63 protein-coding genes, 1 tRNA gene and 1 pseudogene (1 of these 65 only partly in view) are annotated in these 57,252 nt (G+C 29.9%); 22 read left to right on the forward strand and 43 right to left on the reverse strand.

Annotated features, from left to right (window positions below; translation table 11 throughout):
- Both AJ889_RS02055 and AJ889_RS02060 read left to right on the forward strand, forming a co-directional pair.
- Positions 1-576: methyl-accepting chemotaxis protein (locus AJ889_RS02055; RefSeq protein ID WP_074484689.1), on the forward strand; the 576-nt coding region annotated here is incomplete at its 5' end.
- 134 nt (positions 577-710) lie between these two features.
- A complete protein-coding gene (locus tag AJ889_RS02060) occupies positions 711-2,492 on the forward strand; it encodes a PhoX family phosphatase (protein WP_070293220.1) in 1,782 nt (593 codons plus the stop codon).
- 37 nt (positions 2,493-2,529) lie between these two features.
- Here AJ889_RS02060 and trxB read toward each other — a convergent pair whose 3' ends face one another.
- The 19 genes from trxB to mqnP all read right to left on the reverse strand — a co-directional run bounded on the left by trxB (position 2,530) and on the right by mqnP (position 15,984).
- Positions 2,530-3,468 (reverse strand): thioredoxin-disulfide reductase, encoded by a 939-nt coding sequence (trxB, locus tag AJ889_RS02065; protein ID WP_002851648.1) that lies wholly within the window; start codon positions 3,466-3,468, stop codon positions 2,530-2,532.
- A gap of 133 nt (positions 3,469-3,601) precedes the next feature.
- Positions 3,602-3,916: a thioredoxin gene (gene trxA, locus AJ889_RS02070; RefSeq protein ID WP_002778629.1), complete on the reverse strand. Its 315-nt coding sequence runs from the start codon at positions 3,914-3,916 to the stop codon at positions 3,602-3,604.
- 56 nt (positions 3,917-3,972) lie between these two features.
- Positions 3,973-4,311, reverse strand: coding sequence for a YraN family protein (locus AJ889_RS02075; protein ID WP_052786773.1), 339 nt, complete (start codon positions 4,309-4,311; stop codon positions 3,973-3,975).
- Positions 4,311-5,558, reverse strand: a complete 1,248-nt coding sequence (locus tag AJ889_RS02080; protein ID WP_052786774.1) for a homoserine dehydrogenase — start codon at positions 5,556-5,558, stop codon at positions 4,311-4,313. Before AJ889_RS02080 ends, AJ889_RS02075 begins: the two co-directional genes overlap by 1 nt.
- A gap of 3 nt (positions 5,559-5,561) precedes the next feature.
- Positions 5,562-6,764 (reverse strand): LL-diaminopimelate aminotransferase, encoded by a 1,203-nt coding sequence (locus AJ889_RS02085; protein WP_002888244.1) that lies wholly within the window; start codon positions 6,762-6,764, stop codon positions 5,562-5,564.
- 11 nt (positions 6,765-6,775) lie between these two features.
- Positions 6,776-7,582 (reverse strand): hypothetical protein, encoded by an 807-nt coding sequence (locus AJ889_RS02090; protein ID WP_002934851.1) that lies wholly within the window; start codon positions 7,580-7,582, stop codon positions 6,776-6,778.
- Positions 7,576-8,514, reverse strand: coding sequence for a hypothetical protein (locus AJ889_RS02095; RefSeq protein WP_070293222.1), 939 nt, complete (start codon positions 8,512-8,514; stop codon positions 7,576-7,578). The genes AJ889_RS02090 and AJ889_RS02095 overlap by 7 nt, the downstream gene beginning before the upstream one ends.
- Positions 8,507-9,190 carry a 23S rRNA (guanosine(2251)-2'-O)-methyltransferase RlmB gene (rlmB, locus tag AJ889_RS02100; protein ID WP_002854186.1) on the reverse strand — a complete coding sequence of 228 codons (684 nt, stop codon included), beginning with the start codon at positions 9,188-9,190 and terminating at the stop codon, positions 8,507-8,509. The genes AJ889_RS02095 and rlmB overlap by 8 nt, the downstream gene beginning before the upstream one ends.
- Before the next feature lie 14 nt (positions 9,191-9,204).
- A complete protein-coding gene (gene rsmI, locus AJ889_RS02105; RefSeq protein ID WP_002934850.1) occupies positions 9,205-10,029 on the reverse strand; it encodes a 16S rRNA (cytidine(1402)-2'-O)-methyltransferase in 825 nt (274 codons plus the stop codon).
- Between the two features lie 2 nt (positions 10,030-10,031).
- Positions 10,032-10,232, reverse strand: coding sequence for a 50S ribosomal protein L31 (gene rpmE / locus AJ889_RS02110; RefSeq protein ID WP_002851603.1), 201 nt, complete (start codon positions 10,230-10,232; stop codon positions 10,032-10,034).
- Positions 10,233-10,310: 78 nt separating this feature from the next.
- Positions 10,311-10,967: a 16S rRNA (uracil(1498)-N(3))-methyltransferase gene (locus tag AJ889_RS02115; protein WP_002851903.1), complete on the reverse strand. Its 657-nt coding sequence runs from the start codon at positions 10,965-10,967 to the stop codon at positions 10,311-10,313.
- Position 10,968: 1 nt separating this feature from the next.
- Complete coding sequence (locus AJ889_RS02120; RefSeq protein ID WP_002851635.1) at positions 10,969-11,376, reverse strand: membrane protein; 408 nt, start codon at positions 11,374-11,376, stop codon at positions 10,969-10,971.
- A complete protein-coding gene (locus AJ889_RS02125) occupies positions 11,376-11,801 on the reverse strand; it encodes a cytochrome c (protein WP_002867930.1) in 426 nt (141 codons plus the stop codon). Before AJ889_RS02125 ends, AJ889_RS02120 begins: the two co-directional genes overlap by 1 nt.
- Entirely contained in the window at positions 11,801-12,382 is a 582-nt protein-coding gene (locus tag AJ889_RS02130; RefSeq protein ID WP_002858675.1) for a 6-carboxytetrahydropterin synthase, read from the reverse strand. Before AJ889_RS02130 ends, AJ889_RS02125 begins: the two co-directional genes overlap by 1 nt.
- Positions 12,379-13,122 carry a 7-carboxy-7-deazaguanine synthase QueE gene (locus tag AJ889_RS02135; RefSeq protein ID WP_002934847.1) on the reverse strand — a complete coding sequence of 248 codons (744 nt, stop codon included), beginning with the start codon at positions 13,120-13,122 and terminating at the stop codon, positions 12,379-12,381. Before AJ889_RS02135 ends, AJ889_RS02130 begins: the two co-directional genes overlap by 4 nt.
- Positions 13,123-13,124: 2 nt before the next feature.
- Complete coding sequence (gene moaA, locus AJ889_RS02140; protein ID WP_002934846.1) at positions 13,125-14,087, reverse strand: GTP 3',8-cyclase MoaA; 963 nt, start codon at positions 14,085-14,087, stop codon at positions 13,125-13,127.
- Between the two features lie 12 nt (positions 14,088-14,099).
- Positions 14,100-14,615, reverse strand: coding sequence for a DUF6115 domain-containing protein (locus AJ889_RS02145; RefSeq protein WP_002851715.1), 516 nt, complete (start codon positions 14,613-14,615; stop codon positions 14,100-14,102).
- Positions 14,612-15,109, reverse strand: a complete 498-nt coding sequence (locus tag AJ889_RS02150; protein WP_002872897.1) for a hypothetical protein — start codon at positions 15,107-15,109, stop codon at positions 14,612-14,614. The genes AJ889_RS02145 and AJ889_RS02150 overlap by 4 nt, the downstream gene beginning before the upstream one ends.
- On the reverse strand, positions 15,100-15,984 hold the full coding sequence (mqnP, locus tag AJ889_RS02155) for a menaquinone biosynthesis prenyltransferase MqnP (protein ID WP_002934845.1): 885 nt from the start codon (positions 15,982-15,984) through the stop codon (positions 15,100-15,102). The genes AJ889_RS02150 and mqnP overlap by 10 nt, the downstream gene beginning before the upstream one ends.
- 70 nt (positions 15,985-16,054) lie before the next feature.
- On the opposite strand from mqnP, the gene miaA reads away from it, so the two are divergent.
- Positions 16,055-16,924, forward strand: coding sequence for a tRNA (adenosine(37)-N6)-dimethylallyltransferase MiaA (gene miaA, locus AJ889_RS02160; protein ID WP_002851982.1), 870 nt, complete (start codon positions 16,055-16,057; stop codon positions 16,922-16,924).
- On the opposite strand, the gene AJ889_RS02165 is transcribed toward miaA, so the two are convergent.
- A complete protein-coding gene (locus AJ889_RS02165; protein WP_002851996.1) occupies positions 16,910-17,473 on the reverse strand; it encodes a manganese efflux pump MntP family protein in 564 nt (187 codons plus the stop codon). The genes miaA and AJ889_RS02165 overlap by 15 nt on opposite strands.
- 147 nt (positions 17,474-17,620) lie before the next feature.
- On the opposite strand from AJ889_RS02165, the gene AJ889_RS02170 reads away from it, so the two are divergent.
- Positions 17,621-17,695, forward strand: a tRNA-Glu gene (locus AJ889_RS02170).
- Positions 17,696-17,830: 135 nt separating this feature from the next.
- Here AJ889_RS02170 and AJ889_RS02175 read toward each other — a convergent pair.
- Positions 17,831-18,013, reverse strand: a complete 183-nt coding sequence (locus tag AJ889_RS02175) for a hypothetical protein (protein WP_032584898.1) — start codon at positions 18,011-18,013, stop codon at positions 17,831-17,833.
- Between the two features lie 267 nt (positions 18,014-18,280).
- On the opposite strand from AJ889_RS02175, the gene sodB reads away from it, so the two are divergent.
- From sodB to AJ889_RS09550, 3 genes are all read left to right on the forward strand, one after another.
- Positions 18,281-18,943, forward strand: coding sequence for a superoxide dismutase [Fe] (gene sodB / locus AJ889_RS02180; protein ID WP_002851662.1), 663 nt, complete (start codon positions 18,281-18,283; stop codon positions 18,941-18,943).
- A 68-nt stretch (positions 18,944-19,011) separates the two neighbouring features.
- Positions 19,012-19,215 (forward strand): hypothetical protein, encoded by a 204-nt coding sequence (locus AJ889_RS09545; RefSeq protein ID WP_002851823.1) that lies wholly within the window; start codon positions 19,012-19,014, stop codon positions 19,213-19,215.
- A gap of 125 nt (positions 19,216-19,340) precedes the next feature.
- Complete coding sequence (locus tag AJ889_RS09550) at positions 19,341-19,703, forward strand: hypothetical protein (protein ID WP_032584896.1); 363 nt, start codon at positions 19,341-19,343, stop codon at positions 19,701-19,703.
- A 12-nt stretch (positions 19,704-19,715) separates the two neighbouring features.
- Here the strand turns inward: AJ889_RS09550 and AJ889_RS02195 are convergent, their stop codons facing one another.
- From AJ889_RS02195 to AJ889_RS02215, 5 genes are read right to left on the reverse strand one after another with little or no spacing between them, the layout of a single operon-like run.
- The gene (locus tag AJ889_RS02195) at positions 19,716-20,921 is read right to left on the reverse strand and encodes a saccharopine dehydrogenase family protein (RefSeq protein ID WP_032584893.1); all 1,206 of its coding nucleotides are present in this window, start codon (positions 20,919-20,921) and stop codon (positions 19,716-19,718) included.
- A gap of 35 nt (positions 20,922-20,956) precedes the next feature.
- Positions 20,957-21,865: an ABC transporter ATP-binding protein gene (locus tag AJ889_RS02200; protein ID WP_072227273.1), complete on the reverse strand. Its 909-nt coding sequence runs from the start codon at positions 21,863-21,865 to the stop codon at positions 20,957-20,959.
- Positions 21,849-23,465: an iron ABC transporter permease gene (locus tag AJ889_RS02205; RefSeq protein WP_032584890.1), complete on the reverse strand. Its 1,617-nt coding sequence runs from the start codon at positions 23,463-23,465 to the stop codon at positions 21,849-21,851. Before AJ889_RS02205 ends, AJ889_RS02200 begins: the two co-directional genes overlap by 17 nt.
- Positions 23,465-24,469, reverse strand: coding sequence for a Fe(3+) ABC transporter substrate-binding protein (locus tag AJ889_RS02210; RefSeq protein WP_002854235.1), 1,005 nt, complete (start codon positions 24,467-24,469; stop codon positions 23,465-23,467). Before AJ889_RS02210 ends, AJ889_RS02205 begins: the two co-directional genes overlap by 1 nt.
- Complete coding sequence (locus AJ889_RS02215; RefSeq protein ID WP_002859376.1) at positions 24,466-24,597, reverse strand: lipoprotein; 132 nt, start codon at positions 24,595-24,597, stop codon at positions 24,466-24,468. Before AJ889_RS02215 ends, AJ889_RS02210 begins: the two co-directional genes overlap by 4 nt.
- 221 nt (positions 24,598-24,818) lie before the next feature.
- On the opposite strand from AJ889_RS02215, the gene AJ889_RS02220 reads away from it, so the two are divergent.
- The 7 genes from AJ889_RS02220 (at position 24,819) to AJ889_RS02250 (ending at position 32,560) form a co-directional block, all read left to right on the forward strand.
- Entirely contained in the window at positions 24,819-25,670 is an 852-nt protein-coding gene (locus AJ889_RS02220) for a ChaN family lipoprotein (RefSeq protein WP_032584651.1), read from the forward strand.
- Positions 25,667-27,934, forward strand: a complete 2,268-nt coding sequence (locus AJ889_RS02225) for a TonB-dependent receptor domain-containing protein (RefSeq protein ID WP_032584650.1) — start codon at positions 25,667-25,669, stop codon at positions 27,932-27,934. The genes AJ889_RS02220 and AJ889_RS02225 overlap by 4 nt, the downstream gene beginning before the upstream one ends.
- An 11-nt stretch (positions 27,935-27,945) precedes the next feature.
- Complete coding sequence (locus AJ889_RS02230) at positions 27,946-28,707, forward strand: MotA/TolQ/ExbB proton channel family protein (protein ID WP_032584649.1); 762 nt, start codon at positions 27,946-27,948, stop codon at positions 28,705-28,707.
- Entirely contained in the window at positions 28,694-29,104 is a 411-nt protein-coding gene (locus AJ889_RS02235; RefSeq protein WP_002851714.1) for a biopolymer transporter ExbD, read from the forward strand. Before AJ889_RS02230 ends, AJ889_RS02235 begins: the two co-directional genes overlap by 14 nt.
- A 1-nt stretch (position 29,105) precedes the next feature.
- Positions 29,106-29,852 (forward strand): energy transducer TonB, encoded by a 747-nt coding sequence (locus tag AJ889_RS02240; RefSeq protein ID WP_002857414.1) that lies wholly within the window; start codon positions 29,106-29,108, stop codon positions 29,850-29,852.
- Positions 29,853-29,897: 45 nt separating this feature from the next.
- Complete coding sequence (locus AJ889_RS02245; protein WP_071616380.1) at positions 29,898-31,103, forward strand: putative transporter; 1,206 nt, start codon at positions 29,898-29,900, stop codon at positions 31,101-31,103.
- Positions 31,104-31,201: 98 nt separating this feature from the next.
- Positions 31,202-32,560, forward strand: coding sequence for a hemolysin family protein (locus AJ889_RS02250; protein WP_002869507.1), 1,359 nt, complete (start codon positions 31,202-31,204; stop codon positions 32,558-32,560).
- A gap of 13 nt (positions 32,561-32,573) precedes the next feature.
- Here AJ889_RS02250 and AJ889_RS02255 read toward each other — a convergent pair whose 3' ends face one another.
- The 10 genes from AJ889_RS02255 to tig form a co-directional block, all read right to left on the reverse strand.
- Complete coding sequence (locus tag AJ889_RS02255; RefSeq protein ID WP_011049610.1) at positions 32,574-33,758, reverse strand: metallophosphoesterase; 1,185 nt, start codon at positions 33,756-33,758, stop codon at positions 32,574-32,576.
- A gap of 9 nt (positions 33,759-33,767) precedes the next feature.
- Positions 33,768-33,977, reverse strand: coding sequence for an alkylphosphonate utilization protein (locus AJ889_RS02260; protein WP_032584648.1), 210 nt, complete (start codon positions 33,975-33,977; stop codon positions 33,768-33,770).
- Positions 33,970-34,689, reverse strand: coding sequence for a TerC family protein (locus tag AJ889_RS02265; protein ID WP_002867107.1), 720 nt, complete (start codon positions 34,687-34,689; stop codon positions 33,970-33,972). Before AJ889_RS02265 ends, AJ889_RS02260 begins: the two co-directional genes overlap by 8 nt.
- 71 nt (positions 34,690-34,760) lie before the next feature.
- Positions 34,761-35,327 carry a phosphoribosylglycinamide formyltransferase gene (gene purN, locus AJ889_RS02270; RefSeq protein WP_032584647.1) on the reverse strand — a complete coding sequence of 189 codons (567 nt, stop codon included), beginning with the start codon at positions 35,325-35,327 and terminating at the stop codon, positions 34,761-34,763.
- A complete protein-coding gene (locus AJ889_RS02275; RefSeq protein WP_032584645.1) occupies positions 35,318-36,688 on the reverse strand; it encodes a bifunctional ADP-dependent NAD(P)H-hydrate dehydratase/NAD(P)H-hydrate epimerase in 1,371 nt (456 codons plus the stop codon). Before AJ889_RS02275 ends, purN begins: the two co-directional genes overlap by 10 nt.
- The gene (locus tag AJ889_RS02280; protein WP_002826913.1) at positions 36,672-37,370 is read right to left on the reverse strand and encodes an NYN domain-containing protein; all 699 of its coding nucleotides are present in this window, start codon (positions 37,368-37,370) and stop codon (positions 36,672-36,674) included. The genes AJ889_RS02275 and AJ889_RS02280 overlap by 17 nt, the downstream gene beginning before the upstream one ends.
- Before the next feature lies 1 nt (position 37,371).
- Positions 37,372-38,877 carry a YifB family Mg chelatase-like AAA ATPase gene (locus tag AJ889_RS02285; protein WP_002869505.1) on the reverse strand — a complete coding sequence of 502 codons (1,506 nt, stop codon included), beginning with the start codon at positions 38,875-38,877 and terminating at the stop codon, positions 37,372-37,374.
- Entirely contained in the window at positions 38,874-39,401 is a 528-nt protein-coding gene (gene def, locus AJ889_RS02290) for a peptide deformylase (RefSeq protein WP_002851936.1), read from the reverse strand. Before def ends, AJ889_RS02285 begins: the two co-directional genes overlap by 4 nt.
- 35 nt (positions 39,402-39,436) lie before the next feature.
- Positions 39,437-40,021: an ATP-dependent Clp endopeptidase proteolytic subunit ClpP gene (clpP, locus tag AJ889_RS02295; protein WP_002806309.1), complete on the reverse strand. Its 585-nt coding sequence runs from the start codon at positions 40,019-40,021 to the stop codon at positions 39,437-39,439.
- A complete protein-coding gene (gene tig, locus AJ889_RS02300; protein ID WP_002869504.1) occupies positions 40,021-41,355 on the reverse strand; it encodes a trigger factor in 1,335 nt (444 codons plus the stop codon). The genes clpP and tig overlap by 1 nt, the downstream gene beginning before the upstream one ends.
- A gap of 142 nt (positions 41,356-41,497) precedes the next feature.
- On the opposite strand from tig, the gene folE reads away from it, so the two are divergent.
- Both folE and fliI read left to right on the forward strand, forming a co-directional pair.
- Entirely contained in the window at positions 41,498-42,070 is a 573-nt protein-coding gene (folE, locus tag AJ889_RS02305; RefSeq protein ID WP_002869503.1) for a GTP cyclohydrolase I FolE, read from the forward strand.
- Complete coding sequence (gene fliI / locus AJ889_RS02310; RefSeq protein ID WP_002934863.1) at positions 42,070-43,455, forward strand: flagellar protein export ATPase FliI; 1,386 nt, start codon at positions 42,070-42,072, stop codon at positions 43,453-43,455. The genes folE and fliI overlap by 1 nt, the downstream gene beginning before the upstream one ends.
- Before the next feature lie 2 nt (positions 43,456-43,457).
- On the opposite strand, the gene purF is transcribed toward fliI, so the two are convergent.
- The 7 genes and pseudogenes from purF to AJ889_RS02345 form a co-directional block, all read right to left on the reverse strand.
- Entirely contained in the window at positions 43,458-44,795 is a 1,338-nt protein-coding gene (gene purF / locus AJ889_RS02315) for an amidophosphoribosyltransferase (protein ID WP_002857257.1), read from the reverse strand.
- A 1-nt stretch (position 44,796) separates the two neighbouring features.
- On the reverse strand, positions 44,797-45,525 hold the full coding sequence (gene dapB, locus AJ889_RS02320; protein ID WP_002860637.1) for a 4-hydroxy-tetrahydrodipicolinate reductase: 729 nt from the start codon (positions 45,523-45,525) through the stop codon (positions 44,797-44,799).
- A 62-nt stretch (positions 45,526-45,587) separates the two neighbouring features.
- Entirely contained in the window at positions 45,588-46,769 is a 1,182-nt protein-coding gene (locus tag AJ889_RS02325) for a replication-associated recombination protein A (RefSeq protein ID WP_002860636.1), read from the reverse strand.
- Positions 46,769-47,896 carry a hypothetical protein gene (locus tag AJ889_RS02330; protein WP_002869499.1) on the reverse strand — a complete coding sequence of 376 codons (1,128 nt, stop codon included), beginning with the start codon at positions 47,894-47,896 and terminating at the stop codon, positions 46,769-46,771. Before AJ889_RS02330 ends, AJ889_RS02325 begins: the two co-directional genes overlap by 1 nt.
- A gap of 134 nt (positions 47,897-48,030) precedes the next feature.
- The gene (locus tag AJ889_RS02335; protein ID WP_002854337.1) at positions 48,031-48,378 is read right to left on the reverse strand and encodes a hypothetical protein; all 348 of its coding nucleotides are present in this window, start codon (positions 48,376-48,378) and stop codon (positions 48,031-48,033) included.
- A gap of 98 nt (positions 48,379-48,476) precedes the next feature.
- Positions 48,477-49,050: pseudogene (locus AJ889_RS02340) on the reverse strand (YiiX/YebB-like N1pC/P60 family cysteine hydrolase).
- Position 49,051: 1 nt separating this feature from the next.
- Entirely contained in the window at positions 49,052-49,375 is a 324-nt protein-coding gene (locus AJ889_RS02345) for a DUF4878 domain-containing protein (protein ID WP_002854421.1), read from the reverse strand.
- Positions 49,376-49,620: 245 nt separating this feature from the next.
- Here AJ889_RS02345 and AJ889_RS02350 point away from each other — a divergent pair, with 245 nt between their 5' ends.
- The 6 genes from AJ889_RS02350 to AJ889_RS02375 all read left to right on the forward strand — a co-directional run.
- Positions 49,621-50,967: a CitMHS family transporter gene (locus AJ889_RS02350; RefSeq protein ID WP_002854418.1), complete on the forward strand. Its 1,347-nt coding sequence runs from the start codon at positions 49,621-49,623 to the stop codon at positions 50,965-50,967.
- A 183-nt stretch (positions 50,968-51,150) separates the two neighbouring features.
- A complete protein-coding gene (locus tag AJ889_RS02355; RefSeq protein ID WP_074484696.1) occupies positions 51,151-53,148 on the forward strand; it encodes an OPT family oligopeptide transporter in 1,998 nt (665 codons plus the stop codon).
- A gap of 74 nt (positions 53,149-53,222) precedes the next feature.
- Positions 53,223-54,026: an undecaprenyl-diphosphate phosphatase gene (locus AJ889_RS02360; RefSeq protein WP_002867121.1), complete on the forward strand. Its 804-nt coding sequence runs from the start codon at positions 53,223-53,225 to the stop codon at positions 54,024-54,026.
- 131 nt (positions 54,027-54,157) lie between these two features.
- Positions 54,158-55,966: a threonine--tRNA ligase gene (thrS, locus tag AJ889_RS02365; RefSeq protein ID WP_032584642.1), complete on the forward strand. Its 1,809-nt coding sequence runs from the start codon at positions 54,158-54,160 to the stop codon at positions 55,964-55,966.
- Positions 55,963-56,481, forward strand: coding sequence for a translation initiation factor IF-3 (gene infC / locus AJ889_RS02370; RefSeq protein WP_002851726.1), 519 nt, complete (start codon positions 55,963-55,965; stop codon positions 56,479-56,481). Before thrS ends, infC begins: the two co-directional genes overlap by 4 nt.
- A 38-nt stretch (positions 56,482-56,519) precedes the next feature.
- Positions 56,520-57,252, forward strand: partial view of a DNA adenine methylase gene (locus tag AJ889_RS02375; protein WP_002857221.1) — the 5' portion only. The gene runs 359 nt beyond the window's last position; the window shows 733 of its 1,092 coding nt (coding positions 1-733); it begins with the start codon at positions 56,520-56,522; its stop codon lies off the right edge, out of view.

The raw sequence follows: 57,252 nt of genomic DNA on the forward strand, positions 1-57,252 counted from the left end.
TCAGACTTTGCTAATGCTTTAGCTAATGAAAGTGGAAAATTACAAACTGCTGTTCAAAGCTTAACCACTTCTTCAAATTCTCAAGCTCAATCTTTAGAAGAAACTGCAGCAGCTTTAGAAGAGATCACTTCTTCTATGCAAAATGTTTCAGTTAAAACTAGTGATGTTATCACTCAATCTGAAGAGATTAAAAATGTTACAGGTATTATAGGTGATATTGCAGATCAAATCAATCTTTTAGCTTTAAATGCAGCTATTGAAGCAGCTCGTGCTGGAGAACATGGTAGAGGCTTTGCAGTGGTAGCTGATGAAGTTAGAAAGTTAGCTGAAAGAACTCAAAAGTCTTTATCAGAAATTGAAGCTAATACTAATTTACTTGTTCAATCTATCAATGATATGGCAGAAAGTATTAAAGAACAAACTGCAGGTATCACTCAAATCAATGATAGCGTAGCTCAAATTGATCAAACTACTAAAGATAATGTTGAAATTGCTAATGAATCAGCTATTATTTCTAGTACAGTAAGTGATATAGCTAATAATATCTTAGAAGATGTTAAGAAGAAGAGGTTTTAATTAGTCATTTATACCTAGTGAAAAACTAGGTATAAATTTTTCCTTCAATTTAAATTTTTCATCAAAGTTTCTAAAAAGTTTCCAAATATTTTTATACTTCCATTGTTTTAAATTTTAATATGGAGTAAAAACAAATGGAAAGAAGATTGTTTTTAAAAGGTTCAGCTTTAGGTTCTATGGTGGCTTTTTTTGCAAGTTCAAATTTAAGTGCTGCTATGCTTAAGGATAAGGATTTGCTAGGTTTTAAAGCTGTTAGTGCAAGCACGCAAGATAAAGTTATAGTACCACAAGGTTATGAAGCAAAGGTTTTAATTTCTTGGGGTGATCCACTTTTTAGTAAAGCAAAACCTTATGATGAAAATAAAATCATCGATATGAATGCGGTTAAAAATGCTCATTTGGTTTTTGGAGATAACGATGATGGTATGAGTTTTTTTCCACTTTCAAAAAACAGAGGAATTTTAGCCGTTAATAATGAATATATAAATCCTGAAATCATGTTTAATCATCATGGTAAAAATTTAAGCAAAGAAGATGTTTTATATGAACAAGCCAGTGTGGGTGTGAGTATCTTAGAAATCGAAAAAAAGGGTGATGATTGGACTGTGGTTTTAGACTCTAAATATAATCGTAGAATCGATGCAAACACTAAAATGCAAGTAAGTGGAGCAGCTAAAAAAGAAGTTTTAAAAAATGAAAAATTTGTTCATGGAACTTTTGCAAATTGTGCAAATGGACAAACACCTTGGGGAACTTATATCACCTGTGAAGAAAATTTTGATGACTTTTTTGGAAGTTCAGGTGAAAATCTAGAATTTAATGACTCTCTTAAACGCTATGGATTTAACAAAACTAGCCTTTATGGTTGGGAAAAATTTGATGAAAGATTTGATTTAGCTAAAAATATCGATGAAGCCAATCGTTTTGGTTGGATAGTGGAAATCAATCCTTTTGATGCAAAAAGCACACCTGTTAAAAGAACTTCTTTAGGGCGTTTTAAACATGAAAATGCAGAAATTATCGTAGAAAAAGATGGTTCTGTTATAGTTTATATGGGTGATGATGAGATGAATGAATTTATTTATAAATTTGTTAGCAAACACAAATACAAAAAAGGTACTGATACAAGTAAAATTTTAGATGAAGGTACTTTGTATGTAGGACAGTTTAACGGCAATGTGGGAGATTTTAAAGGACAGGGAAAATGGATAGCTTTAGAATATGGCAAAAACGGCCTAGATGAAAAAAATGGTTTTAAGTCTCAAGCTCAAGTACTCATCAATACGCGTCTTGCTGCAAGTATTGTAGGTGCAACTCCTATGGATAGATGTGAATGGATAGCAAGCCATAAACAAAGTGGTTCTAAAGAAGTATTTGCAACACTAACGAACAACAAAAATCGCCAAGAACCTAATGCAGCAAATCCAAGGACTAAAAATGTTTATGGACAAATTTTAAAATGGATGCCAAAAAATTCTCATAAAGACGATGATTTTACTTGGGAAATTTTTGCTCTTGCTGGAAATCCTGATAACCAACAAGGCTTATATAAAGGCTCAAATAATATTACAAGTGAAAATAAATTCAATTCTCCTGATGGACTTAAATTTGATAGAGATGGAAGACTTTGGATACAAACAGATGGATCTTATTCTAATAAAGATGAATACGAAGGTATGGGAAATAACTGCATGCTAGCAGCAAATCCAAAAACAGGGGAAATCAGACGCTTTTTAACAGGGCCTATTGCTTGTGAATTAACAGGAATTGCTTTTAGCGAGGATTATACTACAATGTTTGTAGGCATACAACATCCAGGAGAAGGTTTAAAAGGTAGTACTTTTCCTTATGGAAAAACACCAAGATCGAGTGTAATAATGATAAGAAAACTTGATGGTGGAGTGATAGGAAGCTAAATAAAAATAAAGTTGCTTTTAGCAACTTTATAAAATCTTAATGCAAGCTTTCTATATAAGCCATAGCACTTAATGCAGCTACAGCTCCATCACCTGCAGCACAAATAACTTGCTTAGGCGCATCTTTTCTAAGGTCCCCTGCGGCAAAAAGTCCAGCAACGCTAGTTTGCATTTTAAGATCAACACTTACTTGCCCACCTTCTTCCATATTGCATAAAAACTTACTATCGTCTTGTTTTAAAATTTCATTTCTTACGTTAAGACCAACAAAAGTAAAAATTCCTGGAACATTTAAATCTCTAATACTACCATCTTTTAATTTTACTTTTACTCCAGCAACACCCATTTTATCGCCATATACTTCATCTACACTTGCGCTAGTAATGAGTTCTATTTTTTCGTTTTTCTTAACTTTTTCTACTGTAGATGGAGCTGCTCTAAACTCATCTCTGCGGTGGATAAGATAAATCTTAGAACAAATATTTGCTAGATATAAAGCTTCTTCTAAAGCCGTATCTCCACCACCTAAAACTGCAACTTCTTTATTTTTATAAAAAAATCCATCACAAGTTGCACAAGTGCTTACACCTTTTCCAAAAAATTCATCTTCGCCCTTAAAACCTGCTTTTTTTGGAGCTGAGCCTGTACAAACTATCACAGCTTTAGCAAGTTCTGTTTTACCACCTTCTAATTTGATGGTAAAACTTCCATCACTATTTTTTAAAATTTGTTCTACTCCAACCATTTCATGTTTTAAACCAAAACGCATACATTGTTCACTCCAAGGAGCCATAAAAGAAATTCCATCCATAACTTGGGCTACACCTGGATAATTTTCTATCTCAGAACTTGAGGTAATTTGTCCACCAGGCATACCTTTTTCAAACATTACTACATTTTTAAGTCCACCTCTAGTTGCATAAAGTCCGGCACTAAGTCCAGCAGGACCTCCACCTATGATTGCTACATCTAACATTTATATTTCCTTTATATTGAATTTTATTATTAATAATGATATAAAAATTATTCTTAATAGTAGTTAATAAAAATTATTATTTAGTATAAATTTGAAATTTTTAAGAAGAAGGCTAGTTATACTAGCCTTTAGTTTATAGTAAAGAGTTTAGTTTATCACTAATTGCTTGTTTAGATTGTGCACCAACGAGTTGATCTACAACTTCACCATTTTTAAAGAAAATAAGCGTAGGAATAGAGCGAACACCAAATTCAGCTGCTAAATCACCTTGTTCATCTGTATTTACTTTGCAAATTTTAGCTTTACCATCGAAGTCATTTGCAAGTTCATCAATAACCGGAGCAAGCATTCTACAAGGTCCGCACCATGGAGCCCAAAAATCAACTAAAGCTACACCTTCTTTTGCTTGAGCAAAATTATCACTTGTTAATTCAATATATTTTCCCATAATTTTTCCTTTCTTTAATTTTTGTCTAATTGTATTTTATTTTTTTAAATATCAGCTTAAAAACTTATATTTTCGCAAAATTGTATCACATCATTTTTAATGCAAATCAGATCAATCTGAAAATCCGATGAAATTCCATTTTTAAGATGATAAAATTCTATAGTTTTTAAAATTTTTTCAAATTTTTTTCTATCCAAACGCTCGGAAACTTCATAATCATCTTGAGTAAATTTAACCTCTATAAAATGTAAAATTTCATCTTTTTTGGCTATTATATCGATTTCTCCAAATTTAGAATAGAAATTTCTTTTTAAAATTTCAAAGCCCTGTTTTTTTAAAAATTTACAAGCCTTATCTTCACCTAAAATTCCATCTAAATAAGCTTTTAAACCCATTATTCTATACGCATCATAAAAGGTTTGGTTTTTATAAAATCTTGTTTGCGTAAAATTTCAAGCAAATTTTGTATGCTTTTTTCATAAGTTAAATGCGTAGTAAAAAACAAAGTACTGTAATTTTCATCATTTTTTTTAGGTTTTTGTAAGAAACTATCGATAGAAATATTATTTTCACTCATCAATTGTGTGATTTTAGATAAAACCCCTATTTTATCTTCAACTTTCACCCTTAAATAATATTTTGTATAAATTTTATCTTTGCTTAAAAGCTCGTATTCTAAAGTGTTCACAAAACCAAGCATTGGTGCTTTTACCTGATCTCTTGCTATATCCATAAGATCTGAAATCACAGCACTTGCAGTGGCCTCTCCTCCTGCTCCTGCTCCATAATACAAACTTTCACCCAACAAATCTCCATTAATGCTTATAGCATTCATCACTCCATCAACTTTTGCAAGCATTTTTTCTTTATCTATCATAGTAGGATGCACTCTTAATTCTACTTTATTTTCACGCACCTTAGCTATACCTAAAAGTTTTATGGTAAATTCAAACTCATTAGCAAAATACATATCTTCAGGCGCAATTTCGCTAATACCCTCGATCAAAATATCTTCAGGTTTAGCTTTAAGATTATAAGCGATACTTGATAAAACAAGCAGTTTATGTGCTGCATCTTGCCCTTCTATGTCAAAAGTTGGATCAGCTTCTGCATAACCTAAATTTTGAGCTATTTGCAAAGCCTGTTCAAAACTCATATTTTTTTGACTCATAGAACTTAAAATATAATTACTCGTACCATTTAAAATCCCTTTTATAGCCAAAATATTATTTGCACTTAAACCTTCTTTTAAAACCTTTATAATAGGAATTCCTCCAGCCACACTTGCTTCATAACCAAAAGCTAAATTTTTAGCCAAATTTTCAAGTTCATAACGATGATAAGCAAGCATAGCTTTATTTGCAGTAACAACAGCTTTTTTCTTTTTTAAAATTTCACTCACTATTTTAAAAGCTTCATCCACCCCACCCATTAATTCTACAAAAACATCTACATCAGCATTTAAAATTTCTGCAACGCTATGAGTAATTGGAATTAAAGCATTTTTTTTAGGACTTCTAGCAAGAGCGATCACAGGAGTTATGCTTTGCCCACATCTTGCACGAATAAGTTTATCATTTTCTAAAAGAAATTTAACCACCGCACTTCCAACAGTGCCATAACCAAGAATCGCTACTTTCATAACTTACTCTTTTAAATATTTTTTGATATTACGTGCAGCTTGGCGTATGCGATTTTCATTTTCAATTAAAGCAATTCTTACATACTCATCACCTGCTTCGCCAAAACCTACCCCAGGACTTACTGCAACACTAGCACGCTGTAAAAGTTGCTTTGAAAATTCTAAACTTTTTAAATGTCTTTTGCTTTCAGGGAGTTTTGCCCAAACAAACATACTTGCTCTTGGTTTTTGAAGTTTCCAGCCTGCATTTTCAAAAGCTTCAAGTAAAATGTGCATTCTTTTATCATAAGTTGCACGGATTTCATCTACACAAGTTTGATCTCCATCTAAAGCTATGGTAGCTGCTACTTGAATAGGTGTGTACATACCATAATCAAACCAAGATTTTATTTTTTTAAGCGCACTGACTAAGCGTTTATTTCCTACTACAAAACCCACGCGCCAGCCTGCCATATTGTAAGATTTTGAAAGAGTGTAAGTTTCTACCGCTATATCTTTTGCGCCTTCAATTTCCAAAATAGAAGGAGTTTTATAGTCATCATAAGTTAAATCTGCATAAGCAATATCTGAAATAATATAAAATCTTTCTTTTTTTGCCGTTGCTATCAATCTTTCATAAAAACTTTTCTCACAAGTTACTGTTGTTGGATTATGCGGGAAATTAACAACGACATATTTTGGACGCGGGATGCTTTCATTTAAAGTTTTATGTAAATTTTCAAAAAATTGATTTTCATCAAGCTCAAATTTTTCATTATAAGCTAAAGGCATTTTTGCTACATTACCTCCTGCTATAATAAAAGCTTGAGTATGTATAGGATAAGCAGGAGTTGGCACAATAGCAACATCTCCAGGATTTATAATCGCTCTTGCAAGATTTACAAAACCCTCTTTTGAACCCATAGTAGCTACAACTTCATTTTCAGGATCTAGGTTGACATTATATTTTCTTTTATACCAATTACAAATTGCTAAGCGAAGTTTATAAATCCCCATGGATGTAGAATATCCCGAGGTTTTATCTTTGTTAGCACTTTCACAAAGTTTATCTATAATGTGTTGTGGAGTTTTACCATCGGGATTTCCCATTGAAAAGTCGATGATATCCTCTCCAGCACGTCTTGCTGCCATTTTTATCGCATTTACTTCTGCGAAAACATAATTTGGAAGTCTTTCTATGGTATTAAAACGGATTTCATCAAACATTTCTTAATCCTTTATTTTTTAAGTGTGATTTTTAAACCCCTGCGTATATTATCTAAACTATACATATCGCTTACAATAGCATATATAGCACCATTTGGAATAAGTTCTGAAAAATGATTATTTTTATTTTCGCTTTTTACTGCTTTAATTAGATTCAGATTTTTATCTAAAAAGAAGATTTTAGGAAACCAATTGTCTAAATCATTTGCATCAATAATCAAATTTGTAGCATTTTTTAAATCAAACACATAGTCTTTAAGGGGTTTTTCTAATGATTTTGGAGTATTTAAATTAACATTTGTATTAGTTTTTAATACAGCATTGGAAAAATTTAAATCATATTCATAGTCATATGCTCCAATGCGCTTAATATTATCTATATAGACAGAATTTTCTTTTAAGAGATTGTAAAGCGTTCCAGGATCTAAAACATATTGAGATTCTACTTGTATGGTATAGTCAATATTTCCTTCTCTTAAAATCAAATCTGTAGGGATAAAATATATATATCCGGCATCTGTTAAAACATCGGATAAAATTTTAAAAAACATAACTTCATCAGCTTTTGCTTTAAAATTTAGTTTTAGACTTTGAGGATTTGATAGTGTTAAGGCAATTAAAGAATTGGTTTTTAATATTTGAGATATTTTTGCAATATCACAATTTCCATTATTATCTATGTAAGAATTATTTGAGAATAATAATTCTAGTTGAGAATTTTTACTAGGATTGTTTACTAAATTTTTTGCTAATTCAAGACTTGAGATTGCAAAAGATATATTAACCCAAAGAGTAAGAATAATAATTTTTTTTACCATTCTTTACCTTTATTTAATTTTACAAATTCAGCAGCTGAAATACTTGTAATTTTTCCATCTTTAATCAAGAAACGTTTTGAAATTCCTACAGGAAATTTTTGTTCTTTATTTTCTTGATCAAACATTGTTAAAGCTGCAGCCCCTGTTAAAATTAACTGATCTTTATCTAAAGAAATATTAAAATCTTTTTCTTTAACAAAGCTTGTTTTTTTAAGGCTTTTTAAATCTATCAAACCTATCCAAATCTTGGTAGAGGTTTTAAAATGTGCTTCTTTTAAAGAATCAGTTTTTGGTGTATTTGTGTCTTCTTGGATTTGGGTATTTTTTTCTTCATCGAGTAGGGTTGTGTTATTTTCACTGATATTATTTTCTATGCTTATGTTTTTATCATTTTCTTGTAATGAGATGTTTTGGCTTGGTAAAACGCTCTCTGTTTGATTTGTTTCTTGTGCTTTATTGTTGTCTATAATAACAACATTGTTTCCACCTAAAGATTTTAAATTTTCTTGTGCTTGTCCTATTATGTCTATAACTGTTGCACTAGTATTATTTTGTTCATCTTTGAAAAAAGTTCTAAGTGTATCAAAATAATAAATTCCACTTCCTATAATCACTAAAACAATAAGAACAATCAAAAAAGGCCAAGTGTTAAAGGATTTTTGACTATAAGCATCTAGTTTTGGGGTTATCATTTTTGATTTTGTTTGTGGAGTAGGATTGTTTTCGTTAAGATAAGCTTCATACTCTTCGTTAAAATCACTAAAGTCGAGTTCGTATTCTCTGCTCAAAATTTTAACAAAACCTTTAACATTAAAACGACTTAAAACAGCAAAATTCTTTTCTACTAAAGCTTCAAGAAAATCAAGTTCAATTTGCGTTTTTGCTGCAACTTCTTTTAAATTTAATTCTTGTATTTTTTTCCAATTAAGCATTTAACATCCTATCACAAAGTATTGCAAAAGCAGCGCTGACATTAAGACTATCAAAATTATTTTTCATCGCAATGCCCACACATTCATCGCATTTTTTTATAATTTTAGAGCTTAAACCAAAACCCTCACTACCCAAAACTAAAACTTTTTTACCATTGCTTATTTTTACACTGTGAATTTCTTTTCCCGAGCCATCACTCGCATAAAAATAAAAACCTACTTGTTTTAGTTCGTTTATTACACTTAAAGCATCGTTACTTATTGCAATAGGTAAATCAAGAGCCGCTCCGCTGCTTGTGCGAATTACTCCTTCCATGGCTAATTTTTCACCAATAAAAATTAAAGCCCCAACCCCTAAAGCATAAGCTGTACGCGTGATAGCCCCTATATTTCCTACATCACTAATTCCATAAAGCATAACAATAAAATCATTTTTTTTGATCTCATTTAAATTTGCAAAAGAACTTTCTTTAATATCTAGCAAAAAACCTTGATGATTTCCACCTTTCGCATAAGCTTGAGCAGTTTTAAAATCAAGTTTTTTGATTTTAAAACCAGATTTTGCGATTTTGGAAAAAGTAATTTTATCACATTCTTTTGCTAAATAAAGCTCATTGATACAGTCTTTATGATATTCTAAAATATAAAAAAATATTTGCTTCCCATAAACTATCATACTTAAAATTTTACCTAATCTTGACTTAAAAGCAGTTTTTGATAAATTTCTTTTGCATTTTTTCCATTGATCTTTGATAATAATTTTGCTTTTGCTTTTAAAGGCAGCTCTAAATCCATAATATCTTTTTCACAAAGAGTATTTTGCAAAAAATTTTGTTCTTTTGATTGTAGTACTACAACCCATTCACCGTTTAAATTAGACTTTTTTAAAATTTCAAAAAGCTCTTTAGCATTGCCTTTAAATTTTTTTTCAAATTTTTTACTGATTTCTTTAATCAAAAAAATTTCTCTTTGGCTATCTAGAATCATAATTTGTTCTACTAAAGATAAAATACGCTTAGGGGATTCGTAAATAATACTTGGATAAGGAAGATTTAAAATTTTTTCTATATCTTTTTGTCTTTCTTTACCTTTATTTGCTAAAAAACCAATAAAGATAAATTCTTTTTGACAAAATGCCGAGCTTACAAGAGCAACTAAGGCTGCATTTGCACCTGGTAAAATTTCATAGGTGATATTATTTTCTTGTGCAAATTCTACCAAAGTCTTGCCAGGATCACTAATTCCTGGCATTCCTGCATCACTTAAATAAGCTACATTTTTTTCAAATATCTTTAAATCAATACTTGCTAAAACTTCTTTTTCATTATGGGAGTGTAAGGCTATAAATTTAGAAATATGTATATCAGTATGAAATTTGGTATTTAATAACGAAATCAAAGACTTACTTACTCTTGTATCTTCGCAAAACACAAGATCGCAAGTCTTTAAAAGTTCTAAGGCTCTAAAAGAAATATCGCTTAAATTTCCTATGGGAGTAGGAATAAAATAAAGCATAATTATTGCATTGCGTATTTTTTCTTAAATTTCTCTACACGACCTGCAGCATCTACAATTTTTTCACTGCCTGTAAAAAAAGGATGGCAATTTGAACAAATATCTACTCTTAATTCTGCTTTGTTTGACTTTGTTGTAAAAGTATTTCCACAAGCACAACTTACTTTGCATTCTACATATTCTGGGTGAATTTCTTTTTTCATTAGTTTTCCTTAAAAATTAAAACAATAAGCCGTGATTATAAATTATTTAACATAAAAAAGAGATTAATTTAAGAAAAGTTAAAGTAAAATTTTTGAAGCTATAGCTATAATAGCTGTTTGACTTTTTAGAATATTAGAGCTTTTAAGAGAGATTTTCCGGTTAAACAATAATCTCTCATCATTGTTAAATCCACCTTCAGGACCTATAAAATATAATTCTTTTTCATCGAAATGACTTTGTTGTTCTCCTTGAAAATCAACCATAATTGCATTTGGAAATTTTTGAACAAATTCTTGAGTGCTTTGGTGGATAATTAAATCCATTTTAGTATTTCTACCGCATTGTTCACAAGAAGAAATAATGATTTTTTCAAATCTTTCTAAATCGATTTTAAAATTTCTTTGTGAAAAATTTGTAAAAACCAAATGTAACTTTTTTACTCCAAGTTCATTTAAGAAAGGTAGAGTTTTTTCTAAAATTTTAATATCTATAATGGCTAAGGCTAAGTTTAATTCACTTTGTTTTATATTTTGTGATTTTTTGTTTAAAAATTTTAAAGTGCAAGAATTTCTTGTTAAATTTGTGATTGTATAGTTGTAAAGAAAATTATCTTGTAAATTTCTAAGATTTAGCTCCGAATTTTCCTTTACTCTTCTTACTTTTAAATGGTTAAAGTTTTCACCTTGAAGTTGTATAAACTCTTCTCCAGCTTGCTTGTTATACAAAAATTGCATTTTATAGATATCTTTCTATTAAAAAAGGCAAAAACAATAAAAAAATTTCAAAAGGTAAAATCAAACAACTAATCCATCTAAAAGTGGCATATTTTCTAAATCTTCTTGCTTTTTTAAAACAAACAAAGTGAAAAATTGCTAAGGCAAAAATTAAGATCCAAGAAAAAATCATTACCCAGATATTGACATTCATTTGAAATTGTTTCATTGCTGATAACAAACAACCTGTAAAAATAATCAAAGCTAAAAATAAATAATAAATTGGTAAAAATAATCGTATTCTGCGAATAAAAATGAATTCGGTTTTAAAATTTCCTTGTGTTAGTATAAGATAAAAAAGCATTAAAAAACCGCTCGCATAAAGACTATAAAGATGTAAAGCTAAAAAGAATTCGTAACTTTGATCCATTATTTTCCTTTGTTTATAAAATCAGCTAAATTTTGAATTTGTTCATCACTTAAAAAACTATGGTTTTTATCTTTTATCGTTTTTATTTTTTGTATAAAAATTTTATTGCTCAAGGTTTTAATGGCCGTGCTGTTTTTAGGTTTTAATTCCCCTTTTTCTCCATGACAAGTGGCGCATTTTTGTTTATATAAAGAGTTGATAATACTAGGATTGACTTCATGTTCATCATCTGAACTTTGTGCTTCATCATCTACAGGTAAAGGCAGGTTGGAGTCACTTAATTCTGTTTTTTCATCGTTTTGTTCTATTTGGACTACTTCTTGATCTGTATTTTGAGTCTTGGAAATATTTTTTTCATCATTAGAACAGGCAGATAAAACTAATAAAAAAAAACTTAAGGCAATTAAAATTTTAGCTTTTTGCATTAAATCTCCTTTGGATTTATAAAAATTTCTTCATTTTTTAATTTGTTATAAAAATCTATATCATTCCATTCTGCTTTAATGCCATTGGAAAATTCTATGTCTTGAAGTGAAATTTTTGGCATTAGCTCACTATAGGCATCTTCTCTAAAACCTTGTGCATAACCTGTTCTTGTTTCATGAACAATGATGCTTTGTAAAGTCACTCCTTGTTCTCCATTTACCATTTTTGTTTGTTTTAATAAAGCATCTATAAGTATGAAAAATACACGACAAAAATTTTCAGCACTTACATTAACAGGCAGGCAAATCCAACGACTTGAATATTTTTTCATTTCTTCTAAATATTTTGCGTCATCATATTTAAAAAGAGTGATAGCATGATCAAAACTATCAATAATTTGGCGTATATAGGTTTTTAAAAGTCCAAAATCATAGACCATTCCAGCATTATCTAAATATTTGCTTTCAAGTAAAACTTCAACTTTGTAAGAATGTCCATGAATGCTACTTTTGCAACGCTTAGAAGAACAAAATCTAACAATGTGTGCGTTTTCAAATTCAAATAATTTTCTTATAATCATACACCCTCTTTATCGTTCCAAAGACGAATATGAATTCTATCAGAATAATTATAACCATTCTTAATACAAAATTCAGCAATTTTTTGAGCATTTTTTTTAAGGTTTTGCTCATTTTCACCCATAGGCATACAAAAAATTTGATTTGGAGCTTCTTTTAGAATTTCATTGATTTCTAAAAATGAATTATCAAGAGTATTGGCATCTAAAACAAATTTATAAAAACTATCTTTTGCGTAATTTTTAAATGCTTTTAAAGCTTTAAAATTTAATCGTTTATCTTTTTTTATCCCACTATTTTGGAGTTTAACGCTTAAAGCAAAAATACATTCTTTGTAAAAAGGATATCTATCAAAATCAATTTCTATGCTTCCATTGCTTTCAAAGTGTATTTCGAATTTATTTTTTAATAACATTTGGATAAATTCTGTAAATTCAGGATTTTCATAATGGATTAATGGCTCTCCACCTGTGATAACAACTATAGGATCAAAGTCTTGTTTTAATTTTATCACTCTTTTTAAAAGTTCATTAGCATTTAAAGTTTCATAACTTTCTTTAAAATCTTTTGTGAAAACAGCTCTTATCGTGTCACATCCAATGAGAGTTTTATCGTTTTTTGATATTTTTACATTAAAACCTAAACAGTTGAAATTACAACCAGCAAAACGCATAAAAATAGCTAATTTTCCATTATATTTACCTTCTCCTTGAATGCTTAAGAAACTTTCAACAAGTTGCAAAATTAACCTCCAGTTTGATAAAAAGCACGAGATGAGGTTTCATTATCAACAACACTCCATTTATTTTTTTCTGGTTTATTTCTTAATACTTCTTGTAATATTTCTACAGCGGCTTTAATATCACCTTTTCGAACCGCTTCTTTTATGCTTAATGCTTCATCAAAATAAAGACAAGGTATTAACAAGCCTTCAGCACTTAAGCGTATGCGATTGCAAGAATCGCAAAATTCATGGCTATGAGGATCTATAATTCCAAATTCATAATCATCTGCCTTGTAAATACTCACAGGTGCTTTTTCATCTTTTTTTATAAGTTGAATTTGATATTTTTGACTCAAAATTTGTATAATTTCATCTCTTTTTAATCCTTGTAATTTACCATAAGCATGAGTATTTTCCATAAATTCTATAAAGCGAATTTGAGCTTTTTTTGATTTTGCAAATTCCAAAAGAGATATCAGTTCATCATCGTTTAAATTTTTAAGAGCTACAGTATTAAGTTTTACTTTCAAATCTAGATTTAAAGCTTCATCAATTCCAGATAAAACACTATCTAATACATCTTTTTGCGCAAGAGTTTTTGCTTTTTTGTGATCTAGGGTATCAAGTGAAATATTAAGTCGTTTAAGTCCAGCATTTTTTAGGTCTTTAGCAAAGTCTTTTAGTAAAAATCCATTTGTAGTTATAGCAAGGTCAATATCGCTTTTATAATCGCTAATCATTTTTATAAAAATACTTAAATCTTTTCTTAATAAAGGTTCTCCACCTGTTATACGGATTTTTTCAATTCCTTCGTCTATAGCTGCTTTAACAAATAAAAAAAGTTCTTCGAAGCTTAATAAATTTTCTTTTGGCTGATAATCGAAAGGAATTTTTGGCATACAATAAAGGCAGCGAAAGTTACATCTTTGTGTAACTGAAATTCTAAGATAATTTATCTTTCTACTGAATTGATCTATAAGCATTTATTTTCCATTCTATTTTATTAATTTCTTAAATTTTAAGACAAGTTCTACATTTCCAGTGCCAATGCGTAAATCTTTAGCGATTTGTTCTATGCTTTTTCCTTCTTTGAAAAGATTTTCTATTTTTTGTTCTTCTGTATCGTAATTTGGCGTAAGTTTAGCCATGCTTTGTGCTTTTTGTTCTAAATTTAAAAGACGATTTTGTTGTTCATTTTGAAAATCTTCTATGATATGTTCCATAGTTTTTAGTGTTCTTAAAACAGGAGTGATTTTTGAACTGATTTGTTTATCAAGTTCAATCATAATTTCTTCTTTTAAAAGAGAGGTTTTATAGTCTTCATCCTCTTCGCTATCATCTTTAACTCCTAATTCTTTACGAAAATAATGAAGTTCTTTGGTAATATCTTCTATCACATTTTGAAGTTTTGCTATTTTTGCATTATTTTCTCTTTCTTTGATATTCATATAGGCTAGCATTGCAATTAAAAGCACAATTATAAAAACTAAATAAAGTACATCATCACTCATTCTTGGCCTTTCTTATTTCTTATCATATTTCTTTGAATTTCAACAACAAAAGCATCAAAAGCCATTTTGTCTTCAGGCTTAATTTTGATAATTTTTGCCAATGTTTGACTTTGAGCTTTGATAAAAATAGCTATTTTTTGATTATTTAAATCAAATCTTAAATAATATTCTTTATCTTCTTCTAAAATAGTATCCAAAAAATTTAGATATTCAAAATTCAAAGATTCTACTACCCCTTTTTGCTTAAGTGGTATAAGTTCTTTATTTTTATCTAAAGAATTTTCAAGCCTTAAAATATCTTCTTTTAGACTTAAAAGAAGATCAAAAATAATTTTTTCACCCTCGTCAAAATCAATGCGTAAAGCAAGTTTTTTCCATTTTAAAATTTGAGAAATTGCTCCAAGTTTTAGGTATTCTCCAAGAAAACGGTTATTTTCTATTTCACAACATTCTAAATGAGCTTCAAATCCTGCTTTAAAAAGTGCTAATTCCATAATAAATCAATCCAAATAAAAATAAAAAAGATAATACTTAAATAACCATTTAGAGTAAAAAATGCTCTATCAATATGAGCAAAATTCTTGTGAACAATTTTATGTTCCAAGGCTAAAATAATACCGCTTATAATTACCCCAATAAGTGCTATTTTTCCAAGTGCTACACCCCAAACTTCCCACACAAAAAGAAGCCAAAATAATACCGCTAAAATATGGCAAAAAGCTGATATAAATAAAGTAGCCTTTGAACCAAATTTAGCAGGAATAGAGTGAAGTCCTATTTTTTTATCATACTCCATATCTTGTAAAGAATAAAGCAGATCAAACCCAGCTGTCCAAAAAGTTACACCTAAACATAAAATAACGCTATAAATGTGAATTTCACCCATAATTATAACACTTCCTGCAATAGGCGCAAGTCCTAAACAAAATCCTAAAACTAAATGTGCTAAAGAACTAAAGCGCTTAAAAGCTGAATAAATAGCCAATACCAAAAGCACAGGAAAAGACAAATAAAAGGCCAAGGTATTAATAAAATAAGAACATGATATAAAAATAAGTGCATTAATAATGATAAAAATCCATACGCTTTTTCTACCTATTTTTCCACTGACATTAGGGCGATTTGCACAACGAGGATTATCCTTATCTATATCTTCATCCATTAAACGATTTGTAGCCATGGCAAAATTTCTTGCACTTACCGCACAAATAATGCCTAAAATCAACGCCTTAAAACCAAACCAAGCAGTGTCATTTACAAGTTTTGATGCTACAATCATAGAGGAAAATAAAAAAGGCAAAGCAAAAATAGAATGCTTAAATACTACAAGTTCTAAAATATCTTTAAATTTTATCCAGAATGTGTTCATTTTTCTACTTTAAAATATTTTTTGCTATGATTTTACTAAAATTTTTATAAATTTTAGGATAAATATTAAAATGTTTTTTGAAATAGCATTAATAGGAACAACTGCGAGTGGAAAAACATACATAGCCAATACTTTAGCAAGAGAATTTAATGCTGTTGTTTTAAGTCTTGATAGTCTTTGTGTTTATAAAGAGATTAATATAGCAAGTGCCAAGCCTTCACAAGATGATCTTGCGAGTATAAAATACTTTGGGGTAAATTTATTGAGCGTGAATGAACATTTTAATGTTGAGTTATTCATAAGAGAATATCAAAAAGCAAAAGAATTTGCTTTAGCTAGAAATTTACCTCTAATTATAGTAGGTGGAACTGGATTTTATTTAAAAACTATGATAGATGGTTTAAGTGAAAAAACCTTAGAGTCAAAGAGTTCTTTAAATAACGATGAAATTTATGCTCTTTTATTAAATATTGATCCAAACTATAAAATAGAAAAAAATGATACTTATAGATTAAAAAAATGGCTGGGTATTTATGAACAAACAAGAGAAATTCCTAGTGAATTTTTAAAAAGAACACAAAAAACTGGGGTGCTTAAAGATATAGAAATTTATGAGCTTGCGTGGGATAAAGAAATTTTAAAAAAACGTATTAAAACTAGAACAAAAGAAATGCTTGATAATGGACTTTTAGATGAAGCAAAAATTCTTTTTTCTAAATTTGATCATAAACTTAAAGCATTAAATTCTATAGGTTTGAAAGAGTGTAAAGAATATTTAGATGGAGAAATTTCCTTTAAAGAGCTTGAAAATTTAATCACGATACATACTACACAACTTGCCAAAAGACAAAGAACTTTTAATAAAAAATTTCAAAGTAAAGCCTTGGAATTTGATAAAGCTTTAGCTACTTTAAGAATGAAATTTTCAATCGAAAAATAAATGTTCTATTAGAATTTTTACTCCTAGTATAATTAAAACCAATCCGCCTAAAAGTTCAGCTTTATTTTTAAGATAAATTCCAAATTTATTCCCTATTTTTAGAGCAATGATACATAAAATGAAGGTGATAATACCTATTAAAAATATAGCTAATAATAAATTTACATTTAAAAATGCAAAACTCACACCAACTGCTAGTGCATCGATACTCGTAGCAATTGCTAAAGCTAGCATGGTTTTAAAGCCAAATTGATTGGCATTACTATCGCAATTTTCATTTTCCAATGACTCTTTGATCATTTTTAATCCTATTAAAGAAAGTAAAATAAAAGCTATCCAATGATCAATACTCGCAATAAAAGATGCAAAAGTTATGCCTATAAAATAACCAATAGTTGGCATCAAAGCTTGAAATCCACCAAAATAAATTCCAACAATAAGATAATGTTTTAAATGTAGTTTTTTAACACTAAAACCTTTACATAGTGATACAGCAAAAGCATCCATTCCTAAAGCACAGGATAAAAAAATAAGACTATAAAAATCCATAATAAATCCTAAAATTTTATAAAAAATTGAAGATGAAATTATAATTAAACAAAGATAAAAATCACATAATTTTGATATATTTAATTAAATTTTAAGAAATAAATATATATAATTCAATTTCATTTTTATTTTTTACTCCTTAAAAGTGGCCCATTCGTCTAGCGGTTAGGACATCGCCCTTTCACGGCGGTAACACGAGTTCGAGTCTCGTATGGGTCACCACTTTTTAATTTTTCTTTTAAAATAACAATTTTTTCATTTTTTCTATTGAAATTTAATAAATATTAATAATTTATTTTGTAGAATACGAATAGCTTTTGATATAAGTCTATTATAGACTTATATCAAGGCTGGGCATTATTGAGTTGGTGTTTGCTCTTTTGTTTTTTTGTGAGTTTTAGCTTCATGTTTTTTATCAGCTTTAGCTTTTGAATGATGAGCTTTTGTATGTGTTTGATTTACATCGCTTGGAGTATCAGCTGCAAAAACATTAGCTGCGAAAGCACCTAGTAATGCTGAGATTAGTACAACTTTTTTCATATTTTCCTCCTTATGAATAATTTTTAGTTGCAAATTAATTGTAATTATTAAAAATCAACAAATAGATATTTTTTGTAAAAATATTTCAAAAAAATATAATTTTTTATATATATTTAAATTATTATTAAAATATATTATAAATGTATCTTATTTTATTTAGGTTAAATAAATAGAAATTTTACCCACTAAGCTTTTAAGATATTTTTACTCTTTTTAATATTATTATGGTAATATTTTCAATATCAAACTAAAAATAAAGGAGAAATTATGTTTGAATTAAGAAAATTACCTTATGATACCAATGCTTTTGGTGATTTTTTGAGTGCTGAAACTTTTAGCTATCATCATGGAAAACATCACAATACTTATGTTACAAATCTAAATAATCTTATTAAAGATACTGAATTTGCAGGTAAAGATCTTGTAAGTATTATCAAAACTTCAAATGGGGGTGTATTTAATAACGCAGCTCAAGTTTATAATCATGATTTTTATTTTGATTGCATTAAGCCAAGTACAGGCTGTGGCTGTGGCGGTTCATGTCAAAGTATAGATGCTAATTTACAAGCGGCACTAGAAAAAGAATTTGGATCTTTAGAAAATTTCAAAGCTGAATTCATCAAAGGTGCTACAGGAGTTTTTGGTTCAGGATGGTTTTGGTTAGTTTATAATACTAAAAATCAAAAACTAGAATTTGTAGGTACTTCAAACGCAGCTACACCAATTACTGAAGATAAAGTTCCTTTACTTGTTGTAGATGTTTGGGAACATGCTTATTATGTAGATCATCGTAATGCACGCCCTGCTTATTTAGAAAAATTCTATGCTCATATTAACTGGGAATTTGTTGCAAAAGCTTACGAATGGGCTTTAAAAGAAGGCATGGGATCAGTTAGCTTTTATGCAAATGAACTTCACCCTGTAAAATAACTTTAATCCTTTTTGTGCTAGAATGGATTTTGACATTAAGTCAACATTCTACACAAAAAGGGGCAAAAATGGATAATTCTTTATCTGCATATACTCAAAAATATGACAAAGAAGGTTATGGACTTCAATATCCTGATGGTCATGTTATAAGATTTTACGAGAGAATCTTAAAATACAAACTAAGCAAAACAAGTGGAAAATTACTTGATTTTGGTTGTGGAAATGGAGTGCATTCTAAGTATTTTAAAAATATAACCGGGGGGGGGGTATAGAGCCTTATGGCATTGATATAGTTCCTAGTTTAAAAAAAGTTTGGGAAAAAGATCCTTGCTTAGATTCTAAAAATTTTCACATCATATCTCCTAATTCTAGCTTTAAAAAACTCTTCAATACAAAAATGGATTTTATATTTGCAAATCAAAGCTTATATTATCTTACAAAACAAGCTTTTAAAGAAGCTGTGCAAGAATTTTATGAACTATGCAATGAAGGAGCTATTATATTTGCAACCATGATGAGCGATAAAGGCTATAGTATGTATGAAAGAGGAAAACTTATGGATAATAGCTTGCGTGAAGTAAAAGGATGTCCAAGTGGTAGATTGAGTGGTTCTTCATATATACGCTTTGCTAAAGACATAGAAGAATTAAAAGAAGATTTTAAACCTTTTAAACCTTTATTTTGGGGAGATTATGAATTAATTAATCTGTATAATTTTGAAGGCAGTGTGGAGCACTTTATTTATATAGGACAAAAGTAAGTGCTCTAGCACTTACTCTCCTAAGCTTGGAGTCATTTCGATAATCTTCCAAGGAAGTCCTTGAGAATTCAGCTCTTCCATAAAAGGCTTAGCGTCAAATTCTTCCATATTAAACACGCCTTTTCCTTGCCAAATTCCTTTAGCGATTAATTTCGTACCTATCATAGCAGGAACACCTGTAGTATAGCTCACAGCTTGCGCGCCAGTTTCTTTGTAACATTCTTCATGATTGCAAACATTATAAATATAAACTTGTTTGTCTTTTCCATCTTTTTTACCACGAATCACACAACCTATATTGGTATAACCTTTAGTGCGTGGTCCTAAACTTGCAGGATCAGGAAGCAAGGTTTTTAAAAATTCTATAGGAATGATTTCTTTACCTTGGTGTATCACAGGTTTAATCCCTAGCATTCCAACATTTTCAAGACATTTCATGTGAGTTAAATAACTTTGTCCAAAAGTCATAAAAAAGCGTATTCTTTTTAAACCTTTGATATTTTTTACCAAGCTTTCAAGTTCTTCATGATAAAGCAAATAGCTATCTTTCACTCCTACTTCTGGATAATCCCACTCCATTTTTATTTCCATAGGCTGCGTTTCTATCCACTTGCCATTTTCCCAATAACGCCCTTTAGCAGAAACCTCACGCAGATTGATTTCAGGGTTAAAATTCGTCGCAAAAGCATAGCCATGATCACCTGCATTGCAATCTAAAATATCTATATAAGAAATTTCATCAAATAAATTTTGCTGTGCATAAGCACAAAAAACATTAGTTACACCAGGATCAAATCCACTTCCTAAAAGTCCTAAAATTCCTGCTTGTTTAAACTTATCATTTCTCGCCCATTGCTCTTTGTATTCAAATTTAGCTAAATCAGGATGTTCATAATTTGCCGTATCTATATAATCAATCCCTGCTTTTATACAAGCATCCATTAAACTCAAATCTTGATAAGGCAAAGCAACATTGAGTAAAATTTGCGCTCTTGTTTTCTTGATAAGTTCTACAACCGCATTGCTATCATCAGCATCAATTTGCGCTGTTTCAATTTGAACCCCTAAACGCTCTTTGATAAAAGTAGCGATTTCATCACATTTGCTTTTTGTTCTACTAGCTAAAGTGATTTTGCTAAAAGTATCAGAATTCATTGCGCATTTTACAGTAGCCACACGACTTACTCCACCTGCGCCTATGATTAAAAGATTTTTCATGAAATTTGTCCTTAAAAGATTTTTAGGAATTTTAACTAAAAATTGATAATATCAAAATTTATTTTTTCTTCTAAGTTATAATTTGAGCTTAATAACATAAAAAATTCTATATTTTTATATCTTAACTTAAGTCTATAAAAAGCCCCTAAAAATTCTTTTTGTAAAATTTTAGCCTCAAAGCGATTTCCTATTTTAAGTTCTGCATAACCAAAAATATAATTTTTTGAAGCTATCCAAGCAAAAAATTCATCTTCTAAATCAAGTTTTTCTTCTATGATATTTAAATCAGGTAAAATTTGCGCACTTTTAAAATCGGGCTTAAAATAAAGCTCTTTAGGATTTGCATGAGCTAAAATTTTTCCTTTTTCTAAAAAAGCGATTTGATCAGACATACAATAAGCATCTTCAATATCATGAGTTACCATAATAGCCGTAATGCCTTGATTTTCTATCATTTTTTTCAATTCTCTTCTTAAATCCTGTTTTAAATTTTGATCCAAATTAGAAAAAGGTTCATCTAAAAGCAAAAGCTGACATCCTCTTGCTATAGCTCTAGCAAAAGCCACTCTTTGCGCTTGCCCTCCTGAAATTTCATCGATTTTTTTATATCTTAAATCTTCAATTTCAAAAGTTTTAAGCAAATGATTTAAAATTTGATTTTTATCTTTTTTATCGTAAAGTGCAAAAAGTATGTTTTTCTCAACATTTAAATGAGGAAATAAAGCATAATTTTGAAACATCAAAGCCACTTCACCTTTGCAAGAAAACAAATCATAAGAACTAGCTTGTTCAAGCTTAGCAATAATCCTTAAAAGCGTGCTTTTTCCACTTCCACTACCTCCTAAAATGCTTAAAAATTCTCCTTCTTTGACATGAAGATTGATATTTTCTAAAGCTTGTATTTTTTCAAAATTTTTAGATAAATTTTTAATTTCTAACATCATCTTTCCTTGTGATTTTATCCATCCAAACAACAACCATTAAAGAAAGAAAAACGATAAACAAGGAAGGCAAAGCTGCATCATAAATTCTTTCATCACTTGCAAACCAGAAAGCTTTAACACTTAAAGTTTCAAAGCCAAAAGGCGCTAAAATTCTACTTAAAGGAAGTTCTTTAATCGTATCAATAAAAACAATAATAAAAGCCAAAAATAAAAAATGTTTCATTAAAGGTGTGTGAATTTTAAAAAATAAAATAAAATAACTCGCTCTTAAATTTAAACTTGCCTCATCAATATTTAGATGAATTTTATTATATCCTCCTTCTAAAGAATAAATTGCACTCGCTAAAAAACGAATTATATAAGCAAAAATAAGAACAAATAAAGAATTTCCCAATAAACTCATGTGAAAAATTTTATCCAAAAATACAAAAAGCACTATAATGCTAATCCCTAAAGCAGCAGCAGGTATAGAATAACCCAAAGAACTTATTTTTAAAATAAATAAATTAAAAAAATGATTTTTAACTATCCTAGAACTAAACATCAAAAAATAAGCTAAAAAAGTGGTAATTAAAGCAGTGACTAAAGCTAAGATTATAGTTTGAAAACTGATAATATAAAATTGTGATTCAAAAAGCTTATGATCTTTTAACCCCCAATAAACTAGCCAAATAAAAGGTAAAATAAAACCTACAAAAGCAATCATAAAACAATAAATACAGGATAGAATTTGTTTAATAGGATTTAATTTTCTTTTTTTGATAAAAAGAGTTAAATTTTGATTAAAACTATAATGATGTTTATTTTTATAATAATAATCCACATACATAATCAAAAATACAAAAAGCATTAAAATACCCGATAAAACACTAGAAGAATAAGAATCATTCAAATCATACCAGAGTTTAAAAATTCCAGCCGAAAAAGTATCCACTCCCAAATAAGCACTTGCGCCATAATCACTTAAAGTTTCCATTAAAACCAATAAAGCTCCAGAAAAAATGGCAGGCCTTGCGCTCAAAAGTGCCACGCGTGTAAAAATTCTAAATTCAGAATATTTCATGATTTTAGCTACTTCATAAGCCTCTTTGGCTTCACTTTTAAAAGCTGTTTTAGCAAATAAATAAATATAAGGATATAAAGAAATAGCCAAAACAAAAATAACACCATAATGATTGAAAAAATCCATCCTAAAGCCAAAATTTTCATGAAAAAATCCTTGAAAATCCATAATTCCAACATAAACAAAGGCTAAAATATAAGCAGGTATGGCCAAGGGTAAAATGAGTAATTTTTCTAAAATTTTACAGAAATAAAAATCATAATTTGCGATCAAATAAGCAGAACTTACACCCAAAATCAAGCTTAAACACAATACTCCCACGCTAATTATAAAAGTATCTTTGATGAATTTTAAAAATAAATAATCAAAAAAATGACTCAAATTTTCTTTAATAGATGAAAATTGGGTTAAATTACTTGTATTAAAATTTTGAAATAAAATATAAAAAAGTTCAGCAAAAATACCAAAAATAGGCAAAGCAAGAAAAAGGGCAAGTAAAATTGCCCCGAGTTTATAGTATTGTAGGGTTTTATACATTATCTAAAACCGACTTCATCGTAAATTTTAACAGCTTCTTTAATATTTTCTGCTATCTTACTCACAGGGATTTGATCTTCTTTGAAAGTTCCAAAATCTTTTACAGTTTGGCTTAATTCTACATCATTTCTTATAGGAAATTCATAATTACTATCAGTAAGAATTTTTTGAATTTCAGGACTTAACATAAATTCCATAAATTTTTTAGCCGCATCTTGATTTTTACTTGATTTTGTCATAGCAATACCGCTAATGTTAATATGCGTTCCTCTATTGTCTTGATTAGGAAAAATAATACCCAAAGAATTCCCCACTTCTACATCTTTTGGATTTTTAGAATTCTTTAAAAGCCCTATATAATAAGTATTCATAACTGCAAATTTAGCTTCGCCTGCAAATACTTGTCTAGCTTGATCTCTATCCCCACCCTTTGGATTTGTCGCAAGATTTTCAAGCACACCTTTAGCCCATGCTTTAGCCTCTTTATTTCCGTCATTAGCTATAATAGATGCTAAAAGAGTTTTACTATAAGGAGCTGTAGCACTTCTCATAACAATTTCTCCTTTAAATTCAGCTTTTGCTAAATCTTCATAATTTTTCATTTTGCTAATATCGATATTTGCGTTTTTGTTGTAAGCAATAATTCTTGCTCTTTTTGTAATCGCAAACCATTCTTTATCCTTATCTCTTAAATGAGCAGGTATAAATTCTTCTAAATATTTTGATGAAACAGGGGATAAAAGTCCTAAATTTTTAGCTTCTGTAAGATTTGAAATATCAGCTGTGATGAAAATATCAGCAGGAGAATTACTTCCTTCAAGAGAAAGTCTTTTAATAAGTTCTGAAGCTTTAGCTTGAGTATGATTGACCTTAATACCTGTTTTTTCTTCGAATTTTTTTATGATTTCAAAATCAGCATTATAATGTCTTGCTGAGTAAATATTAAGCTCACTAGCACCTAAAAATGAAACAGCCGTTAAAAACATAAAGAAGATTTTTTTCATATTTTATCCTTTAATTGAGAATTATACTCGGTTTTATTAAGATCTTTAAAATCGGTATGAGAATGTTCAGAGCAAGCAAAAGCAAAGCCAACGCATAGTAAAAATAAAATTATTTTTTTCATAGACATTAATTCCTTTTAGATATTTTGATAAGAAATATTAATATTAAAAAGTAAATATAAAGTAACTTAATAATTTTATAACTGATAAATATTTTCATTTTATTATAATAAATTTTGATAATAATTATAAATAATTAAATTTTAATATAAATATTTAATAGTATTTTTATATATAAAATATTAATATTCAATATCAAAAATAAACCACTAAGAAAGTAACAATAATAATGAAATTTTATACTATTTTAAGCATTCTATTTATAAGCTTTATGTTGAGCGCTTGTGCTGTTTTGCAAAAATCATCTCCACTTCAAGAAAATAAAGATTTTTATATACTTGATACGCATACTCAAAAAAAGATTTCTTTTGAAGATATGATTTTAGAATTGCTAAAAGTAGATGTGATACTGCTTGGCGAAAAACACGATGAGGTTAAACATAAGATAAGTCAAGTTATGATTTTTAATGCCTTAGAAGGAAATTTAAGTTCTCAAAATATAAACTTTGATGTAGCTTTAGAAATGTTAGCAAGCACAGAGCAAAATCACTTAGATAAAGCTTTTAAAAATAAAAAAACCATTAAAGCCAATGAACTTACTAATGCATTAAATTGGGATAAGGTCTGGAAATGGAAAGATTATGAGCAATTTGTCAATGTGGTTTTTTATTCAAAGTCAAAAATATTAGGTGCAAATCTTTCACGCTCAGAAATTACAAGTATTTATAATGGGGCTCAGCCCTTAAAGGGTTATGTTTCAACCACAAATGAAGTAAAAAAACAACTTTTTGACATTATATCCTTAAGCCATAAGCTAAATCCTGAAGAAAATAAAGAATTACTAGATAAATTGGTGGAAATTCAACAATTCAAAGACAGGCGTATGGCTGATGTATTGGTTCATCATGTAAATAAAGTTTTATTGCTAGCTGGAAGCTATCATACAAGTAAAAAAATAGGAATTCCTTTACATATACAAGATTTTAAAAGCAGTAAAAAAATAGTTGTAGTGAATTTAAGCTATGGAGAAATAGATTTAAAAGACAGTGATTATGTTTTGATTTATAAGGGGAAGGAATGAAAAAATTAAGTTTATTTTGTGCTGTAGGTTTATGTTTTGCTAGTTTTGCTTTTTCTGAAGAATTAGAATTTGATAGTCTTGAAATTTCAGGTTCAAAAATCAAAAACGATGAAAAACCTTTTGTAACTCCTGGAGCAACAAGCACAAGAGAGGGTATAGGTTCAGATACACAAAGTATAGATTCTATAGTGCGTAGTATACCTGGAACCTACACAAACACAGATCAAGCTCAAGGTACAGTTCAAGTAAATATTCGTGGTATGAGTGGTTTTGGGCGTGTTAATACCATGATTGACGGTGTTACTCAAACTTTTTATGGTAGTGCATCAGATGATCCAGCTAGATTTCATTCACAAACGGGAACTTCAGCTTTTGGAGCTGTTATTGATACAAATTTCTTAATCGGAGTTGATGTTACAAGGGGAACTTTTGAAGGAGTAGGTGGAGCAAATGCCTTGATGGGATCAGCAAATTTTAAGACCATAGGTATAAATGATATTGTACATGATGGCAATATCTTTGGATTTTTAGGACGATTTTCTTATGGAAGCAATGGAATCGGACCAAGTTATATGAGTGCAGTGGCTGGAAAGACTGAACTTGAAAATAATGGATATGTGGGCGCGCTTTTTGGTTATAGCGCAAAGAGAATTACTCAAAATTACACTGTAGGCGGGGGTGGCAAGATAGGTAGTAGTATGGTTGATACTGATGGAGATGGTATAGCTGATACCAATATCGCTCCTTTTGATCCAGATTTTTTAACCCAAAAACCAAACTCTCAACTTTTTAAACTCGAATATGTCCCAAATTCTTTTACAAACACTATATTTTCTTATCGTAGATATCAAAACGAACTTGCCGGTAGAAAAATACACAATGACAATTATCAACTTGATTTTTGGCACAACCCTAATGAGTGGCTTAATGTAAATACGCTTATTGCCTACAATCAAGGCATACAAACCTATGGATCAAAATCTACTTTTGCGGCAAACGATGCCATAGCTAACACAAAGGCAAAAAATACTGCCACTACTTTTGATATAAGTGATACTTTAGAGGGTGAATGGCATGGATTTAATCTAAACACACGCTTTGGAGCAAATATTTTGCTTAATGATTATAAAAATACCTTAAATACATCAATTCAAGGAGTAAATTCTATACCTTTTCAGCCTCGTGGAAAACAAAATCTTTTTACTTATTATCTTGATAATAGTCTAAATTATGGTATCTTTACACTTGATACCAATGTGAATCTTTTAGATTGGAATATCAAAGGACACAGACCTGCTTGCGATGAAGTAAATTTTATGTGTTTTCCAAAAGCGGCGACAGATATAGATAAAAATGGACTTCGCCTGAATGCTTCTGTCATGCTTTCAGCTGCCATACACGAGCTTTTTACACCCTTTGTAAGTTTTGCGAGAACAAATAGAGCCCCTAATGTGCAAGAAATGTTTTTCTCAAATAACGAAGGCAATGGTATCAATTCTTTCTTAAAACCAGAACAAGCCAATACTTGGCAAATAGGTTTTAATTCTTTTAAACATGGACTTTTAAAAGATGATGATCGCTTTGGTTTTAAAGCCGTGTATTATCATACAAAAATAAAAGATTATATTTATAATGAACAATTTTATCTTGAAGATCCAAGTAAAGTTCCTCCAAGCTCGCAATTTTATATGCACTTAAATTCAGCTGATGATACCATATTTAAGGGTGTGGAGTTAGAATTAAGCTATGACTTGGGTTTTGCTTATGCTAAAGCTATGTATTCAAGACAAGATACAAGTTCAACTATTTCTCAAACTTCAGGACCTCTTCTTGGCTCTTTTTCGGCAAGTAAAATCATGGAGCTTCCAAAAGATTATGTAAATGTAGAGCTTGGCTTTAGGCTAAATGACAAAATAAGCTTTGGTGGTATAGCAAAATACACAGGCAAAGCAAAAAGGGTAAATCCAAATACAGATGATTGGAATAAGGATCCAAACAATCCTTATTATCCTAAACCAACCACACAAGACTTACCAAAAATTCCTATTATAGTAGATTTATATTGGAATATAGAATGGTTTAAAAACCTCACAATGAGAGCAGAGGTGCAAAATTTATTTGATAAAAACTACATGGATGCCTTAAATGCTTATAATTCCTTAGATAATCAGCTTCAATATAATGGAGCAGGTGATCCTATCTATCTTTTTAGCAATTCTGCTCGCGGTCGTACTTTTATAGTAAGTTTTGAATATAAATATTAAGGAATATACAAATGTTAAAAAAAATGTTTTTATTTTATTTTTTATTGTTAAATTTAAATGCAGAAGCAAATGCAACAGATACAAATTTATCTTTTGATTCTTCTAAGATAGAAACCAAAGCACCTAAAATAGAGCTTTCTCTTTCTAGTCTTTATCAAAATGCTGATGAGGTGGTAAAAGGTGTTATTTATATATTGGTTTTATTTTCCATTTTAGCATGGGCAGTTTTTATTTCTAAGCTTATGCAATTTTATTTTATGAAAAAAAATCTAGACTTGTCTATACAAAAGATAAAAGAATTAAAAAATCTCAATGAATTAGATCAGACAAAAGATTTTGCAGGTGTTTTATCTTTAGAAATTCAAGATGAGCTTGAAAAAAGTGAATATAAAAATGATCACATAAAAGAGCGTATAGAATTGCGTTTGCAAAATACCATCTCAAAGCAAATCACAGCAAGCAAAAATGGCTTGAGTTTGCTTGCGAGCATAGGTGCTAGCGCACCTTTTATAGGGCTTTTTGGAACAGTTTGGGGAATTATGAATGCATTTATAGGTATAGCAAATCTTGGCAATGCTTCTTTGGCAGTCGTTGCGCCTGGTATAGCTGAAGCCTTGTTTGCTACAGCTTTTGGCTTGATAGCTGCTATCCCTGCGGTGCTTTTTTATAATTATCTTACAAGAAAAAATTTAAAACTTATGCACCATTTAGATGAGCTTGCAAATTTTGTCTATATACTTTTTCATAGGAGTTATTTTAATGATAAAAACTGAAATGGCTCACAAAGAAGAGGAGTTAAGTGAGATCAATATAACTCCTTTTATAGATATTATGCTTGTATTATTGATTGTTTTTATGGCTGTTACTCCTCTTATCACAAGTTCTATCAAAATAGAATTACCCAAGAGTTCGCAGCAAGCAGAGGATAAGCTTAAAAATCCCATCATACTTTATTTAAATACTGATAATACTTTGGCTATTAATGATGATAAATTAAGCCTAGAAAATCTTTCAAGTGCTTTAGATATAAAAACCAAAGGCAATAAAGAAGAAATTATTTATTTTCATATCGATAAAAGTGTAAAGTATGAAGATATTATGCAAGTAATGCAAAAATTAAAAGAGAATGGCTATGGAAAAATAGCTCTTTCAAGTAAAAAGATGGATTAGTATGAAGTCTAGTGTGATTTTTGGGTTTGTGTTAAGTTTGATATTGCATACTTTAGTATTAATGTTTTTCCTTTTTTCTTTTTATACTCAAGAAAAATCAAGTGGTGTTGATTTTAAACAAGGAGCGGAATTTACTTCCATTATGATGGTATCAGAGTTTCCTATCGGGGAATTAAAAGAAGTTTCGATTGATCAAAAAAAGAGTAATTCTCAAGATAAAAACAAAAAACAAGACGAAAGAATAAGTTTTAATTCTCAAGATAAAAATGCTGTATTAAAAGTTCAAAAAAAGATTGAAAAGCAAGATGAAAACCAAGCTCAAAAAGAAATAGCTAATGCAAGTGAAAATTCAAAATTTAAAAATGAATCGCTCAGTGCTCCGCTACAAAGTAATGAAGATAAAACACAAACTATAGTAAGTGGCAATGCCAAAGAACAAGTTAAAAGCTATCAAGCTTTGCTTATGGCTCATTTGACTAAATTTAAAAAATATCCTCAAGAAGCGATAATGCAAAAACAAGAAGGCGTTGTAAGAATTCGCGTAAGCATTGATGAAAGCGGAAATGTCTTAAGCAAAGAGCTTAAAAAATCTTGCCCTTATGCAGCGCTCAATGATGAAGCTTTAAGTTTATTTAAAAGAGCTTCTCCATTGCCAAAACCGCCTAAAGAAATGTTAAAAAATGGTGATAAAATCAGTTTTGTTATGCCTATTGATTACAATATTAAAGACTATTTAGGTAAAAAATAAACTTTTCATTAAAAAAAGTTTATTAGAATTTTTATTTTAAAGGTGATGATTATGTTCTCTTCGTTTTTTAAAAGTAAAAAATGGGCTTTATGGGCTTATTTGGGACTTTTTTTACTGTTATTTTTCTTATATATACAAACAAGCTTAAATGTTGCGATCAATTCATGGTATAGTGATTTTTACAATGTTTTACAAAAGCCAAAAATAGAACTTTTGGATTCTAATTCTACGCAAAAAATAGAAGAAAATCTTGAAAATAATGCCACTTTAATCCAAGAGGCTAATCAAAGAGCTGAGCAAAATTTCCAAAAAGCTAATTTTATCAATAAAGGCGCATTGTATTATTATCAAAATTTATTAGAATATTTTTTCAACTCTAGGGCTATGATTGAAAAGCCAAATTATTCAGCAAGTGATTTTTATGCTTTGATTTTAGTTTTTTTGGCTATTGCTATTCCTTATGTTTTAATCGCTACAATTAATATCTATTTTGCTAGCGTCTATGCTTTTAAGTGGCGTGAGGCTATGACTTTTTCTTATTTAAAATTTTGGAAAAATAAAGATGATAATATAGAAGGAAGTTCGCAAAGAATTCAAGAAGATACTTATAATTTTTCTAAAATCGTAGAGAGTTTAGGACTTAGTTTTATAAAAGCTTTGATGACCCTTGTAGCATTTATTCCGATTTTATGGAGTTTAAGTGATGTTGTGAGTAAAGCTTTATTTGCAAATTTAAGCGAAAATTCTTTTTTTTATTTTTTAAAAAACATTGATGGTTTGCTTGTTTATATTGCACTTTTGATTTCTTTAGGAGGCTTGGTTGTGTCATGGTTTGTAGGTATTAAGCTTCCTGGACTTGAATATAACAATCAAAAAGCTGAAGCAGCTTTTAGAAAAGAGCTTGTTTATGCTGAGGATAATCGCAAAGAATACGCTAAAAATGAGACTATGATAGAGCTTTTTACAGGGCTTAAATTTAACTATAAAAGACTTTTTTTACATTATGGATATTTTAATATTTGGCTCATTTTATTTGAGCAAATGATAGTTATAGTGCCATTTTTAATCATGGCACCAGGGCTTTTTGCTGGAGCTATAGGACTTGGTATTGTAATGCAGATTAATAATGCATTTGATCAAGTGCGAAGCTCTTTTAGTGTTTTTATCACAAACTGGACAACTATCACTCAACTTAGAAGTATATATAAGCGTTTAAAAGAATTTGAGAAAAATATTTCTTATAAGTCTTAGTTTTTTCTTATAAAATACAAGAAAAAATTCAAATATTAAATTTACTTTTAATTGTGTATAATAAGGTTTAATAATATTTTATTTCTTAAGGAGCTTCATTGGACCCCAGTCAGGTTTTGGATTTAAACCAAACTTCTACAGCATCTTTTGATGCAGGATATTCTATGCTTATGGTTGTTGTTGCACTTGCTCTAGTGTTTTTAAATGGTTTTTTTGTTTTGTCTGAATTTAGTATTGTTAAAGTACGTCGTTCCAAGCTTGAAGAGATGGTAAAAGAAAAAAAAGCTGGTGCCAAGAAAGCTTTGGAGGTTACTTCAAGGCTTGATACATATCTTAGTGCTTGTCAATTAGGAATTACTTTAAGTTCTCTAGCTCTTGGTTGGATAGGTGAGCCTGCTATTGCAAAAATGCTAGAAATTCCGCTTATTAATCTTGGTTTTAGCACTGTTATTATCCATACTATAGCTTTCATTATTGCTTTTAGCATTATTACTCTTTTACATGTGGTTTTAGGAGAACTTGTGCCAAAAAGTATAGCTATTGCAGTTGCAGATAAAGCGGTTTTATTTATAGCTAGACCGCTTCATTGGTTTTGGATGCTCTTTTTGCCTTGTATTAAAATTTTCGATTTTTTAGCAGCTATAAGTTTGAAACTTTTTGGAATAAAACCTGCTAAAGAAAGCGAGCTAACTCATAGCGAAGAAGAAATTAAAATCATAGCAAGTGAGAGTCAAAAAGGTGGAGTTTTAGATGAATTTGAAACAGAGATCATACGCAATGCTGTTGATTTTTCAGATACTGTTGCTAAAGAGATTATGACTCCTAGAAAAGATATGATTTGTCTAAATAAACAAAAAAGTTACGAAGAAAATATGCAAATCATTTGTGAGCATAAACATACTCGCTTTCCTTATATTGATGGTTCTAAAGATACTATTTTAGGTATGATACACATACGAGATATAATACAAAATGAATTAAACCATAAAAGTCAAAATTTAGATACTTTTGTTAAACCTTTGATTTTGGTTCCTGAAAATATCAGCATTTCAAAAGTACTTGTAATGATGAATAAAGAACGCTCTCATACTGCATTAGTAGTTGATGAGTATGGTGGAACTGCTGGAATTTTAACCATGGAAGATATCATGGAAGAAATTATTGGCGAAATTAAAAGCGAGCATGAAGAAGACAGCTATAAAAAACTTGCTGAAAATATCTATGAATTTCAAGGACGATGCGATATAGAAACTGTTGAAGAAATGCTTGTAATAAACTATGATGAGGATTTAGAACAAGTTACTATAGGTGGTTATGTATTTAATCTTTTAGGACGCTTGCCTATGGTAGGAGATCGCATTGAAGATGAACTTTGTTACTATGAAGTTAAAAAAATGGATGGGAATTCTATAGAGCGTGTTAAGGTGGTTAAAAAAACAAATAAAGATGAAGAATAAGCCTCTTTAGGCTTTATTTCTTTTTGTAAATTTGGTTTTTAATTTCTATACACTCAAAACCTTTTTCATCTAGTGTAACTACGCGTAAATATCCACCATCATCTATTTTACCCTCGCATAAAAATACTCTTTTGGCTATTTTCATAGGAAGTTTTTCTTTATTTCTGTGTCCAAAGATTTGATAAAGATTGTCCGAGGTGAAATTACAAAATTGATTTGCTACTTTTTGACTGTCTTCATATCCACCTACACCATAAATAAAGTCATGGCTTGGTATAAAACTTATTTTTTCAGGTTTGGAGGGTATAAAATTTACTCCTCCATGTGAACAAAATATGAATTTATTTTGGAATTTGTAGTATAAACATTCTTTTAGATGAGGATAGAGTTTTCTAGTATCTCTTGGAGTAAGTTTTTCTTTTCTAAAATCCTTTAAAGTATTTTCATTAAATTCTTTGGAATTTGACAATTCTCCATTAGCCCATTTTATAAGATGTCTTTCGTGATTTCCTTCTAATAAGCATACGTTTTCTTTTTCGCAAATTTTTAAAAGAAATTTTATTACTTTGCCATTTTCTATACCTCTGTTGATATAATCTCCCAAAAATATATAAAATTCATCTTCTTTGATTGTTTTAATGTATTCTTTTAAAACACTATAACAACCTTGTAAATCTCCTATATGATGAATTTTTTTATATTTGCTTAAATTTGGCATTTGGTAAAGACATTTTTTCCAGTCGCTCGAGTCTAAAATTGGGTATTTTTTTGGATTTTTTTTGAGTAAATCTTGAGTTTTTTCCAAAAGAGCATAAGGGATGATATATCCATTTTTTTTAGCTTCTAAAAGATTTTTTTCTTGACATTGTTTTAAAGAGCTATCAAAAACAATAACATACATTTTATAGCGATATTGTTTAGCTAAGTCTTTGTAAATTTTTAATGTTTCATTGTAAGCGTTTATGATGCAAAACTCACCTTTTTGCATACGCATTTCTAGAAGTTTGAGTAAAATTTTACTCAAATCTTCATCATTTTTAACATTTAAAATTTTATATTCACTGACTATATTTTTAACGCTTCCTGATAAAAGACGCAAAGCATTTAAATCAAGTGTATAATTTTGAAGTTTATTATTTTTGATAAATTCTTCTTGTCCTGCGTAATAATTCCCTCTTAAAACAAGTAAGATTCGCACATTCTTTGCCTAGATTTTCTTTAAAAATTCAGTTTTTAAAACAATAACGCCAAATTTATCTACTCTAGCCTCAATTTCACCTTCTTTAGAAGTGAGCTTAATATTTTTTATAGTAGTTCCACGTTTTAAAGTTGTACTTGCACCTTTAACCTTAAGATCTTTTATTACACTCACGCTATCACCTGTGTTAAGTTCTATTCCATTAGAGTCTTTAGCCATTTTTTTCCTTTCTTTGATCTAAAATATTTAAAATTTGCACCACTAAAGCAAAAGCCATAGCGGTATAAATATATGCCTTATCAATATGAATATCAAAACTTTCAGCAACTAAAACTACGCCTATTAGCACCAAAAAAGCTAAGGCTAAAATTTTAATGCTTGGATATTTTTCAACAAAATCTGCTATAGGTTTAGAAGCAAAAAGCATCACAGCTACTGCGATAATAACAGCGATAATCATGATGGTTACATCTTGAGCAATTCCTACTGCGGTAATAACACTATCAAGTGAAAACACTATGTCAACCACAGCAATTTCGGCCACAACTATCCAAAGTTTATTGCTTGCTTTAAAATGACTTTGGCCTTCTTCTTGATGAGAAATTTGCTCTTTAATTTCTTTAATAGACTTTACAATCAAGAAAAGTCCACCTAGTAAAAGAACTAGATCTCTTCCTGAAATTTCATTGCCCAATACACTAAACAAAGGTGTTACAAGTTTCATTACCCAAAAAAGAGATAAAAGAAGTAAAATTCTTGTAATCATTGCAAAAGCTAAACCTAAGATACGTCCTTTATCACGATGTTCAGGGGGTAGTTTGCTTACTAAAATAGCTAAAAAAATGATATTATCTATCCCTAGTACAATTTCAAGAGCACTTAAAGTAGCTAAAGTAATCCAAGCATCAATACTAAATATCCATTCAAACATAAATTTCCTTGAAAATTTTAAAATTTTTTAAAGCGATATTTTATAGTTTTAAAGCAAATACCTTTAATTCTTTAAGAAAAAATTTCAATCACACTTAAGGGTAAAATTTCATGTTCTAGACTATGAATTTTTTCTTCAAATTCTTCAAAACTCAAATTTCTTTTTTCAAAAGCTTTTTGAGCTATAATCATTCCACTATCAAGTTCTTCACTGACCCAATGCACACTGACTCCAGCCACTTTCATATCACTTTCATAACTTTCTTTAATCGCATGTGCTCCTTTAAAAAGGGGTAATAAAGAAGGATGAAGGTTAATTGCCTTAATATTTTTTGTAAAAACAGGACTTAAAATTCTCATAAAACCTGCTAATACAGTAAGATTTACTCCACTTTCTTTGATTTTTTGTACCAAAATCGTATCAAATTCTTCACGAGTATTATAAGCCTTATGATCAACAATGACAGTATCAAGACCAAATTTTTTTGCTCTTTGTACACCAAAAGCATCTTTTTTATTACAAATGCAAAGTACTACTTCATAGGTATTTTCCCCTATGGTTTTTTTATGAAGTTTTTCTAAAATATTTTCTAAATTACTTCCATTTCCACTAAAAAGTACAGCTAATTTTACAAGCATTTTAATCCTTTGATAAGTTTTAAAGCGTCAAAGCTATTTTTATTAAATTTATATTTTTTTGCAATAAGTCCATGAGCTAAAGTAGCATTTTTTGCTGCTTCTAAAGCACTAAAACCAAAACCTAAATGTGCAGCAATCATTCCACTTAAAACATCTCCACTCCCACCTTTAGCTAAGGCTTGATTTCCTAAATTTACAACAAATAATTTTTCTTTTTGCACAATAATAGGATTTGCTCCTTTTAAAACAAGAACACAATCATAATTTTGTGAAAATTTTCTAGCATAGAAAAAGCGATTTTTTTGCAATGTTTCTATATCTAAATTCTCATCAAAGCACATTTTATAAAGTTTTATAAATTCTTTTGGATGAGGGGTTATAACAACATCTTTTCTGTTTAAATACCAAAGCAAAGCTTCACTTAAAAAGCAGTTTGCATCCAAGATCAAAGGAGTGTTTTGCAAAATTTCATCTTTTAGAAAATCCAAATTTTCAAGCCCCATACCTAAAGCAATAGCACTTGCATTATTTTCAATTTTTTCTTTTAACATCAAAAGAGGCGAGAAACTTGTTTGTGCTACTAAAGAAACAAGACCTGCTCCAAAATTTAAGGCTCCAAGTCCTGCTAAAGTTCCAGCACTTGCATTGGCAACTATATAAATATGGCCAAAATTTCCTTTATTGGCGTTGATTTTTCTATCTATAGTTTTTAAATCTTTTTTTTCAAGCAAAAAAGCTTGAGAATTAGGGTAAAATTTCTTAGATCTAATGCCTAAATTGGCTATTTTAATCCTTCCTACAAATTCCTTAGCAAAATCTTCAAGTAAAATTTCCTTTAAAGCTCCCATACAAAATGTAATATCAGCTTTAAAACAAGGATAAAATCCCAAATTTGTAGGTATATCACAAGCTATTTTTAAAGCCTTACTTTGATTAACTTTTTGAATAATTAAACTTGTTTTTTCATCTAAACAACGATTTGAACCTGTACCTAAAATACAATCAATGATAATATGAAATTTTTTAAAATTGGGTTCTTTTTTACAAAATTTAAAAGCATAATTTTGTAAAATTTGCTCTTGTTTTTTAAAAAGCGTATTTTCTTTAAAGCCTATTTTATAAGCTTTAGCGTGTTTTAAATTTCTTAAAGCCACCAAGCCATCTGAAGCGTTGTTACCCCCGCCTAATAAAAAAAGTATTTTTACTTTTCTAATCTTGCGTTGAATGCGAATTTTTTTAGCTTCTTTTTTAATTAGCTTGGCTAAATTTAATCCCGCATTTTCCATTAAAATAAGCTCATCTAAGCCTTTATTTATAGCATTTTGTTCTAAAATTTTTATATTATCAATAATAGCTTTCATAATCTTTTTTCACCAAAAAATATATATTTTTTTCTCTTTCTTCTTCAAATTTTTTCATTTTGGGTAAAAATTTCTGGATCAAAGCACGAAAATTCTTAAAACCATAATTTTGCGGATGAAAATCCGAGTATTTGCGGTTCATATTAGTACGGATTTGTGCGTATTCGGCACGCCCTTTTTCATCGATAAGTTGTTCGGTGATATTGATTAAAGCTCTTAAATAATCCTTACTTAAAATATCTTCTTTTTTACTCTCATCTTTATCTAAATAAAAAAATTCACTAAAGGCATTTACATAAGATTTTATAGACTTTTCAAGCCCCATTCCTATAACTTGTTTTTTATTTTCTCTTAATTTTTGAATGAGTGAAGTATAATCACTATCGCTTGAAACAATAACAAAAATATCTATATTTTTTTCATAAAATATGGACATAATTTCAGTGATTAAATACATATCGCTTGAGTTTTTGTTGGCTGCAAAATTAAATTGTTGCATAGCGATTAAAGAATATTCAGCAATTTGCTCTCTCCAACCTTGTATATTTTTTTGAGTCCAATCCCCATAAATGCGTTTAATGATAACCTCTCCGTAATCTGAAGCGATATCAAAAATACTTTTAGCGTATTTTGCAGGGATATTTTCTGCATCTATAAAGATAGCTATACTTTTATTTTCCATTTTAATTCCTTGCTCTAAAGCTTAAAGCTTCTAAAATATGGGTTTTGCTAATATTAAGACTTTGTTCTAAATCCGCTATACTTCTTGAAACTTTTAAAATTTTATTAAGCGATCGCAAAGAAAGATTATAACGTGAAATTGCTAAATCTAGCGTATCTTTGGCATCTTTTTCCAATACACAAAAACGACTTAAATCTTCATCTTTTAATTTCCCATTAAATTCTTTTTGCCCCCGTTTTTTACTAAAAATAAAAGCTTGTAAAATTTTTTCACTCATTTCTTTAGAACTTATACTCGTTTTATCATCCTTGCTGATCTCATCCATAGCTACATAAAGATCAATCCTATCCATAATAGGAGCTGAAATGTGATTTTTGTATTTTTTAATCTCATTTTCACTACAAACACAAGAAAGATTTTTGGAGAATAAATTTCCACAAGGACAAGGATTTTGGGCAGCTATAAAGCTAAATTTTGTTTCATAAGTGATTTTAGAATTTACTCTTGAAATATGAATTTTATGATCCTCTAAAGGTTCTCTTAAACTCTCTATGATTTGCTTGTTAAAATGTGGAAATTCATCAAAAAACAATACTCCACCATTTGCAAGTGCGACTTCTCCAATTCTAGCATTTTTTGTTCCTCCGCCAAAAATACTTGCTCTTGTAGAAGTATGATGAGGATGACGAAAAGCACGAATTTTAGTAAATTCACAATCTTTTGAATCTAAAGACATATAAGCATTTTGCATTAAAATTTCATTTAAACTTTGAGGAGGCATGATATAAACAAGGCGTTTAGCACACATACTTTTACCACTTCCTGGACTTCCTTCAAATAAGATATTATGCATACCTAAAGCAGCTATCATACAAGCTCTTTTGGCTTTTTCCTGCCCTTTGATGTCTTTAAAATCAAGTTTAAAATCCATATTTTGTAAAAAAATTTCATTTTCTATTTGTAAAGGGTTTGCAAATAAAGGATGATTGTGAGAAAAACGAAAATTTTCATAATTTTTTTCTTTAAAAAACTCTATTGCTTCATTTAAATTTTCAAGTCCATAAACCTCTAAATTTGGTATCATGGAAGCTTTTTGTGCTATACTTTTTGGAACAACGATCTTAGCTTTTTTAATTTTAGCAGAGAGAAACAAAAGCAAAGAAAAAAGCTCATTTGTGCTTTTAATACTTCCATCAAGTCCTAATTCTCCTACTACAAAAAAGTCATCTAATTCTTCATTTTGCAAAAGGATTAATAAAGCGATAGCCAAATCAAAATGCGATCCCTTTTTTGGGATGCCTGAAGGACTAAGATTGATAGTGATTTTTTTAGCAGGAAAAGCAAAATCACAACTTAAAAGTGTGGCTTTGATGCGTTCGACACTTTCCTTAATCGCTGTACTTGCAAGCCCTACTATGCTTAAATTTGGCAAACCTCTTGTAAAAGTGGATTCTACCTCTATAATGTCTAAGCCTTCATGAAAGCTTATGCACTTTAGTTTTTTCATTTCTCTTTTTTATGATTTTTCTTCTTTTTCTTAAATTCTTTATCGAATTTTTGACGCTTAGCAAAGGAAATTTTTTCTATAAATAAATGTCCATTTAAATGATCATTTTCGTGTTGAATAGCCACAGCTAAAAAACCTTTTGCTTCAAGTTCTTTAAATTCTCCAAAGCGATCTTGATATTTAAGCAAGATATGATTATAGCGTTTCACTTCTTCAAAAAAATCTGGCACACTCAAACACCCTTCTGTACAAGTGATCATTTCTTCATCTAAAGGAATAATTTCAGGATTGATAATCTCTAGCAAATCTTCTTTTTTTTGTTCATCGTTTTCATCAAAAATATTTACAAGTAAAACACGCAAAGGAATATCCACTTGAATAGCTGCTAAACCTACTCCATTACTTGCTATCATAGTTTCATACATATCATCAAGCAAGGTGTGAAGTTCTGTATCAAATTTATTTACAATTTCAGAGTTTAAAAAAAGTCTAGGATTGGGATAGGTGATAATTTTTCTAACCATTAAAAAACCTTTGTTTTAAATGATCTCCAAAGAAATCATTTAAAACTTTTTTCCAAAACCTTATCAATCAGCCCATATTCTTTAGCTTCTTGTGCTGACATGAAAAAATCTCTTTCTGTATCTTTTGCTATTTTTGCAACTTTTTGCTTAGTATTTTTTGCCAAAATATCATTAAGTATAGTTTTGAGTCTTAAAATTTCTTTGGCTTGAATTTCAATATCTGTGGCTTGACCTCTAGCTCCACCTAAAGGTTGATGAATCATAATACGTGAATTAGGCAAAGCAAAACGTTTTCCTTCTGCGCCACAACTAAGCAAAAATGCTCCCATAGAAGCAGCTTGTCCTATACAAATCGTACAAACATCAGGTTTGATATAGTTCATAGTATCATAAATACTAAAACCACTTGTAATTACACCACCTGGAGAATTGATATAAAGATAAATATCTTTTGTAGGATCTTCAGCTTCTAAAAAAAGAAGTTGTGCTACGATAGAAGCGGCAAGTTCATCATGAATTTCACCACTTAGCATAATAATTCTATCTTTTAAAAGGCGTGAATAAATGTCATAACTTCTTTCACCACGACTAGATTTTTCAATAACATAAGGAATAAACATTATTTATCTTCTTTCTCTTTTTTGCTCACTTTTTCCGATTTTTCTGTTTTTGGTATAAAAATATCATTAAAAAGTTTTTCTTCAATTAAAGCCATTTTCACAGCAGGCAAAGCTCCTTGTTTTTTATAGTTTTCTAAATGCTCTTTTGGATTCATACCATAGCGATATGCTTCAAAATAAATCGCTTGAATCAATTCTTGATCATTTACTTCAATCTTACGCAATTTTGCAAGTTCATCAATGATAAAAGTAAGTTTTACACTTTTTTGTGCTTCTTCTTTAAAAGAATCACGTTTTTCTTGATATTTTTCTTTACTTGCTTTAAGCTCTTCAATTTCTTTTTCGCTAAAAGTATTAAAAGCCGCACGCATCTGCATATCAGTTTCTTGTTCTACTATGCCTTTAGGTAAATCAAAATTATATTTTTCAATCAAAGCATCTGCAAATTTGCCTTTTAATTCATCATTTACAAGTTTGAAAAGTTTTTCATTTTTGATTTGCTCTTTTAATTTTTCATCTAAAACTTCAACACTAGCTTTTTCTTCTCCTGGTAAAAGTTTTTTAAGCATTTCATCATCAAGTTCTGGAATTTTAAGCTCTTGAATTTCATGTAGTTTTACTTTAAATACTGCATCTTTACCCGCTAAATGCGCTGCGCCGTATTCTTTAGGGAAAGTTACTTTGATATCTTTTTCTTCACCTATTTTCATTCCCACCATACCATCTTCAAAACCTGGAATAAATTGCTTAGAACCAATTTCTAAAACATAATTTTCAGCTTTACCACCTTCAAAAGCTTTATCATCTACAAAACCTTCAAAATCAAATTTTGCAAAATCACCTTCTTTTAAAGCTCTTTTTGTTTTTATAGCTTCAGGAGTAGCAAAACGCTTTAAAAGTTCATCTTTTTTCTCATCAATTTCTTTTTTACTTACTTTTGGAGTTTGATATTCAGGGATGAGTTTTTCATAACCCTCAAGTTTGATTTCAGGTTTAAAAGAAAGTATTAATTCAGCAATAATTTCTCCATCTTTACGATCAAATTTTTCAAAATATGGCTCACCTACAAGCTCTTTATTTTCTTTTTTAAGTTCTTGTAAAGCGCTATTTACAGCGGATTTAAAAAGATTTTGTTCTGCATCTTGAGTGAGCTCTCTTTCATATCTTTTAAGTACGGCACTTACAGGAACTTTTCCTAGTCTAAACCCATCCATTTTTACACTTTTAGAAGCTTTTTTTGCTAAATTTTCTACTTCACTTTTGATCATTCCTGACGGAATTTTTACACTAGCAGTCGCATTAACAGAATCTAGTTGCTTTGCCTTTACTTCCATAGTTTTTTCCTTATAAAATAAAATTTGCCTTCAATGATAGCAAATTTTTCCTTATTACTTGCATAAAATTTTAAAGTAATTTATGATAAAATTGCAATATTACATTATTATTAAAATATAAAAAATATTTTTGGAGAAAAATTTGCAAAAAAAATTTGAAGATTGTGTTAAAACCATACTTGAAATTATAGGAGAAAATCCAAATCGTGAAGGGCTTATTAAAACACCAAATCGTGTTTTTAAAGCTTATGAATTTCTTACTAGTGGTTATACGCAAAATGTCAAAGACATTTTAAATGATGCTTTATTTGAAAGCTCTAATAATGAAATGGTTTTGGTGCGTGATATAGAATTTTATAGTCTTTGCGAACATCATCTTTTACCTTTTTTTGGGCGTGCTCATGTAGCCTATATCCCTAATAAAAAAGTAGTAGGTTTAAGCAAAATTCCACGCCTTGTAGAAGTGTTTGCAAGAAGACTTCAAATTCAAGAACAACTTACTGAACAAATCGCACAAGCTTTAATGGAAAATGTTGATGCAAAAGGTGTGGGTGTAGTCATAGAAGCAAGACATATGTGTGTTGAAATGCGTGGAATACAAAAAGCTAATTCCACCACTACAACTTCAGCTTTACGTGGAATTTTCTTAAAAAATGAAAAAACCAGAGAGGAATTTTTTTCTCTCATAAACTCTGCTAAACAGGTAAGATTTTAATGAATCTTGAAAAACTACGCTCCAAACTTGGTAAAGAAAATTTAAGTGCTATCTTTGGAGAGATTACAAAAATTTCTTCTACGAGTATAGAAATTCGTGGGCTTAAAACAGGGGTTGGAGATATAGTGAAGCTAGTTTCCAATGAAAATGAAAATTTAAACACTCTAGCTATGGTCGTAGAAATCAAGGAACAATTTAGCTATTTAAGCCCTTTTTCTTTTATAGAAGGTTTCAAAATAGGCGATCGTGCTTTCATAAGTGATGCAGGTATGCAAATAGGCGTTAGCGATGAACTTTTAGGCAGAGTAGTAGATCCTTTTATGCGCCCAAAAGATGGTAAAGGAGCTATAGAAGTAACCAAATATATGCCTATAATGCGTGCACCTATTGATGCCATGAAAAGAGGGCTTATAGAAGAAGTTTTTCCCGTGGGTGTTAAAACCATAGACGCGCTTTTAACTTGTGGTGTAGGACAAAAACTTGGTATTTTTGCAGGAAGTGGGGTAGGAAAATCCACTCTTATGGGAATGATAGTTAAAAATTCCAAAGCTCCTATAAAAGTAGTGGCACTCATAGGAGAAAGGGGGCGTGAAATTCCTGAATTTATACAAAAAAATTTAGGCGGAAAGCTCGATGATACAGTGATTATTGTTGCTACAAGTGATGATAGTGCTTTGATGCGTAAATACGGTGCTTTTTGCGCAATGAGTGTGGCAGAATACTTTAAAGAACAGGGCAAAGATGTACTTTTTATCATGGATAGTGTAACGCGTTTTGCTATGGCACAAAGAGAAATTGGACTAGCTCTTGGAGAGCCTCCTACAACCAAAGGTTATCCGCCAAGTGTTTTAAGTCTTTTGCCTCAACTCATGGAAAGAACCGGTAAAGAAGAAGGTAAAGGCACTATAACAGCCTTTTTTACCGTTTTAGTGGATGGTGATGATATGAGCGATCCAATCGCCGATCAAAGTCGTTCTATCTTAGATGGACACATTGTTTTAAGTCGTGAATTAACAGACTTTGGAATTTATCCTCCTATTAATATACAAAACTCTGCTTCAAGGGTGATGAGTGACATTATAAGTCCTGAACATAAACTTTGGGCAAGAAAATTTAAGCGTTTAAACTCGCTTTTAAAAGAAAATGAAGTATTGCTTCGCATCGGTGCTTATCAGAAAGGAAGTGATAAAGAACTTGATGAAGCTATTTCTAAAAAAGAATTTATGCAAAAATTCTTAGGACAAAATCCTGAAGAAAGCTTCGAATTTAATCAAACTTTAGAGCTTTTAAGTCAAATTGATGCACCAAATACTCCTTTGCTACCAACTCAAAATATAAATGTAGGAAGTGCAAGTGCAACCTTGCCTAATCCTAATTTAAAATAAAATTATTTAATAAAATAATCTCCATCAAAACTGATTAAAGAATATTTTCTTTCATCGCCTATGCTTTGAGTTAGCTCTTCTATGCTTAAAAAACTTAGTGTATCAGCTTCTACATATTCACGCACTTCTTCAGCATTTTTATTTGCGCTGATAAGTTCTTCAAAAGTTGGAGTATCTATACCATAAGTATCAGGAAATTTGATCTCAGGACAAGCTATGGCAAGATGGATTTTACTCGCTCCTGCAGCACGAAGTAAGGAAATTATTTTTTTAGAAGTAGTGCCACGCACCAAGCTATCATCAATGACTACGATTTCTTTGCCTTCTAAAACTTTACGCATAGGATTAAGCTTTAATTTTACTTTTAAATTTCTAAGCTCTTGAGTTGGCTCTATAAAAGTTCTTCCTACATAATGATTTCTTACTATTGCCATTTCAAGAGGGATTTGTAAATATTGAGCAAAACCTATAGCTGCACTTACTCCACTATCTGGCACAGGCACGACAAAGTCTGCTTTATAAGCAAATTTTTTAGCTAAAGCTTCGCCCATTTTTTTACGCACTTCATACACGCTTTTACCTTCTACTATGCTATCAGGTCTAGCAAAATAAATGTATTCAAAAGCGCAAATTCTAGGAGTTTGAGAAAAAAGTTCTATGCTTTCAAATTTATCATTTCCCTGAGTAAAAATAAGCATTTCCCCTGGTTTAACATCACGAATAAATTCAGCCTCTATAAGATCAAAAGCACAAGTTTCACTAGCAACTATATAGCCTCCATCTTTTAAACGCCCTAAAGACAAAGGACGCACCCCATGAGGATCTCTTACAATATAAAGTTTATCTTTGCTTGCTAAAACAAAACAATAAGCTCCTATACATTCTTTTAAACTCTCAATAAATCTATCTTTTAGACTTTCTTGCTTACTTCTTGCGATAAGATGAACAACATTTTCTGTGTCCATATTGGTTTGAAAAATAGCCCCATCTTGAATAAGTCTTGATCTTACTTCTTCTTTATTGACTAAATTTCCATTATGCGCTAAAGCAATATCACCTAAAACCGAAGTGGCTGCTATGGGTTGGGCATCGTTTAAACTTGAATTTCCTGCTGTAGAATAGCGATTATGCCCTATAGCGATTTCACCTTCTAAAGTTTTTAAATTATCGGGATTAAAAATTTGACTCACTTCACCTTTAGCTTTAATAGTCTTAATATTTTTACCATTACTCACACTAATACCACTTGCCTCTTGCCCACGGTGTTGCATAGCAAAAAGCGCATAATACGCATAAGTACTAGCATTTTTTGAATTAATAACTCCTACAACTGCACACATTTTAAATTCCTAAAAAATCATTGATTGAATACATTTTTGCTTCTTGCTTACTAAGCCAAATAGCGATTTTAATCGCACCTTTAGCAAAAGTCGCCCTTGAAGTAGCGGTATGATTAAGTTCTAAAAATTCTCCATCTTCATAAAAACCTACTGTATGACGTCCTACTATATCGCCACCCCTTAAACTCATCACGGCAATCTCATCTTTGCTTCTTTCACCTATAATGCCATCTCTTCCACTTACTCTTACTTTTTCAAGTTCTAAATTTCTAGCTTTTGCTACACTTTGAGCTAAAGTCATAGCTGTACCACTTGGTGCATCTTTTTTATGGCGATGATGCATTTCTAAAATTTCTATATCAAAATTTCTTAGCATTTGACTGGCTTTACTAGCAAGATAGTTTAAAACCGCAACACCTAAAGACATATTGGTCGCATAAAAAATCGGCATCACTTCACTAGCACTTTGCATCAAATGTAAAATTTTCTCATCAAGCCCTGTTGTACCTATTACCAAAGGTTTAGGTATAGTTCTTGCATAATTTAAAAGCTCATGAGTTCCACTTGGGGAAGAAAAATCAATAATCACATCGCTTTTTTCAAAAAGCTCTCCTAAATTTCCACCCTTATCATAAAGTATCGAAATTTGTGCTTGTGTTTCGCTTTTTAAACATTCTTCAATCTGTTTTCCCATTCGTCCTTTAGCGCCATAAATTCCTATTTTAATCATCTTTTTCCTTGAAAATAAAATATTGATTTTAGCATTTATTTTGTAAATTTTAAATAATAAAATTAAGCTTTATGGTTTTTTAATTTATATAAATTATCTAACAATTTTGCTTCTTCTCCTAAGCCCTTGCTATGATAAAATTTTAAATTTTTACTAAGATATTTTTGCTCTACCCAGCCACCAAAATCATGTGGATAAAGATAGTTTTGTTTTTCTTGATGATTGTTGTTAAGATAATTAGGTATTTCTAAAGCTTCATTATTTTTTACATAGTTTAAAGCTTCATTGATAGCTTTGTAGCTTGCATTAGATTTGATTGTGCTTGCTAAATAAACTACGCATTGGGCTAGGATAATTCTTGCTTCAGGATAACCTATATTTTTAACAGCCTCTAGAGTCGAAACCGCTAAATTTAAAGCATTTGGATCGGCATTTCCGATATCTTCACTTGAAAAAATCACCAAACGCCTAGCGATAAAATCCGCACTTTCTCCTGCATCAATAAGTCTTGCAAGATAATAAATAGCTGCATCAACGTCACTTCCGCGTAAACTTTTTATCATTGCACTTGCTAAAATATAATGTGTATCTTTTGAGCTAACACCTTCACTATTTATGGTGTTGCGAAGTTTTTTAAGATTTTCAAGACTGATATGTTTTTCATTTAAAACCAAGACAAATTCAAGCAAATTTAGCATAGCTCTTGCATCAGCACTTTTCAGTAGAAAATCTTTAGCTTCTTTATCAATACTAAATTTCATTTTTTCTTGTACACGCAAGAGTAAAGTTTCAAGTTCCTTTACCCCTAAAGATTTAAATTCAAAAAGCATGGAACGACTTCTTATACCAGAACTTAGAACAAAATAGGGATTTTCAGTGCTTGCGCCGATTAAAATTAAACGGTAATTTTCCATAGGAATTAAAAGCATTTCTTGTTGGGTTTTGCTAAGGCGGTGAATTTCATCAATAAAAATTAAAGGCTTATAAAGACTATTTTTATAATTATCTAAAATTTTTCTTAGTTCTTCGAGTTTAAAATTTCCTCCATCAAATTCATAAAAATCTAAGCCAAATTCTTTGGCTACAACTCTAGCAAAAGTTGTTTTTCCAGAACCTGCCGTTCCAAAAAAAATACTATGAGGAAGTTTTTGTAAAGCAGTAAATTTTTTGAAAATTTCTATAAGCTCATATTGTCCTAAAATATCATCAAAATTTTCAGGGCGAAAGGTCAAAGCTAGGCTCATTAATTTAAATCCATATTTGAAAATTCACTACCATTAATTTTTAGTTGAGGATTGGCTAAGCTATCATAAGATAAATTTAGAAAAAAGTTATTATTTTCTTTTAAAAAATATTGATTTAAACCTCCATAATCTTTTGTCCAAGGAAAAATTTCATCAGGCTCATCTGAACTGATAACTTGTAATTTTGCTTGATAAGAGTTGTTAATATTTAAATTGCCTTGTAGACTGATATTTTGTTTATTTTTTTCAAGAATTAAATTTTGTATTTCTAGATCAAGATTTTTTTGAATAAAATGAGAGATATTGAAATTTGAGTTAAGAAATTTATTTATGGTTATATTAAATTTTGTTTTGTCAAAATTTAAATTCTGACCCAATAAAGATTTAAGATCAATATCAATTTCATTGGATTTTCCTTGTATGTTTAAGTTTATTGTTGAATTTTCTTCATTAAAATTTACTAGATTTTTGCTATAAAAAGAATTGATTTTATTGTTATCTAACACAAGATAATCAAAGTTGATTTGTTGTTGGCTTTTGCTAAATAAATTTAATTCATAAAATTGTACAGGATTGTTAAAAAATTGTTCGTAATTTAAATTTTGCAACACAAATTTAGTATAAAATTGAGAAAAATTAATCATATCAAAATGTATTTTAATGTTTTTAATTTCTAAATTTTTATTCATTAAAGCTTCAATATATCCGCCGTTTATGATGGTATCTCCACCTTCATTGCTTAAATTTATATCTTTAATATTTAGAAATATTTTAGAGTTGTTATCGTGTAATTTGAGAGTAAAAGTTCCTAATTTATTGTTTTTTAACACTTTATCTAAAAAATCAAAAGGATTTGTAAAATTTCCTTTTATAATTTTATTTAACAAAAAATAATTATTAAATTTAAGGTCGATTTTGGTTGAAAGCTGTGTATGAGAGTGATTTAAAGTAAAACTTCCCTTAGAAGTTAAAAAACCTTTTTTGAAGTAAATATCTGTAATTGTATAATCAGGATTGCTGTTTTTAATAAATTTATTAAATAAAAGTTCGTTAGTGTATCCTATATAAAATATATGAATAATAAAACCTAATATAAAACAAAAAACAATAAAAATCCATTTTTTCATTATTTGCCTTAGATGAAAATATAAGTGTTATTTTATAAATTGCTTGTTAAAAAAGAGTTTAAATTTTTATTTAAGAGTAATGAAGTAGTTTGCCGAAGAATGATTTTTATAAATCCCTTGTTAAGGGATTTATATTAATAAGCTTTTTTATAACATTGAATTTCAATTTTTCTAGCTACTGGAATAGCCTGAGTATTTGGTGTAGCAGGTATTCCATAAGAAATTTTACTTTCTAAAAAATTTCCAACCTGTAAATCTTTAAAAGTTCCATCTTTATCTGTTCCAAAAATACCACAATCATCCATTTCTATTTCGGTATTTGGTAGAACTTTTATAGCCATTTGTCCGCCATAAATAGAGTCAATAAGCAAGGTTTTATTGTTATCATAAATTTGTGCAATAGTACCTTCAAGTTTTAGACTATCTGCAAAAAGCATTGAGCTAGCTAAAAGTGCTGATGTGAATAAAATACTTTTTTTCATAATTATTTCTCCTTAATGTAAAGTGATGACATTATAAAATTTTTAAGTGAAGTGAATGTGAAATTAAAAATTTTTGACTTTCATAAAATTAATACGCTTTAATTATTTTCAAAAAAAGCTTGTGGAAAAAGATATAAACCTTCATTAAAAGGAGCTTTGATTAGAGTATATTGAAGATGAAATGGGGTAATGGAGTTAATAGATTGTTCTAAAAAAAGTAGTGCAGTAAAAAGCATCTTTATCTGTACTTATGATAAATTTTCTGCCTAAATGTTCCAAAGCTTTAGCAACTATTTTTTGTTTGGTTTTTTCATCAAATTTTAATCTTTTAATAGCAATTTTATGACTCAGTTTTAAAAAATCATCCATAGAGCTTAAGATAACTTGGTCTTTAGCATTTTTGTCATCATCTGTTGTAGCATGTATGAGTATAGTTGGAGAAGTTTTAACTACCATAGCGATATGAGAATAAGGGCTTTGACTTAAATTTTCTATTAAAAAACTTTCACTTCCTATTCCTGCACGAAAGACAAGATCACCTATTTCAAGAAAAGGTAGATAGGGTTTTTTGATGATTTGATTTGAAGGATTGGAATTTATAAAGAAACCCAAAATTCCAATCAATAAAAATAAAATTAAGAAAAAATATAAAATTTTATTTAAGTAAAACAAGCTATTTTCTATCTTTTTTAGCAAGAAAAACATTGCTGCTTTGATTATTATCATTGTTAAATAACACTAAAACTCTGATTTTAGCAGAATCTTTATTGATTGTTTTTTCTTCAATTTGAATATTTTTAACACCACCCATTCTTTTTGCTTTGGCTGCATTTTCAGCAACAACTTGAGTGATTTTATCACTAACAAATGTTTTTTCTTCATCGCTTTTAGCTTCGCTAAGATCAATGTAACTCATAACAGATTTAGTATTACCACTGTAAAGATCTTTTGTAAAATTTTTAGCTAAATCTTCAGGATTTGAAGAACCGCAAGCCACTAAAAAAAAGGCAACTAAAGCCAAGAAAGAAAGTTTAAAAAATTTCATTTTTTTCTTTTGATAGTATAAATTAAAATATTCATAATTATAGCAAAATAATTCAAAATTATTTTTTTATTCTTGTTTATAATGGTTACATTAGAAAATATATTTTTTTTAAAAAAGCTATAAATTTAAACACATATAAGTTGGAGTTAAAATATCCTATTTTATTATCGAATAAAAATGATACAAAAGGATAGGATATGGAAATTTTTTTAGCTTTATTGGGTTTTTTCTCGTTAGGATTGATAGTTTGGCTTTTGCTAAAAGATTATACTACTCCAGCACTAGCTTTTATAAGTGTAAGTATTAGTGTAGCTTGTATTTTACTTATTCTTGAACGGCTTGGTTTTGGCGTGGGTGTAGCTTTAGGGGTTAAAGGAGGTGTTTTTGATATTAAAACATTGGTTGTTTTTATTAAAGATGGAGTCAAAAGCGTAACGGATACGGCAGCTTTGTTTGTTTTTTCTATACTCTTTTTTAGTGTTTTAAATGCAAGTGGTTTTTTTACTAAAATTTTAAATGCATTTTTATCAAAAATGAAAGCTAATATATATCAAGTTTGCATTCTTACTGTTTTTATTGCTGCTGCTGTACATTTAGATGGTTCGGGTGCTTCTACTTTTCTTATTGTAATACCTGCATTATTACCTATTTATGAGCGTTTAAGTATAAGAAAGACTTCAATGTTATTGATTATTACTTCAGCTATGGGGGTTATGAATGTTATTCCTTGGGGTGGTCCTACTTTAAGAGCGGCTACTAATATAGGAATGGATGCAAATTTGCTTTGGCACCATATTATACCTATTCAGATTGTAGGTTTAGTATTATCCCTTCTTTTGGCAATTTGGATTGCTAAGATAGAAATAAAAAGAGGCGCAGGCGCAGGTAACTTGTCGGGAATAAAATTAAATATAGAAAAAAGCGAGCACCATAATGAAAAATGGTTTTGGTTAAATTTACTTGTAACTATTGGGGTTATTGGGCTTTTAATTAGTGGTATTATTCCTAGTTATATTTGCTTTATGATAGGGCTTGTAATAATTTTACCGCTTAATTATCCTAATTTAAAAATAGCTAAAAAAGTTTTAGATCGTGCAAGTGCTGGTGCAATGCTTATGTATATTACTTTAATTGGTGCTGGGATATTAATAGGCGTATTTGATAAAAGTGGTATTATGGAGAAAATGGGTGTTTTGATTTTAAATTTCGTTCCAGATTATTTAGGTACTTATATTCCTTTAATGGTAGGGATATTGGCTGTTCCAATGGCAATTATTTTTTGTACGGATTCTTATTTTTATGGAGTGATGCCTATAGTTTTGAGTGTAACTAAGGCTTTTGGTGCTGAACCTTTGACTATAGCTATTATCATGGTGATAGCAAGAAATTGTGCGACATTTATTTCTCCTGTTGTGCCTGCAACTTTGCTAGGTTGTGGTTTAGCAGAGGTTAATATTAGAGATCATATCAAAAGAAGCTTTTTTTATATATGGGGTATAAGTATTATTTGCTTGATTTTTGCTGAGGTAGCTGGGATAATATAATTAAAATAAAAGAACTTTTGATTTTTCAATGATTAGCTCATTGTTTTATGATATTTTTGAGTCAAAAATTTATAAAAATATAAGCGTTTTTTTGTATTATTTTATTTTGCTTTAGAGAAAAATTATAAATTTAAACTTATAAGAATATTTTTTAAGTTGAAAGTAAAATTTTAAAACGGAGAAATGATGTACAAAAAACAAAATTTACCAGAACTTACCTTAAGGGGTTTGGTTTTGGGAAGTATTTTAACTATTATTTTTACAGCTTCAAATGTATATTTAGGGTTAAAAGTGGGACTTACTTTTTCATCATCAATTCCAGCTGTGGTCATCTCCATGGCGGTTTTGAGTCTTTTTAAGACTTCAAATATTTTAGAAAATAATATGATTCAAACTCAAGCTTCAGCAGCAGGAACTTTATCATCAGTTATTTTTGTTATCCCAGGACTTTTTATGTGTGGGTATTGGAGTGAATTTCCACTTTGGCAAACTTTTATGATATGTCTTTGTGGTGGCGGACTTGGAGTGCTTTTTACTATACCATTAAGAAGGACTATGGTGGTTGAAAGCAAGCTTGCTTATCCTGAAGGTAGAGCTGCAGCTGAAATTTTAAAAGTAGCCAATAAAGATCAGAGTAGTAAAAAAGGAAAACAAGGCATTAAAGAAATAGCATTAGGCTCTTTTATAGCTGCTATTTTTAGTTTGTTAAGCAATGGTTTTAAACTCGCTGCAAGTGAGAGTAATTTTGCTTTTATTTGGAATAAAATGGCTTTTGGTTTTTCTATGGGATATTCTTTGGCACTTTTAGGGGCAGGTTATTTAGTTGGTTTAGCAGGTGCTATAGCTCTTTTTGTAGGTATGTTTTTAGCTTGGGGTATTTTTACTCCCTATCTTTCAAATTTTGAATTCGATAGTGCAAAAAATGCCGTAGATTTAGCTTCTAGTGTATGGAGTTCTAAAGTAAGGCTTATAGGAACAGGAGCTATTGCTATAGCAGCGCTTTGGACTTTAATAGAACTTTTAAAACCCGTTATTGAAGGTATTAAAGAAATTGTTAAAAATGTTAAAATTACTAATCAAGAAAAAAATGAAAGAACAAATATAGACCTTTCTTTAAAAAGTATTTTTATACTTTTTGTTTTAATGGTTGTGGGTTTATTTATTACTTTTTATAGTTTTGTTGAAGATGCTAACTTAAGTATTTATTATCAAATGCTATTTTCATTTGTTGGAACTTTAGTTTCTGTTTTAATAGGTTTTTTTGTTGCAGCAGCTTGCGGATATATGGCAGGACTTGTAGGATCTTCTTCTAGTCCTATTTCTGGAATCGGACTTATTGGTGTTATTATTTCTTCTATTGTTTTTTTGGTTTTAGGTGTGGAACTTTTTCAAGATCCTATGCTTTCTAAATTTGCAGTAGCATTAGCTATTTTTACTACTAGTGTTATTTTAGCTACAGCTGCTATTTCGAATGATAATTTACAAGATTTAAAGACAGGACATTTAGTCGGAGCTACTCCTTGGAAACAACAAGTTGCTTTACTTGTAGGCTGTGTTTTTGGTGCTTTGGCTATAGTTCCTGTTTTAAATTTGCTTTATCAAGCCTATGGTTTTGTCGGAGCAATGCCAAGAGAAGGTATGGATGCTTCATCAGCTTTAGCAGCACCGCAAGCAAATTTAATGAGTACTATCGCCCAAGGAATTTTTCATCACAATATAGAGTGGGGTTATATGGCTTTTGGTGTATTTGTAGGAATTTTAATGATTATTATAGATAAAATTTTAAGAAGAACACAGAAAATGTCTTTGCCGCCTTTAGCCGTTGGAATAGGTATTTACCTTCCCCCTGCTGTAAATATACCTTTAGTTATAGGCGGAATTTTAAAATATATTGTAATGCAACACTTGACTAAAAAATATGCAAAAAATTCTCATAAAGAAGAAAAACTTGCAAGTTGTGAGCAAAGAGGCACGCTTTTTGCTTCAGGGCTTATAGTGGGTGAAAGTATTTTTGGGGTAATTATCGCAGGAATTACTGTATTTTCAGTAAGTATGGGTGGTAGTGAAAATCCTTTAGCTTTAAATTTAGCAAATTTTCATGATAGTGAGCTTTTCGCACTTATCTTTTTTGTGGGAGTTGTATTATATTTCATTAAGCGTATTGTTAAAAAAGATGCTTAATTTTTGGGGTTAAAACCCTATTTAATCCATTCTGATATAATTTTTCTTTTGCAATTATCATTCAAGGATTAAATATGGAAAATTTATATGCTTTAATACTTGGAATTATAGAAGGTCTGACTGAGTTTTTACCTGTTTCTTCAACAGGACATATGATTTTAGGTACGACTATTTTAGGTATCGATATAGATGAGTTTTGGAAAAGCTTTTTGATTATCATCCAGCTTGGTTCTATTTTGGCGGTAATTTTTGTATTTTGGCGTAAATTGTTTCAAGGGCTTGATATTTGGTTAAAACTTGCAGTGGGATTTTTTCCTACCGGAGTTATAGGGCTTTTTGTGGCAAAATACTTAAATGCTTTATTTAATGGTTGGGTTGTGGTTGGAATGCTCATTTTTGGTGGTGTTGTGCTTATTCTTATAGAACTTGCGCACAAAAATAAACAATATCGTATCAATTCTTTAGAAGAAATAAGCTTTAAACAAGCTTTTTGTATAGGTATTTTTCAATCTTTAGCCATGATTCCTGGCACTTCAAGGAGTGGAGCAAGTATTATTGGTGGGCTTTTGTTAGGATTTAATAGAAAAGTGGCTGCTGAGTTTAGTTTTTTGCTTGCCATTCCAACGATGATTATCGCTACAGCTTATAGCATTTATAAAGAGCCTGAGCTTCTTGGCAATGCAAATTCTTTAATTCCTTTAGGCATAGGTTTTATCACTGCTTTTATTGTTGCAGTTTTAGTTATAAAATTTTTCTTAAAATTTATTTCTAAATTCGACTTTATCCCTTTTGGAATTTATCGTATTATTTTAGGATTTGTTTTCTTTTATTTGTATTATAGTGGGATTTTAAATGCTGGAAGTGAATTTAAGCTATAAATAAATATTAAATTTATTCTAAGATTTTTTTTAAAAATAAGCTGAATTTCAAAAATAATTAAGTCTTAGAAAGTTAAAATTAGAACTTTATAAACACTCACAGGGTAAGTGAGCGACAAAGGGTTAAAAATATGGAAAAAGAAGTTATTGCGTATTTGGACAATGAGACGATAATTGACTCTCAAAGTGTGAAAAATACAAATTTAAAAGAAATTTATTTTGATAATTCTAAAGAAAGTTTAGAAGTGATACGCCATTCTTGTGCGCATTTGATGGCACAGGCGATTAAGAGCTTGTATCCTGAGGCTAAATTTTTCGTTGGTCCTGTTATAGAAGATGGATTTTATTATGATTTTCGTGTAGAAAGTAAGATTGGCGAAGAAGATTTAGTAAAAATTGAAAAAAAGATGAAAGAACTTGCTGAAGCAAAGATTGAAATTTCAAAATATGAAATCACAAAAAACGAAGCTTTGGCTAAATTTCAAAATGATGATTTAAAACAAGAAGTTTTATTGCGTATTCCTGATGGAGCTGTAAGTATTTATAAACAAGGTGAATTTGAAGATTTGTGTCGTGGTCCTCATGTGCCAAATACGAAATTTTTACGCTTTTTTAAACTCACTCGTGTTGCAGGAGCGTATTTGGGTGGCGATGAAAAAAGAGAAATGCTTACTCGAATTTATGGGACTGCTTTTGCAGATAAGGAAAGTTTAAAAGAGTATTTAACCATTATTGAAGAAGCTAAAAAACGCGATCATAGAAAGCTTGGAACAGAGCTTAAACTTTTTACTTTTGATGATGAGATCGGAGGAGGCCTTCCTATCTGGTTAAGTAATGGTGCAAGACTTAGATCTAAACTTGAACATATGCTTTATAAAATTCATCGTTTGCGTGGTTATGAGCCTGTGCGTGGGCCTGAGCTTTTAAAAGCAGATGCATGGAAAATCAGTGGGCATTATGCAAACTATAAAGAAAATATGTATTTTACACAAATTGATGAACAAGAGTATGGTATTAAGCCTATGAACTGTGTGGGGCATATTAAAATTTATCAAAGTGATGTAAGAAGCTATCGTGATTTGCCTTTGAAATTTTTTGAATACGGCGTAGTGCATCGTCATGAAAAAAGTGGGGTTTTGCACGGACTTTTTAGAGTGAGAGAATTCACTCAAGATGATGCACATATTTTTTGTATGCCAAGTCAGATTAAAGAGCAGGTTTTAGAAATTTTAGCTTTTGTGGATAATTTGATGAAATTATTTGATTTTAGCTATGAAATGGAAATTTCAACTAAACCTGAAAAAGCCATAGGTGATGATGAAATTTGGGAAGTGGCGACTAAGGCTTTAAAAGAAGCTTTAGATGAACAAGGTTTAAAATACGGCATCGATGAAGGTGGCGGGGCTTTTTATGGGCCAAAGATTGATATTAAAATCACTGATGCTTTAAAAAGAAAGTGGCAATGTGGAACCATACAAGTAGATTTTAACCTGCCAAGTCGTTTTAAACTTGAATACACTGATAGTGATAATGAAAAAAAACAACCTGTAATGTTGCATCGTGCGATTTTAGGTTCTTTTGAAAGATTTATAGGAATTTTAACCGAGCATTGTGCGGGTGAGTTTCCGTTTTTTATCGCACCAACTGCGGTGGGTATAGTGCCAATAGGCGAAGCACATATTGCTTACGCAAAAGAAATTCAAAAAGAATTATTAGAGCTTAATATCGATAGCGAGGTGTATGAAAAAAATGAGAGCTTAAGTAAAAAAATTCGTATCGCTGAAAAGCAAAAATTACCTATGATTTTAGTTTTAGGCGATGATGAGGTGGTAAAGCGTAGCGTTGCTTTAAGAGATAGAAGAGCTAAAGAACAAAAAAATCTTAGCTTGGACGAATTTATTAAATTAGTTAAGGAGAAAATGAGTGAGGTACACTTTTGAGTAAAGAAAAAGAAGTATTGCTCAATGAAGAAATAAGAGCGGATGAAATCAGATGTGTTGGCGATGATGGCAAAGTTTATGGTATTATCAGTAGTGATGAAGCTTTAGAAATTGCAAATCGTTTAGGACTTGATCTTGTAATGATAGCTGCAGATGCTAAGCCACCTGTTTGCAAGATCATGGACTATGGTAAATTCCGTTATCAACAAGAGAAAAAACAAAAAGAAGCAAAGAAAAAACAAAAAGTGATTGATATAAAAGAAATCAAACTTTCTGTAAAAATTGCTCAAAATGATATTAATTACAAGGTAAAACATGCTTTAGAATTTTTAGAACAAGGTAAGCATGTGAGATTTCGTGTGTTCTTAAAAGGACGTGAAATGGCAACTCCTGAAGCAGGTGTAGCTTTGCTTGAAAAAATTTGGACTATGATAGAAAATGAAGCTAATCGTGACAAAGAGCCAAATTTTGAAGGTCGTTATGTAAATATGCTTGTAACTCCAAAAAAAGCTTAATCCACTTTTGTGGATAAGGCTTTTAAAGGTTTTAAATTTTGAAAGAAAATCCTTCTTTTTTAAAAGAGCAAATTATAACTTATCTTGGAAATAAAAGAGCACTTTTAAGTTTTTTAAATAATGGCTTTAAGGTAGCTAAAAAAGAACTTGGTAAAGATAAATTTAGTTTTTGTGATATATTTAGTGGCTCAGGTGTTGTAAGTCGTTTTGCAAAAGCACACTCAAATTATATTTTAGCCAATGATTTAGAAGATTATTCAAAACTCATCAATGAGTGTTATCTTGCTAATAAAGACAAAGATTTACTTCAAAATATAAAAAAGTATTATAAAAATTTAATCCAAAATTTAGATTTTCAAAAAGGTTTTATCAGTGAGCTTTATGCTCCAAAAGATGATGATGATATTAAAAAAAATGAAAGGGTTTTTTATACTTTTAAAAATGCTTTATATCTTGATACTATAAGGCAAAAAATCGAAAATGAAATTCCAAAAGAATTGAGGCATTTCTTTATAGCTCCTTTGATTTATGAAGCCAGTGTTCATTCAAATACTAGCGGAGTTTTTAAAGGTTTTTATAAGGGTAAGGATGGCATCGGAAAATTTGGTGGCGAAGGACAAAATGCACTTAAACGCATTAAAGGAGAAATAGAGCTTAAAATGCCTATTTTTTCAAATTTTTCTTGTGAATTTGAAGTGATGCAAAAGGATGCAAACATGCTTGCAAAAGAACTTGATTTTTTTGATGTAGTGTATCTTGACCCCCCTTATA

It is taken from the genome of Campylobacter sp. BCW_6468 (genome assembly GCF_001762865.1).
In the GTDB taxonomy this organism is placed as follows: domain Bacteria; phylum Campylobacterota; class Campylobacteria; order Campylobacterales; family Campylobacteraceae; genus Campylobacter_D; species Campylobacter_D jejuni.

Excerpts from the sequence above, each read along its gene's own strand:
- AJ889_RS02060 (WP_070293220.1), top strand. The coding sequence starts at position 711 with ATGGAAAGAAGATTGTTTTTAAAAGGTTCAGCTTTAGGTTCTATGGTG.
- trxB (WP_002851648.1), bottom strand. The coding sequence starts at position 3,468 with ATGTTAGATGTAGCAATCATAGGTGGAGGTCCTGCTGGACTTAGTGCC.
- trxA (WP_002778629.1), bottom strand. The coding sequence starts at position 3,916 with ATGGGAAAATATATTGAATTAACAAGTGATAATTTTGCTCAAGCAAAA.
- AJ889_RS02075 (WP_052786773.1), bottom strand. The coding sequence starts at position 4,311 with ATGGGTTTAAAAGCTTATTTAGATGGAATTTTAGGTGAAGATAAGGCT.
- AJ889_RS02080 (WP_052786774.1), bottom strand. The coding sequence starts at position 5,558 with ATGAAAGTAGCGATTCTTGGTTATGGCACTGTTGGAAGTGCGGTGGTT.
- AJ889_RS02085 (WP_002888244.1), bottom strand. The coding sequence starts at position 6,764 with ATGTTTGATGAAATCCGTTTTAATACCATAGAAAGACTTCCAAATTAT.
- AJ889_RS02090 (WP_002934851.1), bottom strand. The coding sequence starts at position 7,582 with ATGGTAAAAAAAATTATTATTCTTACTCTTTGGGTTAATATATCTTTT.
- AJ889_RS02095 (WP_070293222.1), bottom strand. The coding sequence starts at position 8,514 with ATGCTTAATTGGAAAAAAATACAAGAATTAAATTTAAAAGAAGTTGCA.
- rlmB (WP_002854186.1), bottom strand. The coding sequence starts at position 9,190 with ATGATAGTTTATGGGAAGCAAATATTTTTTTATATTTTAGAATATCAT.
- rsmI (WP_002934850.1), bottom strand. The coding sequence starts at position 10,029 with ATGCTTTATTTTATTCCTACTCCCATAGGAAATTTAAGCGATATTTCT.
- rpmE (WP_002851603.1), bottom strand. The coding sequence starts at position 10,232 with ATGAAAAAAGAAATTCACCCAGAATATGTAGAATGCAAAGTAAGTTGT.
- AJ889_RS02115 (WP_002851903.1), bottom strand. The coding sequence starts at position 10,967 with ATGCAATTTTTGTATAACAAGCAAGCTGGAGAAGAGTTTATACAACTT.
- AJ889_RS02120 (WP_002851635.1), bottom strand. The coding sequence starts at position 11,376 with ATGGATCAAAGTTACGAATTCTTTTTAGCTTTACATCTTTATAGTCTT.
- AJ889_RS02125 (WP_002867930.1), bottom strand. The coding sequence starts at position 11,801 with ATGCAAAAAGCTAAAATTTTAATTGCCTTAAGTTTTTTTTTATTAGTT.
- AJ889_RS02130 (WP_002858675.1), bottom strand. The coding sequence starts at position 12,382 with ATGATTATAAGAAAATTATTTGAATTTGAAAACGCACACATTGTTAGA.
- moaA (WP_002934846.1), bottom strand. The coding sequence starts at position 14,087 with ATGCTTATAGATCAATTCAGTAGAAAGATAAATTATCTTAGAATTTCA.
- AJ889_RS02145 (WP_002851715.1), bottom strand. The coding sequence starts at position 14,615 with ATGAGTGATGATGTACTTTATTTAGTTTTTATAATTGTGCTTTTAATT.
- AJ889_RS02150 (WP_002872897.1), bottom strand. The coding sequence starts at position 15,109 with ATGGAATTAGCACTTTTTAAAGCAGGATTTGAAGCTCATTTAGAATGT.
- mqnP (WP_002934845.1), bottom strand. The coding sequence starts at position 15,984 with ATGAACACATTCTGGATAAAATTTAAAGATATTTTAGAACTTGTAGTA.
- miaA (WP_002851982.1), top strand. The coding sequence starts at position 16,055 with ATGTTTTTTGAAATAGCATTAATAGGAACAACTGCGAGTGGAAAAACA.
- AJ889_RS02165 (WP_002851996.1), bottom strand. The coding sequence starts at position 17,473 with ATGGATTTTTATAGTCTTATTTTTTTATCCTGTGCTTTAGGAATGGAT.
- AJ889_RS02175 (WP_032584898.1), bottom strand. The coding sequence starts at position 18,013 with ATGAAAAAAGTTGTACTAATCTCAGCATTACTAGGTGCTTTCGCAGCT.
- sodB (WP_002851662.1), top strand. The coding sequence starts at position 18,281 with ATGTTTGAATTAAGAAAATTACCTTATGATACCAATGCTTTTGGTGAT.
- AJ889_RS09545 (WP_002851823.1), top strand. The coding sequence starts at position 19,012 with ATGGATAATTCTTTATCTGCATATACTCAAAAATATGACAAAGAAGGT.
- AJ889_RS09550 (WP_032584896.1), top strand. The coding sequence starts at position 19,341 with ATGGATTTTATATTTGCAAATCAAAGCTTATATTATCTTACAAAACAA.
- AJ889_RS02195 (WP_032584893.1), bottom strand. The coding sequence starts at position 20,921 with ATGAAAAATCTTTTAATCATAGGCGCAGGTGGAGTAAGTCGTGTGGCT.
- AJ889_RS02200 (WP_072227273.1), bottom strand. The coding sequence starts at position 21,865 with ATGATGTTAGAAATTAAAAATTTATCTAAAAATTTTGAAAAAATACAA.
- AJ889_RS02205 (WP_032584890.1), bottom strand. The coding sequence starts at position 23,465 with ATGTATAAAACCCTACAATACTATAAACTCGGGGCAATTTTACTTGCC.
- AJ889_RS02210 (WP_002854235.1), bottom strand. The coding sequence starts at position 24,469 with ATGAAAAAAATCTTCTTTATGTTTTTAACGGCTGTTTCATTTTTAGGT.
- AJ889_RS02215 (WP_002859376.1), bottom strand. The coding sequence starts at position 24,597 with ATGTCTATGAAAAAAATAATTTTATTTTTACTATGCGTTGGCTTTGCT.
- AJ889_RS02220 (WP_032584651.1), top strand. The coding sequence starts at position 24,819 with ATGAAATTTTATACTATTTTAAGCATTCTATTTATAAGCTTTATGTTG.
- AJ889_RS02225 (WP_032584650.1), top strand. The coding sequence starts at position 25,667 with ATGAAAAAATTAAGTTTATTTTGTGCTGTAGGTTTATGTTTTGCTAGT.
- AJ889_RS02230 (WP_032584649.1), top strand. The coding sequence starts at position 27,946 with ATGTTAAAAAAAATGTTTTTATTTTATTTTTTATTGTTAAATTTAAAT.
- AJ889_RS02235 (WP_002851714.1), top strand. The coding sequence starts at position 28,694 with ATGATAAAAACTGAAATGGCTCACAAAGAAGAGGAGTTAAGTGAGATC.
- AJ889_RS02240 (WP_002857414.1), top strand. The coding sequence starts at position 29,106 with ATGAAGTCTAGTGTGATTTTTGGGTTTGTGTTAAGTTTGATATTGCAT.
- AJ889_RS02245 (WP_071616380.1), top strand. The coding sequence starts at position 29,898 with ATGATTATGTTCTCTTCGTTTTTTAAAAGTAAAAAATGGGCTTTATGG.
- AJ889_RS02260 (WP_032584648.1), bottom strand. The coding sequence starts at position 33,977 with ATGGCTAAAGACTCTAATGGAATAGAACTTAACACAGGTGATAGCGTG.
- AJ889_RS02265 (WP_002867107.1), bottom strand. The coding sequence starts at position 34,689 with ATGTTTGAATGGATATTTAGTATTGATGCTTGGATTACTTTAGCTACT.
- purN (WP_032584647.1), bottom strand. The coding sequence starts at position 35,327 with ATGCTTGTAAAATTAGCTGTACTTTTTAGTGGAAATGGAAGTAATTTA.
- AJ889_RS02275 (WP_032584645.1), bottom strand. The coding sequence starts at position 36,688 with ATGAAAGCTATTATTGATAATATAAAAATTTTAGAACAAAATGCTATA.
- AJ889_RS02280 (WP_002826913.1), bottom strand. The coding sequence starts at position 37,370 with ATGGAAAATAAAAGTATAGCTATCTTTATAGATGCAGAAAATATCCCT.
- AJ889_RS02285 (WP_002869505.1), bottom strand. The coding sequence starts at position 38,877 with ATGAAAAAACTAAAGTGCATAAGCTTTCATGAAGGCTTAGACATTATA.
- def (WP_002851936.1), bottom strand. The coding sequence starts at position 39,401 with ATGGTTAGAAAAATTATCACCTATCCCAATCCTAGACTTTTTTTAAAC.
- clpP (WP_002806309.1), bottom strand. The coding sequence starts at position 40,021 with ATGTTTATTCCTTATGTTATTGAAAAATCTAGTCGTGGTGAAAGAAGT.
- tig (WP_002869504.1), bottom strand. The coding sequence starts at position 41,355 with ATGGAAGTAAAGGCAAAGCAACTAGATTCTGTTAATGCGACTGCTAGT.
- fliI (WP_002934863.1), top strand. The coding sequence starts at position 42,070 with ATGAATCTTGAAAAACTACGCTCCAAACTTGGTAAAGAAAATTTAAGT.
- purF (WP_002857257.1), bottom strand. The coding sequence starts at position 44,795 with ATGTGTGCAGTTGTAGGAGTTATTAATTCAAAAAATGCTAGTACTTAT.
- dapB (WP_002860637.1), bottom strand. The coding sequence starts at position 45,525 with ATGATTAAAATAGGAATTTATGGCGCTAAAGGACGAATGGGAAAACAG.
- AJ889_RS02325 (WP_002860636.1), bottom strand. The coding sequence starts at position 46,769 with ATGAGCCTAGCTTTGACCTTTCGCCCTGAAAATTTTGATGATATTTTA.
- AJ889_RS02330 (WP_002869499.1), bottom strand. The coding sequence starts at position 47,896 with ATGAAAAAATGGATTTTTATTGTTTTTTGTTTTATATTAGGTTTTATT.
- AJ889_RS02335 (WP_002854337.1), bottom strand. The coding sequence starts at position 48,378 with ATGAAAAAAAGTATTTTATTCACATCAGCACTTTTAGCTAGCTCAATG.
- AJ889_RS02350 (WP_002854418.1), top strand. The coding sequence starts at position 49,621 with ATGGAAATTTTTTTAGCTTTATTGGGTTTTTTCTCGTTAGGATTGATA.
- AJ889_RS02355 (WP_074484696.1), top strand. The coding sequence starts at position 51,151 with ATGATGTACAAAAAACAAAATTTACCAGAACTTACCTTAAGGGGTTTG.
- AJ889_RS02360 (WP_002867121.1), top strand. The coding sequence starts at position 53,223 with ATGGAAAATTTATATGCTTTAATACTTGGAATTATAGAAGGTCTGACT.
- thrS (WP_032584642.1), top strand. The coding sequence starts at position 54,158 with ATGGAAAAAGAAGTTATTGCGTATTTGGACAATGAGACGATAATTGAC.